Below are 55,191 nucleotides of genomic sequence, written 5' to 3'. Positions count from 1 at the left end.
GACTTCACCGGGTGGACGTTCCCGACCGGCTTCGCAGGCGCCCCTCACCACATGGTCCTGGTGTGCGACCGACCTGACCTGGCCCGGGACTTCTACCACCGGTTGACAGGCGCCGCTCCGGCGGCTGCCGCGTTCATGGCGGCACGCGAACCCCTCGCCGCCCCGCAGTGGGAACTGTCCGTCGGGGTCGATGATCTTGACGGCATCGTCTCCCGTGTGCGGGCCAGTGGACAGGGTCGCGTCGCCTGGACCGAAGAGGCCGACGGTTCCGTTCCGCGGTTGCACGGCCCGGAGGGGCTGTCGTTCCGGCTGCACCCGCTGGGCGGTGGGCGGTGACGCGCGTACGACACAGGGCGCTGGCGGGGTCTCGTCGCGCGGGGGTTCCGGGGGCGCTCACCGTGAGTCCCGGCGCAGTATGTCCCTCAGCCGCGCGGCGAACTCCGCCGGGTGCGTGGTCAGGCCCGTGTGTCCGCCCGGGAAGTGCTTGAGGTCCTGGCCGAGCTGGTCGGCGAGGAACGCCGCCGCGCGGTGGGGGAGTTCGCCGCCGGAGTCGTGGCCCGCGGCGAGGACGAACCGGTCCGAGAGCGCCCGCAGGTGCCGGAGGTCCGGGGCGTAGGACATGAAGGCCGGCACGATACGGCTGACGAAGTACGGCAGACCGGCCATCGTCCGCTCGGCCCGGGCGGCCGCCTGCGGGGGCAGGGCGAGCCGGGGCTGCGGCTCGGGGGCTGGGGCGTCCCCCCTCAGGCCCGCGGCGAACTCGGCCATCGCCGGCATGAGCCCTTCGGTATGGAACGTCCGCTGGACGCGGGCGATGAGTGCCCGGTGCGCGGGCGCGTCGGGCAGGACCTCCACCAGCGGCGGCTCGTGGAGTACGGCGCGGGCGACACGGTCCGGGCGGGTGGTGAGCAGGTGCACGGCGGCGATCGCGCCCGAGCTTGAGCCGAACACCCGGGCGGGCTCGCCGGGCGAGAGCAGGTCGAGCAACCGGGCCGCGTCCTCGGCGTGTTCGGCCACCCGCTGCTCCGCCGCCGGGTCGTCGAGCGGGCTGCGGGCCAGGCCGCGCGGGTCGTAGGCCGCGACGGTGTACTCGGCGGCCAGCGTGCCCGCGACGCCGTCGAAGGAGGCCGCGCCACCCGTCCCGCCCGGTATCAGGAGGAGCAGCGGGCCCCGGCCGCGTACTTCGTAGTGCAGGGTCGCGCCGTCCACGCGCAGGCTGCCCACGGTCGGGGTCGTCGTGACGTCCGAGGCCTCCGAGGCGTCCGGGGTGCCCGGGGCGGTCGAAACGGTGGGCGCGGCCGGGGTGTCCGGCGTGGTCGGGGTGGTCGGGGTGGTCGGGGTGGTCATGCGAGGTCTCCTTCGTCTCCTTCTCCGGCGGCGGGCCAGCGCTCCAAGAGGCTGTGCAGGGCGTCGAGCACGCGGTCCCAGGACCGCTGCGGCGCCCGCTCGTGGGCGAACCCGCCCGTGGCCTCCAGGGCGACGAACCCGTGGAACGTGCTGCGCAGCAGCCGGACGGCGTCGGTCAGGTCGGGCTCGGCGAGGCCGTAGCCGCGCAGCACGCCGTAGGTGAGCTCGACGGCGCGACGCGGCCCGGGGGCCCGCGCGGCCAGCTCGGGGTCGATCCGCAGGCCCGCCTGGGTCGCCGCGTAGCGGCCGGGGTGCTCGTGGGCGTACTCCCGCCAGGCCCCGGCGAACGCGGCCAGCGCGTCCTTGCCCGCCCGGCCCGCGGTCGCCTCCGCGATCCTGAGGGTCTTCTCGTCCGCCGCCAACAGCGCGATGCGGCCGCGCAGTTCCTCCAGATTGCGCACGTGCGTGTACAGGCTCGCGTCCTTCACGCCGAGCCGCCGCGCCACCCGCGCCATGGTGACCTGCTCGAACCCGGCCTCATCCGCCAGCTCGGCACCCGCACGCGTCACCCGTTCCGCCGTCAGCCCGGCCCGCGCCATACGCCCTCCTCGCCGTTCGCTTCCTAGGGGTCCTAGTTTTATCCTAGGGACCCTAGGAAGGCAATCGGGATGTACCGGGGAGCGAGGATCCCGACGGGGCGGCCGTGAGGGAGGGGACACGGGAGGGCGGAGGGGTTTCATGTCCATGCCGGGTGGCTAGATCCGCTGCAGGCTCCCGCCGCGTCCGCGTCCCGACGCCCCCACAGCCACCCGCACCGGAGGCCCCATGCGTGTCCTGTCCGCCCTCGCCCTCCCGCTCGCCGCAGGCCTCACCCTCAGCGCGGCCCCGCCACCGGACACCGCACGCCCGCCCACGCCGACGCCGTACGGCACCACCGCTTCCGCCGCCCGAGGAGCGGGCGGACCCGACGCGTACGCCGACGTCCTCGACCTCCAGGGGAGCCCGGACTCCGCCGACCCGGGCGAGTTCAACCGGATCAACGTCTTCGCCGACCAGGGCGCCTGGCACGCGTACGCGCTGCCCGAGGCCGACGACCCGGCGACGTACGGCGGCTTCACGGGGCCGCTCCACATAGCCCAGGAGTACCCCTGGTGGCTGAGCCGGTCCTTCAGCCGGATCCGGCTCACCGAGGGCGGCAGGACCCTCGGCCTCGCGGACGGGGGCGCGCCGCGCCTCACCTCGCTGCCCGGCCTGCTGCGCCAGACCTACCGCCTCCGCGGCCTCACCCTCACCCTGGAGCTGCGGTTCGCCACCGACCGCACCGCGCTGGTCCGCGCCCGCGTCCACAACACCGGCCGGGCGCCCCGCACGCTCGCGGCGGGCTGGACCGGCACCCTGCTGCGCCCGGACAAGGGGCCGCAGCGCGACGCGCCCGAGCTGGTTGCCACGGAGCGCGGTGCCGCCGTCCGCTTCGCCCGGGTCCGCGAGACGTGGGACTACCTCACCGACGGTACCGAGCGGTTCGAGGTCAGGCACCGCGAGCCCGTCCGCACCAGCCTCGGCCGCGACACCTACCGCACGGAGCTCGCGGCCCCGCTCCGCCTCGCCCCCGGCGCGGCCCGCACCCTGGACTGGACCGAGAGCTATACGTTCACCGCCGCCGAGCGGGCCCGCGAGGCCTCCGCCGGGCGCCGCGTCCTGGCCCGCCCCGACGCCGTCGCCGCGCGCGGCACGGCACGCTGGCAGCGCTACGTCGCCGCCGTCACCCGCCACGTGCCGCCCGCGCGCCGCCGCCTCGCGGTGAAGGCCCTGGAGACCCTGGTCACCAACTGGCGCTCGGCCGCCGGGCGGATCCGGCACGACGCCGTCACGCCCTCGATGTCGTACAAGTGGTTCGCCGGCGGCGTCTGGGCCTGGGACACCTGGAAGCAGGCCGTCGGCACGGCCCGCTTCGACCCCTGGCTCGCCCGGTCCCAGATCCGCGCCATGGCCGACCACCAGATCCGGCCGGACTCGGCCACCCGGCCGCAGGACGCCGGGATGATCCCCGACGCGGTGTTCTACAACGCGCCGTCGGACGGCGGCGGCAACTGGAACGAGCGCAACAGCAAGCCCCCGCTGGCCGCGTGGGCGGTGTGGGAGGTCCACCGGCGCGGCGGCGACCGCGCCTTCCTGCGCGAGATGTACCCGAAGCTGGCCGCCTACCAGGCCTGGTGGTACCGCAACCGCGACCACGACCGCGACGGGCTCGCCGAGTACGGGGCGACCGTCGACCCGGCCAACGACAGCCCGGAGCAGCGGCGGCTCGCCGCCGCCTGGGAGAGCGGCATGGACAACGCGCCGCGCTTCGACGCCGCCCTCGGCGCCGCCGTCGTCGCCAACCGGGACGCCACGGGACGCCTGACCGGCTACTCGCTCACCCAGGAGTCCGTCGACCTCAACGCCTACCTCGCCGCCGACCAGACGTATCTCGCCGCCATCGCCCGGGAGTTGGGCGACCGGGCGGGGGAGCGGCACTGGCGGGCCCGCGCCGCCGCCACCCACGCGGCCGTGCGCACGCGGATGTACGACCCGCGCGACGGCTGGTTCCACGACACCGCCCTCGACGGCGGCGCCCGCCTGACCGACCGCGGGCGGGGCATCGAGGGGGCCGCCCCGCTGTGGACCGGCACCGCGTCGCCCGCCCAGGCCGCCGCCGTCCGCGACAAGCTGACCGACCCGGACGAGTTCGCCACGCCCGTGCCCTTCCCCACCGTGGCCCGCAGTTCGCCCCACTTCGCCCCGCAGCGCTACTGGCGCGGGCCCGTCTGGCTGGACCAGGCGTACTTCGCCCAGGCCGGACTGCGGCGCTACGGCCACACCCGGGAGGCCCGCGCCCTGACCGGCCGGCTGCTCACCCACGCGCGAGGGCTCACCGGCCGGGGCCCGGTGATGGAGAACTACGACCCGCTGACCGGCGCGCCCCTCAACTCCCCGAACTTCAGTTGGTCGGCGGCGCTGCTGCTGCCGATGCTGGGCGGGCGGTGAGGCGCCCCCTGAGGCGCGGCGGAGCCTCAGGGGGCGCATCCTCACCACCAGTTCTCGACGGCCCCCTGGTACTCGGGCGAGGAGACGAACCCGACCGTCGCGTCCTGGTGGTTGAGGCCGTTGCGGAGCCCGTCCGTCCAGGCCTGCCACCCGTCCGGGTCGGGCTGGCGCCGCAGGTAGTGCGCGTACAGGTCCCGGCTGAAGGCGCGGCAGTACTCCTCGGAGAGGACGAAGCCGCGCGCGACCTCGTGCCGGGGCGTGCCCTCGCGCATGCGCTGCCGCCAGTGCGCGAAGCCCTCGGCGTCCGGCGGGCGCCGCAGCAGGCGCCGGTAGAGCGAGTCGATGAACGCGGCGTCGTCCGGGTACTTCTGCCGGTACTCGGCGCTGTCGAGGAACGCGACGATCGCCGCCTGCCGGCCCATGCCCTGTTGCAACTGCTGCCGCCAGGCGGCCAGCCCCTCCGGGTCCGGGGCGCGGTCGAGCAGCGCGAAGTACAGGTCGGTGGCGAGACGTTCGGAGTACTCGTGCGAGTAGCAGAACCCGCGGGCCACGTCCTGGGGGCTCGCGCCCGAGAACAGGCCGCGCACCCAGCCGTCGTACCCCTCGTCGTCGAAGCGGCGTCCGAGCACGTCGCGGTAGAGCGACGCCACCCAGATGTGGCGCCGGTACACGTACCGCATGCCGGCGCGGTCGTCGGCCGCGGGGGTCGACGGCGTGGGGTAGAAGGGGTTCATCGTCGAGTCCGGCACCGGTGTGTGGTCGAGGCCCAGGGAGTGGCCGAGCTCGTGCACCATGACCGTCAGCAGGTCGATGCCGGCGCCGGCGACGCCCTCCTGCCAGGTCTCGTCCTCGTCGAGGTGCGCGTCCCCGGCCAGCGCGCCCCCGTACGGCGGCGGGTAGAACGCGTGGGCGAGGACCCGGCCGGGGCCGTCGAACGGGAACCCGTCGCCGTGGTCGCGCGCGCCGAACCTGATCTCGATGTCCGGCTCACCCGTCGTCTCACGGAACACCAGGGGCACGACCGCGGCCCACCGGGCGAACGCCGTGGTGATGGCCGCCCGTTGGCGGTCGTGCGGGAGGTCGGGGGAGAGGTTGTTGACGCGGTAGGTGAGGATGGCGTGGTCCCACACGGTCCCGTACGCCACGAACGAGGCACCGCCGGGCTCACCGGCCCCCCGCCGGTCGGGCACCCCGCACCGGGGCCGGGCGAGCACCTCCGCCGTGGCGTCGTCGAGCTCCCCCGACGCCGGAAGCAGCGCCATCGCCTGCAAGGCCCGTACGGCCGCGCGGCCTTGGGCGGTGTCGAGAGCGACACCCTCCGCCAGGTACCCGAACTCCCGCAGATAGTCGGACGCGTTGTTGTCGTCTCCCATGGTGTTCTCCCTCGTTCCGTTGTGCTGCGCGTGCCGGCGGACGAGGCCTGTACGGTTCGTGTCGCTGAGGGCTCGCGGTCCCGGTCGCGCCGGTACGACATCACCCTGGCCGACGGCTCCGACCTGCGGCCACCGCGGTTCCGCTCACCGGAACGCGGAGTCCACTTGTGTCGGAGCGGAGTTGAGCCGCTGGTGCCGGTGGGGCACTTGGGTCCGGTCGGGTTCCCGGGGCCCAGGAAGCGGACGATCTCATTCGGCCCCACGAGGTGATCGGCGTCCTTATGATCGCAGTCGGTCTCCAGGGGGAGGCCTGCGTGACCCACGCCCGTGCGGCCCACGCCTGTGTGACCAACGAGGGGAACAGCCACCATGACCGGAGTTTCCAGACGCGCCCTGCTCGGCTACTCGGGCAGCGCCGCCGCGGGTGCGGCCCTGGCGTCCGCCGGGACGGCCCGCGCCGCCGACGGCGCGCCGGCCGAAGCGGCCAAGACCGAGGCGGCCGAGGAGAGCGGTGGCGCCGAGGCGCAGACCATCGACTACGCGGACGGCACCGAGTTCAGGGGCACGACCAGTATCGGGGACATCGACGCGATGATGGAGATGTCCTTCCGCATCAAAATCGACAACGCTCCCGCGGCGAAGCAGATCACCCCGCTCGAGATCGCGGAGGCCCTCAACAAGATCGGCGCCGCCCGCGGCTGGCCCAAGGTGACCTTCTACTACACCACTTCGGCCCCGCTGAACTGAGCCGCCGGACGGAGCGCGGCGTGCCGGGTTCCCGCCGGCAGGGCGGGAACCCGCGCACCGCACGCCCGGACATCGAGCCGTACGTCCGCCCGTACGTCCGCCCGTACGTCCGTCCGTACGTCGGCCCGTACGTCCGTCCGTTCCGCGGGGGGCGCCGGGTCACGGCACCCGCTCGGTGTCGGTGTCGCCCGACGGTGTGGTCGCGGCAGGCAGCCCGGCGAGCAGTACGACACCCCAGGCCGTCAGGGCGGCGCCCGCGGCCTGGGGCGCGATCCACCAGCCGGTCCGCAGGCTGTCGCCGTACAGGACGGCGCCCAGGGCCAGGCTGGCGGCGGCCTCGCCCAGGGTGAGGGCGGGTTGCGAGACGAACAGCGGCCCGGACTCCATGGCGTTGGCCAGCAGGAACAGCGCGCAGCCGCCCGCCGCCGCGCACGCGTAGGTCTGCCACGTGGTGGCCAGGCCCCGGACCCCCGCGTCGGCCAGGGCGGCGATCGCGGCGTTCATCAGCGCGGCCGTGAGCCCGTAGCAGAGCGCGGACGCGGAACCGAACAGCGCGGCGCGCGCCTTGCCCCGCGGGCGGCGCAGCGCGAGCGCCGTGCACCCGCCGACACCGGCGCCGACGGCCAGCAGGGCCACGGTCCACACGGCGCCGGAAACGCCACGCCCCCCTTCGACGGGCGCCGCCGCGCTCAGGGCAAGGGCGAGTCCGACCCCGGTGAGCAGAGCGGCGGTCCAGCCCCCCGCAGGCATCGGCGTACCGGCGAAGACGCGCGCGATCACCAGGGCGAGTGGCAGTTCGAGCACCAGGATGGGCTGGACCAGTGACATCGCGCCCCAGGCCAGGGCGAGCGCCTGGAACACGGCGGCCGCGACGATGACGCCGATGCCCGCCAGCCACGCGCGGTCACGCACCAGCCGCCGGACGAGCCGCGGGCTGAAGGCGTCCTTGGTGGGCACGGTCCGGGCGGCCACCCGTTGCAGCACGGTGCCGGCGGCGTTGGCCACGGCGGCCGCCACCGCGAACAGGGCGGACAGCAGGGACGCTTCCACGGGACTCCTCCCACCGCCGGGTCGGGGCGGCGCGGTCAGGGGGCACGGCCGCCCGGGGGCTCGGGCAGCGGCTCAGCCACCTCGGCCGACACACGCGGCCTGTTGCGTACAAGTGGCATGTGGGACACCGGCAGCTCGGCCGGTTCAGCCGGTCTGCCGTCCGTCACGGATGTCATGGACGTCATGGACCTCATGGACGTCACGGGCGCCACGGAACAGGCCGCGTGCGGTGCGGCGGGCCGTGGGGGGAGGGGCGGGGGCCCCGGGCGGCGGGTACGGGGTCCGGGCGCCGTGGGCGAGCAGTGCCAGCCACGCCCCGACCAGCAGCAGATGACACCGCTGGGCGACACCGTGCCACCCGCCGTACCCGAGCAGCGGCCCCACCGTGCACAGCGACGACACCAGCGCGCCGGCGCCGACCAGAGGCCCCCAGCGCGCCACGGACCGCGGCTCCCCGCGCCTGCGCGCCGCGTACACGAGCAGAGTCATGCAGGCGAAGAGGCAGCAGTGCACCAGGGCGCTGGTGACCGTGTGGGCGGGGTGCACGGCGCGGCAGCCCGGCTGCACGGAGGGTGCGCACGCCATCGGCATCAGGACGTCGGCCGTCGAGCACAGGCCCACCCCGGTGAGCGCCCACCACCCGGCCCGCCCCACCCGGTCCGCCGCCGCGGTCCCGCCCGCCACGGCACCCGTGACGATCAGCGCGGCGCAGACCAGTTCCAGACCGCCGAACAACCACCGGTAGGGGCTGCCCACCGCGTACAGCTCGCTGACGTACGCGTGACGTGGTTCGAGGCCGGTCGGGACGACGGCCTCCAGGACCCAGGCGTTGTACACGAGAGCGGCGGCCGCCAACAGGGCGGCCGCCGTCCTGAGAGGCTCGCGCGCCCGGCGCTCCGGGCGGCTGTGCGTCGTCGTCTCCGTCACCCGAGCCTTGATAGCGGCCTTCCGCCGCGTTGTGGGGGAGTACGCCGCCGCGTCACCCGTGCGAGCCGGTGAGCCTCACCCGTCGAGGGCAACGGCATCCCGCGCGGTCGCGGCCCTGCGCGTCGGCCGCCACGGCCTCGACGGCGTGGTACGGGGCGTCGTCGCCCTCGGTCAGCGGGGTCACCGACGCCACGGACAGGCCCGCCGCGCGGCACACCCGCTCGAAGTCCGCGCGGGTCCGCTCCCGGCCGCCCACGTTCACCAGCATGTTGAGGTCGGTGAGGTAGGTGAGTCCGGGCGTGGCGGGGTCGACGACGTCCGGCAGCACCGGCTCCACGATCAGCACGCGCCCGCCGGGCGGCAGCGCCGCGCGGCAGTGGCCGAGGATCGTGACCACCTGCTCGTCCGACCAGTCGTGCACGACGCTCTTCAGCAGGTACAGATCGCCGCCCTCGGGCACCGACCGGAAGAAGTCCCCGGCCGTCAGGGCGCAGCGTTCGGCGAGCCCGTGCCGCCGCAGGGTCGCGGGTGCCTGGGCCAGCCCCTCCTCGGTGTCGTACACGACGCCCCGCAGCGCCGGGTACGCGCTGAGGACCGCGCCGAGCAGCGTCCCGTCGCCGCCGCCGACGTCCACGACGGTCGTGAACCGCCCGAAGTCGACGGCGTCCGCGAGGATGGCGGCGATGTGCCGGGTGGCCTGGCTCATCGCGGCGTTGAACTCGGCGGACAGTTCCGGATGCGCCCTGAGGTGGCCGAAGAAGTCCGTGCCGAAGACCTTGTCGAAGGCCACGTCGCCGGTGCGGACGCTGTCGTCCAGGTGCTCCCAGCCGCGCAGCAGGGCGGGCTCGGTGAACACGCGCACCAGGGACGTGAGCGAGCCGGGGTGCGCCGGGTCGAGCAGCGCGCCCGTGGGCGTGACCGAGAAGGTCCCGGCGGTGTGCTCCCGCAGCACGCCGAGGCTCGCGAGGGCGCGGAGCAGCCGGGTCATGGGCTGGGGCGCGGTGGACGTCCGGGCGGCGAGGTCGGTGGCGTGGAGCCGGTCGTCGCCGATCGACTCCACCACGCGCAGCCGGACGGCCGCCCGCAGCGTCTGGGCCGCCAGGCTGCCGTAGAGGTGCCGGACGACGGCTTCGGGGTCGGCGGCTTCGGGGTGAGCGGCTTCGGGGTCGGCGGCTTCGGGGTCGGCGGTTTCGAGGTGAGCGGCTTCGGGGTCGGCGGCTTCCGTCGTTCGGTCGTCAGCGTGGGTCACTGTTCTGTTCCTCCCGTCGTGGCCGCGTCATAGAGGCCGCGGCTCGGCACGCCCTCACCGTCGCCGCCCTCGCCCGGGCCTGTCTTGGAGGAATGTTCCGCGCGCCGCCGGGCGCCCGGCGGCGCGGCGGCCTCCGGCGCCGTCAGCCCCTGCCGTCACCGGCGGCACCGACGTTGCGGACCATCCGCCGGAGCACCTTCAGGGCGGTGACGTAGTCGGCGTCGTCGATGCCCTCGTGGATGCGGGCGCGGATCGCGGGCGCGTGCCGCCGGAGGCCGGCGCGGGCCTCGTCCCCCGCCTCGGTGATCCACAGGCGCCCCGCGTCGTCCCGGGTGAGCCAGCCGCGCTCCAGCAGCACCTCGGAATCGGCCGCCAGGTCGTCCTCGGGCCGGAGGTAGCTGCTCATGGCCCGCTGGAGCTCGGCGACGGTCATGCCGTGGCCGTCGGCGGACAGGTCGTGCGGCGACAGGTTGCGCAGCAGCCAGAACTGCGGCTGCGTGAAGCCGAGTTCGGCCTGCCGGGCCCGGGTGAAGGCGATGAGCGCCTCGTAGGCCACGCCGGTCCAGTGGGCGGCCGGCTGCGCGGCGAGCTCGGTGTCGGTCAGGTCCGGTAGCTGGTGGGTGGTCATGGTGCCGCTCCTCACGCGTGATCGCTGTCAGCGGCACCGTAGGACCTCAAGTCGACTTGAGATCAAGGGTTTGATTCTCGGGCGGGGTCGGGGGCAGGGTCGCGGGGGCGGGGGGGGGGCCGCGCGGCAACCGGCCCCCCCCCGGGGGCGGCCCCCCACCGGCGGGGGGGGGCCCGCCCCCCCCGCGGGGGGGGGGGGGGGGCCCGGCCCGGGGCGGGGGGGGGGGGGTGGGGCCCCCCCCCCACCACGCTCCCGCCGACGCCGAGGCACACGGGCCCGACGCCCCACGTCCCGGCCGCCGCGGTGACGGCGGCGGCGCCGAGCGGGCCCAGCGCGTTGTGGGTCGTCCAGAACGCCGAGGTGACCCGGCCCAGGAGGTGGCCGGGGGTCACCTCCTGGCGCAAGGACATGGAGCAGATGCCGGCGACGCCGGTGCAGAAGAGCACCACGGCGACGAGGACCGCCACGGCGGGCACGTTCCCCGTGAGGCCCAGGGCGGCCACCGCGAGCCCGGCGGCCACGTGCACGGCGACCCAGCTCGGGCCGAACCCGAGGCGCCGGCGCATCCGGTCCACGGCGAACGACGCGCCCAGCGTGCCGAGCGTCCCCGCGGCCAGGACGTAGCCGACGGTGGAGTCCCCGTGGCCCAGGCCCTGCTTGACGTGGTAGACGACGACGTCGGTCAGGCCGTAGGTGAGGAACGTGACCAGCGCGAGCAGCACCGTCAGCGGCCGCAGCACCGGGTGCCGCCACAGGAAGCGCGCCCCGGCGAGGAACTCCACGCGCACGCCGCCGCGTTCACCGTCCCGTTCCCCGTACCGTTCCCCGTCCGGTTCACCGTCCAGCTCGCTGTCCGGTTGACCGTCCCGCTCGCCGTCCCGTCCGCTCCCCCGGTCCGGGCCCGGGGCGGCGCCCGTCGGCCGTGCGGGGGCGCCGGGCACCTCGCCCGTCGGCCGCATGCGGACGAAGAGGATGCCGACCGCCGACACCGCGAAGGTCGCGGCGTCGATGGCCAGGGCGGCGGCCGGCCCGGACGCCGCGGCGACGAACCCGGCGAGCATCGGCCCGCCCGCGCTCGCGACCGCGTACGCGCCGAACAGATGGCTGTTGGCCTTGAGGATCTGCCCGGGCCCGACGATGGCCGGTACGACGGTCACGTACGCCACCTGGAACAGCATCGAGAACACCGCGGCGACCGGCACCACCGTGTAGAGCAGCCACAGCGGCGTCGCGAACAGCCACACCAGCGGCACCACGCCGATCAGCGCGCAGCGCGCGACGTCGGTGAGCGCGAGCAGGCGGCGCCGGTCCACGCGGTCGGCGACCACGCCCGCGAACAGGCCGGTGACGATCGAGGCGAGCCCGGTGAGGCCGGTGACCAGGCCCATCTGCGCCACCGAGCCGGTCTGGTGCAGCACGAGGAGCGGGATCGCCACGTGCGAGAAGGAGTCCCCGAGCGCGGACAGGCACTGCAGGGCCAGGAAGAGCCGGTAGTTGGGGTCCGCCCACAAAGGGGCCGGGCCGGTGCGCGCCGCCCGTGGCGTACGGCGTGATGTCTCCCGGCGTGCCATCCACCCCTCCCCCCACCCCTGGCCCCGGGCCGCCGCCGGGCCGAACTACCGCCCCTCCCCCGGCACTTGCCGCTCGTAGGCCGCCGCGAGATCTTGTGCGTCGGCGTACGAGAGTACGTCGCCGGGGCCCGCGGCGCCGCGCAGAAAACCCCGGGCCACGTCCACCGCCTGCTGCACGGCGGCGCGGAACAGCAGCGACCCGGTGCTCACGCGCCGCACGCCGAGAGCGGCCAGGCGCTCCGGGGCCGGTCCGCCCGGGGCGTACAGGACGTTCAGCGGCACGTCGAGGGAGGCGACCAGCTCCGCGATGACGGCCTCGTCCCGGAGACCGGGCACGAACACCCCGTCCGCGCCCGCTTCTTGGTACGCCGTCACGCGCCGCGCTGCCTCGGGGGCGCCGCCCGCGTCGAGCCAGTAGGCATCCGTGCGCGCGTTGAGGAAAAGCTCCGGGACGGCCGCCTTCACCGCCCGGATCAGCGCGCACTGCGCCTCCTCGGCGGCCAGGGTGCCGTCGGGGCGGCCGTCCTCCAGGTTCACCCCGACGACGCCCGCCGCCGCCAGGTCGCGGGCGAGGTCGACGACGTCGCCCGGGTGGTCGCTGAAGCCGCCCTCGACGTCGACGGTGATCAGGGCGGGCAGGCGGGCGATGCCGCGCGCCAGGCGCAGCGTCTCCTCCCGCGTGGAGCCGGTGGCGTCCGCCTTGCCCGCGGCGGCGGCCACGCCCAGGCTCGTCGTGCCGATCGCCGGGAACCCGGCACGGGCGAGGGCGGCGGCGGACGCGTGGTCCCAGGCATTGGGCAGCAGCAACGGGGAGCCGCTCCGGTGCAGGGCGCGGAAGGCTTCGTGGCGATCAGTCATGCGGCGCACTTTGCCAGAGGGGTCTGACAGGAGGGTGTGTGGTGAGGGGCCGTCTCCCCGGGAGCGGGGGCCGCTTCTTGGGTGCGGGGGCGGGTTGCCGGATGCTGGTTCTTGGCGGGGGGAAGTGGGGCGTCTTCCCGGGCGGGAGGGGCGAGTTGCCGCGGTCCCTGGTTCTTGGCCTGGCCGGAGGTGGGCCGTCTCCCCGGGGTGCCGGGAAGGCCGGGGTGCCGGGAGGGCCGGGTTGCCGCGGGCCTTGGTCCTTGCCCGGTGGGAGGTGGGCCGTCTCCCCGAGGGGGCCGGGTCGTCGCGGACCCTGATCGGACGCCAACAGGAACCTGACAGGTTCCTCATAACTTCGCGCGAGCCTGGCGACCGTGCCCGGCGGAACCGGTGTCCGCCCCCGCCGGGCGCTCCTCTGTACACGAGCTGGAACGGAGCCCCACCATGTCCCACCGCCGCGCCCACGCCCGCCCCCGAGCCGCCCACGCGCGCGCCCGCGCCGGTTCCCTGCGCGCCGCCGTCGTCGCCTCCGCCGTGGCCGCCGGGGTGCTCGGCGCCCCGTCCGCCGTGGCCTTCGCGTCCGAGTCGGCACCGAAGCCGAAGCCCACGGCCACCGAGAGCACCCCCGCGCCGGCGCCCGCGGAAGCCCAGGACGACGTGGCGAAGAAGCGGGCCGCCGCCAAGGAGCAGGCCCAGCGGGAGACCGCGCCCAAGCCCGCGCCGCCGCGCGGTGGTGTCGCCGCGGGTGACAAGCCCACAGCGGAGCCGTCCGCCGCCCCCGGAACGCCCGAGCGGGCCACGGTGAAGGCCCCCCGGGACAAGACGGCCCCGGCGCCGCGGGGCGGCGTGGCCGCGGGTGAGCGCCCCGCGACGGGCGGCGACGACAACACCGTCGCGCTCCTCGGGTCGGCGGCGGGCATCGCCCTGGCCGCGGGCGTCGGCACGATGGCACTGCGCCGCTGTGCAGTTGGCGGCGTCCAGGGCTGACCTCGCCCACCCGTCCACCGGAAGCCGACCGGACCGGCCAAGAGCGCCCGGCCAAGACCGCCCGGCCGTCGAAAGGCGATCCGGCCGGGCCGCCCCCTCGCATCCACCGAAGGCCGCCCCCGGTCGGGCCTCCGTGCCGGGGCAGGCCCTTCCGGCCGGACCGCTTCCCCGCCAGGGGGCGTTCCGGTCGGAGCGACCCTTTCCCTGCGGCCGGACCCGAGCGTCCGGCCCGAGCACGCGCGGTGGTGCCGCCCTTCCGCGGCGGCGCCACCGCGCACGGAGCACCATGTCACCGAAGAGCCCGCCGTCCCGGTCGTCCTCGCGGCTCCGCGGGCGTCCGTCCGTCGCCTGCGGCCTCGCCCTCGTCATCTCCCTCGCCGCGGGCGGCTGTTCGGCTTCCGAGGGGTCGTCCGGCGGCGCCGAGACCCGGCCCTCCGCCGCGCGCACGTACGCGGTGGGCACGCCGCATCAGGCCGGTGCGGCCGAGCCCGCCGCCCCCGTCCACGTGGCCGTCCCGTCCATCGGCGTGAGCAGCCCCCTAATGCGGCTCGGCCTCAACCCGGACCGCACGGTCGAGGTGCCGCCCGCCGAGAAGGGCATGACGGCGGGCTGGTACACCGGCGGCGCGGTGCCCGGGCAGCGCGGGGCGGCCGTCATCATCGGCCACAACGACACGCGCTTCGGCAGGGCCGTCTTCCACGACCTGAAGAAGGTGCGCGTGGGCGCGGACGTCGCCGTGCGCGACGCCCGCGGCAGGACCGTCCACTTCCGCGTCACCGCCACGGAGACCGCCCCCAAGAAGGCCTTCCCCACCGACCGCGTCTACGGCGCCACCGAGGCCCGTGCCCTGCGCCTCATCACCTGCGACGGCGCGTACGACCGGCAGGGCCACCCCGTGGACAACCTCATCGTGTACGCGACCGCGAAGCGCTAGCCGCCCTCCGGAGCGGAGCGCCTGCTGACGGGGCGCGGGGCCGCGCGCATGCGCCCTCCGGGCGCCCCCGTACGCGCTCCGCTCCTTCCTGTCCGGTCCGCTACGGCGTTCTGCCGGACCGCCCCGGCGCCCCGCGACAGGCCGCCCCACCGGGTGGACACTGGGCTTCTCTCCTCGGGGGCAGCGCATGAAGAGCAAGCCGAGCGCGACACAGCGAGCGGCGAACCAGGCGCAGCGCCGGGCCGGTGAGGCCAGGAAGGCCGCGCTGGCCGCGGCGATCGACATGGGCCTCCTCCTGACCGACACGGCCACGGGAGGCGTCGCCAGCCTGGCCAACCTCCTGCGCGTCGCGGTCACGGAGGGCCGGAACCACCGGGCCGCCGCCCGGGCGGCCCGGGAGGAGCTCGCGCGGCGGCCGAGGGCGGCGCGGGTGCGGGACCACGCCGCCGCCACGACCCTCGGTATCGGCGCCGCGAGGGCGGCCGCCGCCACCGTCCGGCGCATCAGGGCCTTCTGAGGCCCGCGCGGCGCGGCAACCGCCCGGCCCAGCGCAGGAGTTCCGGTGCCGCCAGGCTCGGGCCCCGCCAGTCGTGGTCGAGGTCCGCCCCGGGCAGGGACGGCACGACCGCCACGCGCAGCCCGGCGGCGCGCGCCGCGGCGACGCCCGTGGCCGAGTCCTCGAAGGCGACCGAACGCCCCGGGTCCGCGCCGAGCGCGGCGCACGCCGCGAGGTAGAGGTCCGGCGCGGGCTTGGGCGAGCGCACCTCGTCGGCGGCGAACGTGGACGGGAAGTACCGGGCGAGACCGGCCGACTCCAGGGCCGTGTCGAGCAGTTCCCTGGGGCTGTTGCTGGCCACGGCGACGGGCACCGCCGCCCGGCAGGCCCGCACCAGGTCCACCGCCCCCGGCATGGCCGCGGCGCCCCCGGCCAGCTCCCCGCGGACCCGTTCGAGGAGTTCGGCGGCGATCTCGGCGCCTGCGCCGGGCCGCCCGAAGTACGCGGCCATGGCGTCCGCCGCGTCCTCCACCGTGCGGCCGAGGACGAGCGCCTTCTGCTCCGGGCCGAACGGGCGGCCGTGCGCGGTGAAGAGGGCCGACTCAGCGACGGACCAGCAGGACTCGGTGTCGACCAGCAGGCCGTCGCAGTCGAACACCACGGCGTCGACGTGGTCGGGAAGTTCGCTCATGTCTCCTGTCCCTTTCGGTACGCCGCACCGGTCGGCGAGGCGGTGTCGTGACCCGGGAGCGGCGGGGGGGCGTCCCGCCCGTCGGGGAAGAGGCCCACGGGAGAGGCCCACAGGGTGGCCACGACGATCATGGACCCTCACCCTAGGAGCGGGCATCGCGGAAGTGCCAGATTTCTGCCCGATATCGGGCAGAAATCGCGTCGTTCACCTTCCGTTTGAACGCCGTGTCGCCACGTCCGCCCCGAAAAGACGGTGAAAGGGAGGCGTACGGCGTCCTAGGGTGACGGGGTGACGACTCGGATGACCATCCTCAACGGCGGTTCCAGCTCAGGGAAGTCGGGCATCGTGCGGTGCCTGCAGGCCGTCCTCCCGGACCCCTGGCTGGCGTTCGGCTGCGACGCGTTCGTGGACGCCCTGCCCGCGCGGACACGGGCGGCGGACGAGGGCATCACCATCGGGACCGGCGGCGAGGTGAGCATCGGGGAGGACTTCCTGACGCTGGAGGCGGCGTGGCGGCAGGGCGTCGCGGAGACGGTCCGCGCGGGCGCCCGCGTCATCGTCGACGACGTCTTCCTCGGCGGAGCGGCGTCCCAGCAGCGGTGGCTGAAGGCCCTGGGTGACGTGTCCGCGCTGTGGGTCGGCGTGCGGTGCGACAGCGCGGTCGCCGCGGGCCGGGAGGTCGCCCGCGGCGACCGCGCCCCGGGCATGGCCGCCGCGCAGGCGCACGTGGTGCACCAGGGAGTGCGCTACGACCTGGAGGTGGACACGACACGGGCCGAGTCGATGGAGTGCGCGAGGACCATCGCCGCCCGCCTGACCGGTTCCGGCACCTGAGCCGCCCCCGGCACCCCGACCGGCCGGGCGGCCGAGCCGGTTCCCCGGCCATGGCTCCCGGGCGCTCGGGCGCCCGGCCCGACCCGCCTGCCTGCTTGCCTGCTTGCCTGCTTGCCGCGTGAACGTGTCGCGCCGGCGGGCCGGTTGAGGCGCCCGGGCCCCCTAGCGACCCCCCACCGCCCGCGCCCGCGCGTCCGTGCGGCCCTGGAGGTGCGCGGCCCGCTCCCGGATCGCGGGCAGTTCGGCGCGCAGCGCGGCGCCCGGGCAGGTGGTGGTGTAGCCGTCGGTGTGGCCGGCCACCGCGTCGAACTCGGCGCGGGTGCCCGCAGGGAACCGGCTGCCGCTGTTGCTGGACACCAGGTGGGACCGGTGCCGAGGGTCCACGTCCGCGAGGCCCAGCTTCCACGCGGCGAGCGCGGCGATGGCCTCCGTCATCGGCCGCGGCACCGGGGTGCCCGCGGTGAACGTACCGATCGCGGCGACGCCCGTCGTACGGTGGTTGAAGCCCTGGGTGTGCGCGCCCACCACGGGGCGGTCCACGCCGCCCGCGCGGCCCTCGTAGATGGTGCCGCAGCGGTCGACGAGGAAGTTGTAGCCGATGTCGTCGAAGAGGCGGGCCTCCGTCTGGCCCGCGGCCAGCGCGCGGATGATGCGGGGCGCGTCGGCGCAGTCGTACCCGTTCGGCGAGTCCGTGTGGTGCACGAAGACGGCGAGGACGGGACCGTCGTAGCGGATCGGCGGGCGGCCACCCGGCGGACGGCTGCCCGGCGGACGGGCCCCGGGAGGGCGGGTGCTCGGCGGGCGGCTCGCGCGGAGGTCGCCGAGCCACCGCGCGCGGGGCACGATGGCCGGCCGCGGGGCGCGGTGGGCCGCGTCGGCGCGCCGCCGTCCGTCGTGGTCGGCCGCCTGCTCCACGCCCACCGCGCACAGCGCGAGCGTCACCACGGCCACGAGCCCGGGCAGCCCCGCGAGGACCACGCGCCCGGCACGCGGCAGCCGCCCCGCCACCGTCTCCCACCAGGCACGCATGCCTCCCACTGTCCGGGCGGCCGCCGGGGGCCGCGCGTGGGGTGCGCCGCCCGGGTGACGCACGGGGGCCACCGCGCCCCACGGCCCGACGGAGCGCGACGGACGGCCCGCGGCGGCTCACGACGGCCCACGGCAGACCGCAGTGGACTGCGGTGGACCGCGGCGGCGGCAGACCATGCGAGAAAGAAAATTCCGGGACAGTGTCGAGACGCGGTCATCCGCTCCGACGTCTCCTGTGAGAGTTGCCCACGAGGGCGATCACACAGCCGAGGAGTGGAGTGCGACATGAAGTACCTGGTGATGGTGCAGGGCGCGCAGGCCGACTACGACGCCATGAGCGGCAAGGCCTCCGAGCACAGCCCCGCCTGGAGCGAGAAGGAGCTCCAGGCGATGTTCGCCTTCATGAGCGCCGTGAACGACGACCTCGCCGAGTCCGGTGAGCTCGTCGACGGCCAGGGTCTCACCGAGCCGGCGAAGGCGCGCCTGGTCGCCCGGGGCGAGGACGGCCGCCCGGTCGTCACGGACGGCCCGTACGGCGAGACGAAGGAGGTCCTCGCGGGGTACTGGCTGCTGGAGTGCGAGAGCCTGGAGCGGGTCACGGAGATCGCCGCGCGGATCGCCGCGTGCCCGTGCCCCGAGGGCGCCCCGAACCCGCCGGTCGTCATCCGGCCGGTGCAGGAGGCGGACGGCGGGGACGTCGGCTGAGCGCCTCCGGGACCCCGGGGTGAACCGCTCCCGCGCGGTCGAGGACCTGCTGCGCCTGCACGCGCCGCAGGTCCTCGGCGCGCTCGTGCGCCGCCACGGCCACTTCGCCGAGGCCGAGGACGCCGTGCAGGAGGCGCTGCTCGCCGCCGCCGGGCAGTGGCCGGACCGCGGTGTGCCGGACAACCCGCGCGGCTGGCTGATCCGGGTGGCGTCCCGGCGCCTGGTGGACCAGTTGCGCGCCGACGAGGCCCGGCGCCGCCGCGAGGAGAACGCCGTCCGGCTCGCCTCCCGCGACGCCGCCGCCCCGGCGCCCGGCGAGAGCCGCTCCCCGTCCGAGGACGACACGCTCACGCTGCTCTTCCTGTGCTGCGACCCGGCGCTCACCCCGGCCGCGCAGATCGCCCTGACGCTGCGGGCCGTCGGCGGCCTGACCACGGCCGAGATCGCCCGCGCGCACCTGGTGCCCGAGGCGACGATGGCCCAACGGATCAGCCGGGCCAAGCAGAAGCTGCGGGGCGTGCCCTTCAGCCGGCCGGGGCCCGTCGACCGCGACCAGCGGCTCGCCGCCGTCCTCCAGGTGCTGTACCTCGTCTTCAACGAGGGCTACACCGCGACGTCCGGCGCCGCCCTGCACCGCGCCGACCTGGCCCGCGAGGCGATCCGGCTCACCCGGGCCGTACGCCGGCTGCTGCCGCGCGAGGGCGCGGTGACGGGCCTGCTCGCCCTGATGCTGCTCACCGACGCGCGCAGCGCCGCCCGCACCGGGCCGGACGGCGAGCTGGTCCCGCTGGACGAGCAGGACCGCACCCGGTGGGACGCCCGCGCGATCGCCGAGGGCGCCGCCCTGGTGGAGGAGGCGCTGCGGCAGGGCCCGGCCGGCGCCTACCAGATCCAGGCGGCGATCACCGCGCTGCACGTCGAGGCGGCGCGCGCCGAGGACACCGACTGGCCGCAGATCCTCGCCCTGTACGACGTGCTGGTGCGCCGCTCCCCGGAGCCGATGGCCGGGCTCGGCCGGGCGGTGGCCGTCGCCATGGTGCACGGGCCGCGCGCCGGGCTCGCGGAACTCGCCGACCTGGAAGACCGGTTGGCGGGCCACCACCGGCTGCACGCCGTCCGCGCGCACCTCTTGGAGAAGGCGGGCGACACCGAGGGGGCTCGCGCCGCGTACCTGGCGGCGGCGCGGGCGACGCTCAGCGGGCCCGAGGTCCGCCACCTTCAGACGCGCGCGGCGCGGTTGGCCCCCTGACCGGGGCGCACCTGCGGCGGCACCGCGCCCCCGCCGCCCGACGCGCAGTCCGCGGCCACCGTGTCCGCGAAGGCACGGGCCAGCGGACTCAGCGCGTCCCAGCGGCGCACGGCCCAGCCGACGGAGAGCTTCGGCAGCTCCGGCACCGGCACGAGACGCAGCCCGGGCGGGCCCGTCTCGCGCCAGCCGGGCAGCTCCGGCACGACGGCCTGACCGACGCCGAGCTCGGTGAGCAGCAGCGCGGTGTCCCAGTCGGCGACGCTGGTGTGCCCTTCGGGGCACAGCCCCGCCGCGGCGAGCGCCGCGTCGAGCTGGGTGCGCGAGCTGGACGCCTCCGGGGGCCGGATGAGCTGCGCGGACGCGAGGTCGGCGAGCGAGGCGCGGCGCTTGGCGGCGAGCGGGTCGTCGGGGGTCACCGCGAGCACCCAGCGCAGATCGGCGACGGGCCGCTGCTCGATGCCGCGCACGGGCGCGCCGATGGTGACCCAGGCCAGGTCCAGGTCGTCGGCGGCGAGCGCGTCGAAGCAGGCGCGGCTGGAGCTCGCCGTCTGGAACTCGAGCGTGACCTGCGGGTAGCGCCGCCGGAAGCCGACGATCGCGTCGGCCATGAAGTGCCGCACGGTGGTGGCGCCCGTGGTGACGCGCACCCAGCCGCTCTCGCCGCGGACCAGGTCGCGCAGGCGGCGCAGCGCGAGGTCGATGCCGCCGATGCCGTCGGACGCGGCGGCGTGCAGGATGCGCCCCGCCGACGTGGGCACGACGCCGCGCGCGTGGCGTTCCAGGAGGCTGACGGAGAGCTCCCGCTCCAGGCGTTTGACGTGCTGGCTGACCGCCGACTGCGTACAGGACAGGTCGCGCGCCACGGCGCTGAGGCTGCCGGCGCGGCAGACGGCGATGAAAACACGGAGATCGTCGAGCGTCACGGCACCGAAGCTAGGGCGTTCCCGGCGCGATGGCCAGGCGGCCCCCACGGCGGCCGGGCGGGACCCGCCGGGGAGGGGGCCCGCACGGGGCGGGGCCGGGCGGCGGACAGAGGTGAGGGCCCCGGCCGGACGGGGGAATCGCGGTCGGGACCCTCACCTAGTTCAACGGTGAAATAGGGAGGCCCGTTCCCTCGCGCCCTTCCGATCTCGTGTGATCTGCGCAACACACGCGATCGCCGCGCCGGGCGACCCGCGCGACCGCTCCCCCGCGCGCCACCCCTTCGAGGGCAATATGACAACCCTTCCGCGCGGGACCGGGGAGGGCGGCATCATGCGTCCATGGACGGTGCCAAGCCTGTGCAGGTCTTGTTCCCACCCGACGAGTACGACGCCGTACGGCGGCACGCCGATGGACTCGGCCTCACGGTCGCGGAGTTCATACGCCGCGTGGCGGCCGGGCACGTCCGGCGGGGCGCCGAGGCGCGCGGGCCCGGGAGCCTGCGGCGGGGCGCGGCCGTACCGCCGGTGCGGCGCCGCCTTGACGCCTCGTCGACGCCCGCGCTGCAACGGTTCCTGGACACCCTGGCGACCGGGTCCTGACCGAGGTCCCCGGCGACCGGGCCCTGACAGGGCCCCCGGGGGCCCGGGTCCCTGAGGCGGGACGGCGACCCGCGCGGGCGGGCCCGGCGGCGCGAACGCCCGCCGGGCCCGCCCCTCGTCCGGCCGGTGTCAGGCCAGGGCGACCTCGGGCTTGTACAGGTCGAACCAGACGGCCAGGTCGAGCGCCCGCTCCAGGCCGCGCCGCGAGGCCTGCCGGATCTGCGGCGCCTCCCGGTGGGCGAGGCGCCGCAGCGCCTCGCGGTCGACGAGGTCGAAGACCGGGTGGCCGGGCCGCGCCAGCAGGTCCTTGGCGTGCTCCTGGAGCGCGAAGGCGTACTTCGGGTCCTGCGTGGAGGGGTACGGGCTCTTCACGCGGTCGTACACCGACTTCGGCAGCCGGTCCGCGGCGGCCTCCCGCAGCAGCGACTTCTCCCGGCCGTCAAAGGTCTTCAGGGCCCACGGCGCGTTGTAGACGTAGCCGACGAGGCGGTGGTCGCAGAACGGCACCCGCACCTCCAGGCCGACGGCCATGCTCGCGCGGTCCTTGCGGTCGAGCAGCACGCGGACGAACCGGGTCAGGTACAGGTGGCTGATCGTGCGCATGCGGTACTCGAAGTCGCTCTCGCTGTCGAGCCGTTCGACCGCGGCGACGGCGCCCGCGTAGCTGTCGCCGACGTACGCGGGCAGGTCCAGGGTGTCCAGGACGTCGCGGCGCAGCACGCCCGTGTCGTCGCCGAGGGTCTCGGCGTGCCGCACCAGCCAGGGGAAGGTGGTGCCCCGCCGCGCCTCCTCGTCGAAGAACTGGAGGTAGCCGCCGAAGACCTCGTCCGCCGACTCGCCGGACAGGGCGACCGTGGAGTGCTCGCGGATCGCCTGGAAGAGCAGGTACAGCGAGGCGTCCATGTCGCCGAAGCCGACGGGCATGTCGCGGGCGGTGAGCATCTTCGCGCGCACCTCGGGGTCGGCGAGGGCCTGCGCGTCGAGCACGATGTCGCGGTGGTCGGTGCCCGCGAGGCGCGCCACGTCGTGGGCGTACGGGGAGTCCGGCGTGGGCCGCAGCTCGTCGGCGACGAAGTGGTCGCTCTGGCCGGCGAAGTCGACGGAGAAGCTGCGCAGCGTCTCCCCCGCGTCCTTGAGCTGGTGGGCGGCGAGCGCCGACATCACCGAGGAGTCGAGGCCGCCGGAGAGCAGCACGCAGCGCGGCACGTCGGACACGAGCTGGCGGCGCACGATGTCGTCGAGCAGCGAGCGCACGGTGGCCACGGTCTCGTCGCGGCCGTGCGGGTGCGGCCGGGTCTCCAGGCGCCAGTACGTGCGGGTGCGCGTGCCCTCGCGGTCGACGGTGACGACCGTGCCGGGCTCGACCTCGCGCATGCCGTCCCAGACGGCGTGCCCCGGCGTCTTCACGAAGGCGAACACCTCGCGCAGCCCGTCGGCGGTGACGCGGCGCCGGGCCAGCGGGTTCGCGAGGATCGCCTTGGGCTCGGAGCCGAAGAGCACGCCGTCGGAGGTCGGGTGGTAGTAGAAGGGCTTGATGCCCATGCGGTCGCGCACCATGACCAGACGCTGCCTGGGGCCGTCCCACACGGCGAACGCGTACATCCCGTTGAGCCGTTCCGCGACCGCCTCGCCCCACTGAAGGTAGCCGCGCAGGACGACCTCGGTGTCGGAGTCGGTGGTGAACGCGTGCCCGAGCCCGGCGAGTTCGGCACGCAGCTCGGTGAAGTTGTACGTCTCGCCGGAGTAGACCAGGGCGACCGTGCCGCCCGGTGTCGCGGCGGTCATGGGCTGGCGCCCGCCGGGCAGGTCGATGATGGCCAGGCGGCGGTGGCCGAGCGCGGCGGGGCCCTCCGCCCAGACGCCGCGGTCGTCGGGGCCGCGGCAGGCCATGGTCTCCGTCATCGCGTCCAGGACCCGGCCCTCGGTGCGCAGGTCACGGTCGAACGAGACCCAGCCGGTGATGCCGCACATGAGGCTCCCTCCCACAAAGTAATTGTATGTAGCAGCTATATGCCCAGACTCCGCCTCCGCTCCCCTGCGGTCAACGCGTCCGCGCCCCCGCGCACCCGCCCGACCCGTCCGGTTTCGGCCGCGCGCGGGCGAAGGTCAAGAGGTCGCCATGGCCGCGCGCCCGGCCCCGCCCGCGCCCGAGGGGGGCGCGGGGGTGCCCGGAGCGTCGGATTCCGGCCATCCGTAAAGGTTTGCTCAACACATGTGCACACGTTGCTCAACGCGGGTGCGGGCCGCCCTTGCCCAAGGTCCGGCACGGGCAGGACCCCCAGGGCCCGGCACGGGCGGCGCGCCGCGGCGCGGTCGCCGCCGTCAGCCCTCGCTCTCGGCCGCCCGCAGCAGCGCCTCCGCCTCCCGGCGGGCGTGCCCGAGCGCGTCGGGGAAGATCCCCATGCCGTGGGCGACGAGCCCGCCCTCGTGCAGGAGCGTCAGCGTCCTGCCCAGTCCGGGTGCCCGGTGCGGCGCCACCTCGCGGGCCAGGTCGGTGAGGAGCGCGAGCGTCCAGGCCTTCTGCCCGGCGATCACGGCGTAGGCGGGGTGCGCGGGGTCGCCGATCTCCGCGTGGGCGTTGACCATGCCGCAGCCCCGGGACAGGTGCGTCCCGGCCCAGTCGCGCGCGGCGTCGAAGACCGCGAGGACGCGGGAGCGCGGCGTCCGCGCCCGGTCCAGGTACCCGGCGAGGAAGGCGCGCCAGCGCTCGTCCCGGTCGGCCAGGTACTCCACGACGAGCTGCTCCTTGGAGCCGAAGCGGTCGTACAGCGTCTTCTTCGTCACGCCCGCCTCGGCCGCGACCAGGTCCACGCCCACGGCGTTGATCCCGCGCTCGTAGAACAGCCGCCCGGCCGCCTCCAGGACCCGCCGGGCCCCGGGCGTCATGGCGACGCGCCGCGGGCCGTCCGCCCGCTCCTCCTGCCGCTGGTGTTCCGTCACGCCACCCATAGTAGACCGATCTGTATACTCGACGACGGAAGGTAAACCGATCGGTCTACTCGCCGCGACCTCCGGGAGGCGTCCCGTGCACGTCCTGCTCTCCGCCGCGTTCGTCGTGACCTGGAGTTCCGGCTTCATCGGGGCCAAGCTCGGGGCGGGCAGCGCGGACGCCGCGACGGTCCTGATGTGGCGGTTCCTGCCGCCGGCCGCGGTCCTGGTGGCGTGGGCGGCGGCCACGGCGTCCTGGCGGGGACTCACGGCCCGGGCGCTCGGGCGGCAGGTCGTGATCGGCACCCTGTCGCAGAGCGGCTATCTGCTGACCGTGTACTACGCGATCCAGCTCGGCGTCTCCAGCGGTACGACCGCCCTCATCGACGGCACCCAGCCGCTGGTCGCCGGCGCCCTCGCCGGTCCGCTGCTCGGCCAGTACGTCTCCCGGACGCAGTGGCTCGGCCTGGCGCTCGGCCTGACCGGCGTCGTGGTCGTCACGGCGGCGGACGCGGCGGCGGGCACCGACGCGCCCTGGTGGGCGTACGGCGTGCCGTTCCTCGGGATGCTCGCGCTGGTGGCGGCGACGTTCCTGGACCGCCGCGGGTGCCCGGTCACGCCCCGGGTCGCGCTGACCGTGCACTGCGCCACCAGCGCCGTCGTGTTCACGGCCCTGGCGTTCGCGCTCGGCGCGGCGGCGCCGCCCGCCGAGGCGTCGTTCTGGGCGGCGGTGGGCTGGCTCGTCGTCCTGCCGACGTTCGGCGGGTACGGCCTGTACTGGCTCATCCTGCGGCGCGGCGGCGTCACGCGGGTCAACACGCTGATGTTCCTGATGGCGCCGGTGACCACGCTGTGGGGCGCGGCGATGTTCGGGGAGCCGTTCGGTGCGCAGACGGTACTCGGCCTCGCGGCCGGGCTCGCCGCGGTCGTCGTGGTGCACCGGGGCGCCGCGCCCGCCGGCGCCGGGGTCACCCGGGCGTCAGGCAGGCCTGCACGGCGGGCGCGTACCGGTCGGTGATCTCGGCTATCGCCGTGGCCCGCAGGTGGGGGCCGCGCGCGATGCCGTACATCACGCCGAGGCCGAGCAGCATGCCCACGGCCAGCTCGGCGCGCAGCCCCGCGTCCGGTCCCGGGAGGCGCTCGCCGAGCCTGCGGACGACCTGGGTGCGGAAGTTGGCGCGCAGGACGTAGCCGTGCTCGCGGTGCAGCGGCGCGAAGACGATGCGCAGGAGGGGGTCGGCGCCCTGCTCGGCCTGGCTGGTCAGCAGGTGCTGGACCATGTGCCGGCCGAGGTCCTCCAGCGGCGCGTCGAGGACGGCGGCGGCGTCCGCCTCGAAGGACATGATCCGCGCGAACAGCGCGTCCTTGTTGCCGAAGTACTTCAGGACCAGGGGTGCGCTCACCCCGGCGCGCTCGGCCACCGCCTTGAGCGTGATGTCGGCGTGCGCGTGCCGCGCGAGCAGGTGCCGGGCGGCGCGCACGATGGCGGCCTTCGTCGCCTCGGCGTCACGGCGCCCGGTGCCCGTGGCGGGCGCCGTCGGGCGCGGCGTGGAGCTGGTCATGTCGTCACTTTCCGTCGCTGGCGACTCGGTTCGGGCGGCCCGGTCCGAGCGTATGCGGCGGGCGCCGCACGGGCCACGGACAGCGGCACAGGACGCAACGGTCCCTGCGCCCCCACCGCACCGGACGGCGGAGATTCCTGGACATTCGAGACATCGAGCCCGCGTATCGCGCGCACCTTCCGCAGGTCGGAAGTGAATGGGAATTCACCTCGCGCGCCGAATTACCATTCGTAGGCCAAGAGTTGACGGAACGTCGAGAAATCGGCCGGGTTCCGCGCCCCCCGCCGCCGCTTCCTCGGGTGTTCCGCCGATGCCTCCGCGTAAGGTCCGTACCTTTTGGCCGAGAGTCGTCGCCGGAGGGCCGCGGCGAAACCGCGCGGCGCCCCGGCACCCCCGCGAAGATCGTCGCCCGTCCCGGCGCACCGGCCGCCCCGACCCGGCCCGCGAGGCGCCCGGCACCCCTCCGCCATACTGCGGCCATGACCAGATTTCGTGTGGGTTTGATCGGCACGGGACCATGGGCGACCGCGACGCACGCGCCGGCGCTCGCCGCGCACCCGGACGCCGAGCTGTCGGGCGTCTGGGGCCGCCGCCCCGAGGCCGCCGCCACGCTCGCGGCCGCGCACGGCGTCACGGCGTACGAGGACGTGGACGCGCTCTTCGCGGCGAGCGACGCGGTGGCCTTCGCCGTGCCGCCGGACGTCCAGGCGCCGCTCGCGGCCCGGGCCGCGCGGGCGGGCTGCCACCTGCTCCTCGACAAGCCGGTGGCCACGGACGCCGCCGCGGCGCGCTCCCTGGCGGCGGAGGCGGAGGGCGCCGGGGTCGCGTCCGTGGTCTTCTTCACGCTGCGCTTCGCCCCGCCCATGGCGGACTGGCTGGCCGAGCGGGCCGCGGAGGGGCCGTGGTTCACCGGCCGCGCCGACTGGTACGGCTCGTTCTTCGCGGCGGACGGGACCGGCGCCTTCGACTCGCCGTGGCGGGCCAGCAAGGGCGGCCTGTGGGACGTCGGGCCGCACGCGCTGGCCGTGCTCACGGCGGTGCTCGGCGAGATCACGTCGGTGACGGCGGCGCCGGGCCCGGCGGACACGGTCCATCTCGTCCTGCGGCACGCGGGCGGGGCGTCGAGCACGGCCACGCTGACGCTGCGCGCGCCGGAGCGGGCCACGGGCGTGACGCTGGAGTTCCGCGGCGAGCGCGGGACGGTGTCCCCGCAGGCCTTCGGGGAGACAGGATGGGGCGATTCGGGCGACGCGTTTCGGTCAGCGGTGAGCGCGCTCGTCACCGCGGCGCGGGACGGCCGGCCGCACGCGTGCGACGTCCGGTTCGGTGCGCGGGTCACGGAAATCCTGGCCACGGCGGAGGAACAGGTACGCGTGCGCGACGGCGGGGAACAGCGGAACGGGACAACGCCTCAGGCCTCTTGAGCGCATATCAGCCACAAGGACCGCCCGGAACAGCACGGGGCGGCCGGTACCGTGGCCGCTACGTAATGGCGAGTGACGGCACCGGCCGCAGCCAGTGAACCCAGGAACCGAACCGGGCGGTAACTGCCACGCGGGTACACACTGCTCAGTTTCCGACCACACAGATCGGAATACGAACAACCGGTCCCGCGCACCACCCGGCTACGACCCCGTAGGCCTAGGGGGTATCCGACGCCGAGGAATTTCAGCCATTCTCACGCTCCCCGGACAGGATGCCCCTGAGTTGTGCCCGCGAGCCCACCGACGATCAAACCTGCAGGTCGGTGGCCCCGCGTACTCCATGATGCCGCATGAGCTGATCGTTTTCTTCAGGCAATGTTTATGCCCAAAGATGATGCGAATATTTAGACTGCTGACGCTCAACTCGGCGTGTACGAAGAGGGATTACCCACCATGAACAAGACGGCGCTGCGCGCTCTGCTCCGCGAACGACGCGCCCTCATCGCCCCTGAATCGCACGGGTTCGTCCGCTCCACGGGGCAGGGCAGACGCGCCCCGGGGCTCTCCCAGCACCAGGTGGACCAGCTCCTGCACCGCACGCTCGGCACGTACCACCGCCTCGAGTCCGGCAACTACCCCAACCCGCCGGCCGCCCTCCTGCGCGACGTGGCCCGCCTCTTCGGGCTGAACGAGCAGGAATGGGTGTCCTTGTGCCGGTATGCCCTGCTCCAGGACCCGCCCGGGCCGCTGCACCTGTCGTCCGGCAAGGAGGTGCCCGGCGTCTGGCGCGAGGCCGTCAACGGCATCTCGCACATCGCGTACGTCACGGACGCCTCCTGGGACATGCTCGTCTACAACGACGCCTGCGCCGCCGTCTTCCCCGACGGCGAGGTCCCGCCCAACATCATGCGCTGGATGGTCCTCAGCCCGGTGGCCCGCGAGATCCTCCTCGACTGGAGCACGGACTGGGCGCCCATGCTGCTGCCCCAGCTCCGCGGCGCCCTCGCCACCCGGCCGGAGGACGAAACGCTCCAGCAGATCGAGAAGGAGGTCCTCGCCGACCCGCTGGCCGCCCCGCTGTACGGCGCGGACAAGCCCTACCCCCACCCCGACGGCGACGAGCGGCCCCTGCTGCACGCCGAGAAGGGGCCGGGCTGGGTCACCATGTGCGCCGCCCAGCCGCTGACGGCGCCGGGCGCCCGCATGATGATCCTGGTGTTCCACCCCGGACGGGAGCGCGTGCACCCGCGCGCCCCCATGCTCCGCTCCACCTGAGGACGGCCCGCTCCCCGGCCGCCCCCGCTCCACCGTCACCCGCGGCACGGCCGTCGCGGGCTCCTCCGCTTGCTCCCCGCGGCTTCCCCGGCCGAGCCGGAACCGCGAGGACAGGACGCACGTTCGACGTGGTGCAGTACGTTTCCTTATGCCCTCCACATCCGACTGCACCTGGTGGGAGCCCCTCCGTGTCCGCATTTGTCCTCAGACCCCGGACTGTCGTCGGTGATCACAAGATCACCACCGCAGAGATCACCGACGACATACGTCGCCACCACGCCGGTCACCCCCGGCTGGGCGCGTTCCTGCGTGTCATCGGCAACTGCGGCGTCCGGACCCGCTACTTCACCCGCCCCCTCGACTCCCCCACCGTCTCCGGCTCGGCCGACGTGCACGACCGGGCGACCGCGGCGTTCGCGGACGCCCTCGTCATGGCCGAGCGCGCCGCCACGGCCGCCCTCGCGTCGGCGGGTCTGACCGCGGGCGACATCGACGCCGTCGTGACCACCCACACCACCGGCTGGTCGGTCCCCAACCTCGACATCCACCTGATGGGACGCCTGGGGCTGCGCCCCACCGTGCGCCGCGTCGCGCTGACCACGCTGGCCTGCCCCGGCGGCACGCAGTCCCTGATCAGGGCGGCGGACCTGGTCGCCGCGCGGCCCGGCAGCAAGGTCCTGGTGGTGGCCGCGGAGGTCATCTCCTCCGTCTACCACCACAGCGACACCGGCATCGAGGCCATGATCTACAAGGCCCTGTTCGGGGACTCGGCGGGCGCCACCGTCGTCTCGGACGAGCCGCTGGGCCCGGGCCTGGCCATCGAGGACACGTACGAGTACGTCCTGCCGGACAGCATGGACCGCCAGCGCGGCCGGATCACGGCCGACGGGTTCCACTTCGACTCCACGCGCAAGTCGCTCACCGCCGCGGACGACGTGCTCCCGCAGCTCCTGGAGTGGGTCGGCCCCGACGCGGCCGAGTTCGCGGTCATCCACCCGGGCAGCAAACGCATCATCGCCGACACCGCGGCGGCCCTCGGCCTCGGCGCGGAGGACGCCCGGCACTCCACCGACACGCTCGCCCAGGAGGGCAACCTCGGCGGGGTGAGCATCCTGCGCGTCCTGGAGCGGACCCACTCGACACCGCCCGCCGCCGGCGCCCGCGGCTACACCGTCGCGTTCGGCCCGGGCTTCACCACCGCCGCGCTCCGCTGCCGCTGGCACGCCTGAGCCGCGCCCCGGAATTCGGTTGCCCGGGCCGCCGCCCCCTGCTGGAGTGACCGGATGGATCACGTAGCGACGCTGCAGGCGTACGACGAGCAGGTACGGCGGAACCTGGACCCCGACGGGCCCGGCGTCCGCGTCGAGGTGGTGGACGGCGTCGTCCGGCGCGTGGGCGGCTCCGCCCACGACTGGAACGCCGTGCTGTGGTCGGATCTCGACGCGGCCACCGCCGACGCGGCCGTCGCCGAGCAGGTGCGCTTCTTCACGTCGCTCGGGCGGGAGTTCGAGTGGAAGCTGTACTCCCACGACCGCCCGGCCGACCTGTCCGAGCGGCTCCTCGCGGCCGGGTTCACGCCCGAGCCCCCCGAGACCGTGATGGTCGCGGAGGTCGACGCGCTGCCGCTCGACGCCGCCCCGCCGGAGGGCATCGAGCTGGTGCCGGTGACGGACGCGGCCGGGGTGCGGCTGATGGTCGCCGCCCACGACAGGGCCTTCGGCACGGACGGCTCGGCCCTCGGCCGGCAGGTGCTCGACCAGCTCACCACCGCGCCGGACACGGTCGCGGTGGTGGTCGCCCTGGCCGGCGACGAGCCGGTCAGCTCGGCGCGGATCGAGTTCCGGCCGGGCACGGACTTCGCGGGCCTGTGGGGCGGCGGCACGGTCGCCCGGTGGCGCGGGCGCGGCGTCTACCGCTCCCTGGTCGCCCACCGCGCCCGCCTCGCCGCCGCCCGCGGCGTGCGTCTGCTCCAGGTCGACGCCTCCGACCAGAGCCGCCCGATCCTGCGCCGCCTCGGCTTCGCGGAGCTGGCCACGACCACGCCGTACGTGTACCGGCCCGGCGCGTAGGCCGGGGCCCGGGCGCGGTCGCCGCGCCGGTGGCTAGCTGTTGGCCGGCGACTCGTCCGGGAAGATCTTCGTGACGACCTTGCCGCTCCGGGTCAGATAGCCGTGCAGCATGCCCGGGCTGCTGTGCGGCGCGTCGAAGACGCCGTCGGGCGTGAGGGCGATCACCCCGCCGTCCCCGCCGAGGGCCGGCAGCCGCTTGACGATCACCTCGTACGCGGCCTTCGCCACGCCCGCGCCCTTGAACTCCATCAGGCGCGCGATCGTGGAGGTGGCCGCGCCCCGGATGAAGACCTCCCCGGCGCCGGTGGCGCTCGCCGCGACCGAGCCGTTGTCCGCGTACGTCCCCGCGCCGACGAGCGGCGAGTCGCCGACCCGGCCCGGGAGCTTGTTGGTCAGGCCGCCGGTCGAGGTCGCCGCCGCCAGGTCGCGCCGCTCGTCGACGGCGACCGCGCCGACCGTGCCCTTGGACTGGGCGTCGGCGAGGGCGGCGGGGGACGCGGCGGCCTTCTTGTCGCCCTTCGCGGCCTTCTTGGCGGCCATCAGGGCGTCCCAGCGGGCCTGCGTCCAGTAGTAGTCCTGGGTGACGGTCCGCAGGCCGTGCCGGGCGCCGAAGTCGTCGGCCCCCTCGCCCGCGAGCAGCACGTGCGGGGACTTGTCCATGACGGCCCGGGCGCCCTGGACCGGGTTGCGCAGGCTCTTCACGCCCGCGACGGCCCCGGCCCGCAGGTCCGAGCCGCGCATGATCGACGCGTCCAGCTCGTGGCCCGCGTCGGCGGTGAACACGGCGCCCTTGCCCGCGTTGAACAGCGGGTTGTCCTCCAACTTCATGACCGCCCGCTGGACGGCGTCCACGCTGGAGCCGCCCTTGTCGAGCACCTTCTGCCCGGCTCCGAGGGCCTCGGCGAGGCCGTCCCGGTACGCCTTCTCGCGCTCGGGGGTCGTCTTGTCCCGGTCGAGCGCGGTCCCGGCGCCGCCGTGCACGGCGAGCACCACGTCGCGGGCGTCGGGCTGCGCCTTGCCCGCGGGCCGGGCGGCGGCAGCGGTGCGGTGGTCCGGCGCGCTCGCCCCGCCCCCGGGCAGGGCGAGCGCGGTGGCGGTGACCGCGGCGGTGGCGGCGACAGCGAGAATCAGCCAGGTCAAGGGACGTACGCGCATGGGCACTCCTTGGCAGGACGGCGACGGGGCCACCGTACGGGCATGCACATGACGCCAACCAGAGGGCGTGCGGCGGCGGGGGCCGCCGACCCCGCCGCCCCACGCCACACGGCTCAGCGGATCGGCAGCCCCGACAGCGTGCGCGCGATCACCAGGCGCTGGATCTCGCTCGTGCCCTCGAAGATGGTGTAGATGGCGGCGTCGCGGTGCATGCGCTCCACCGGGTACTCGCGCGTGTAGCCGTTGCCGCCGAGGATCTGTATCGCCTGGGCGGTGACCTTCTTGGCGGTCTCACTGGCGAACAGCTTGGACATGGAGCCCTCGGCGTTCTCGAACTTCCTGCCCGTGACCGCCATCCAGGAGGCCCGCCACACCAGCAGCCGCGCCGCGTCGATCTGGGTGCGCATGTCCGCGAGCTGGAACGCCACGCCCTGGTTGTCGATGATCGGGCGGCCGAACTGCTCGCGCGTCCTGGCGTACTCCAGCGCCTCCTCGTACGCCGCGCGGGCCGTGCCCACCGCCATCGCGCCGACGGCCGGGCGGGAGGCCTCGAAGGTCGCCATGGCCGCGTTCTTCACGCGCTCGCCGCCCTGCGCGGCCCGCTCCCGCGCGCGGGCGAGCCGCTCGTCCAGCTTCTCCTTGCCGCCGAGCAGGCAGGAGCCGGGGACGCGCACGTCCTCAAGGACGACCTCGGCGGTGTGCGAGGCGCGGATGCCGTGCTTCTTGAACTTCTGGCCCTGGGACAGGCCCGGGGTGCCCGGCGGCACGATGAAGGAGGCGTGGCCCTTGGAGCCGAGTCCGGGGTCGACGACGGCCACGACGACGTGGACGCCCGCGATGCCGCCGTTGGTCGCCCAGGTCTTGGTGCCGTTGAGGACCCACTCGTCCTTCGCCTCGTCGTACACGGCGCGGGTGCGCATGGAGGCGACGTCGGAGCCCGCGTCCGGCTCGGAGGAGCAGAAGGCGGCGACCTTCACGTCGTTCACGTCGCCGTACATCTGCGGTATCCAGGTGCCGATCTGCTCCTCGGTGCCGTTGGCGAGGACGCCCACGGCGGCGAGGCCGGTGCCGACGATGGACAGGGCGATGCCGGCGTCACCCCAGAACAGCTCCTCCATGGCCATGGGGATGCCGAGCCCGGTGGGGTCGAAGTACTGCTGGGCGTAGAAGTCGAGGGAGTAGATCCCGACCTTGGCGGCCTCCTGGATGACCGGCCAGGGCGTCTCCTCGCGCTCGTCCCACTCGGCGGCCGCGGGACGGATCACGTCGGCGGCGAACCCGTGGAGCCAGTCCCGGACCTCCTTCTGTTCGTCGTTGAGCTCCATGGTGAACTCGGCCATGATCCCTCCAGGCTGCGGACCCGCGGTGCGTTACTTTCGGTAACGGGAGTGTGTTACCGGCCGGTAGCGTGTGTCAACTCCCGGCAGCGCGTTCGATCCGGCCGCTGCGCGGGCACTCGCGGGTGTTACGTTGCGCGTTGCGTCAGGAATCGCACGGGCGGAGAGAACACCTCATGGAGATCACGCAGCGGACCGATCAGCAGCGGTCCGCCGAGCAACGACGGCACGAACTCCTTGAGGCGGCCGACCGCGTCGTCCTCCGTGACGGGCCCGGGGCCTCGATGAACGCCATCGCGGCCGAGGCGGGCATCACCAAGCCGATCCTGTACCGGCACTTCGGCGACAAGGGCGGGCTGTACGCGGCCCTCGCCAAGCGGCACACGGACGCGCTGCTCGCCTCGCTGCGCGCGGCCCTGGACGCCCCCGCCGAGCGCAGGGAGCGCGTGGAGTCCACCCTCGACACCTACCTCGCGGCCATCGAGGCCCGGCCGCAGGTCTACCGCTTCCTCATGCATCCGTCCGAAGCGGCCTCCTCGGGCGAGGGCTTCGACGTGGGCCTGCACTCCGTCCCCCTGCTGCGGCGCATGGGCGAGGAGCTGGCCGAGGTCATCGAGGAGCGGGTCGACCTCGGACCGGAGAGCGCCGAACTGGCCCGCGTCTGGGGCCACGGCATCGTCGGCATGATGCACGCGGCGGGCGACTGGTGGCTCGGCGAACGCCCCTGCTCCCGCGCCCAGTTGGTCCGCAGCCTGGCAGACCTCCTCTGGGGCCGCCTGGCAGCAGCAGGCAACCGCGCGGGCGGCCCGGGCTTCTGAGCGGGCGGCCCGGGCTTCTGAGCGGCCGGGGGGAATCAGCCCGTCCGGCGCCGGAGGACAAGAGACCGCGAGCACCGACTTTCCAGCCCGTCCGGCGTTTGAGGACGAGGCGCGAAGCGCCAAAAGAGGGGGGAAAGGGGCGCAGCCCCATCTGCAGCCCCCACGGCGCCGAGCCAAAAAGGGGGGGCCACCGGGGCGAAGCCCCGGTCAGCTCCAGGGGGCCCGCGCCACCTGGCGCAGGAGGCGCCGCCGCCGCCACCCGGCGACACGGTCCACGTACACCCCACCGGCAAGGTGATCACACTCGTGCTGAAGGCACCGAGCGAAGAACCCCGTGCCATGCACCCGCACGGCCTCCCCGGTCACCGTCACCCCCTCGACCACCGCGTGGTCGAACCGCGGCGTCGCCGCCTCAAGGCCCGGCAGCGACAGACAGCCCTCGGGCCCGCGCACGGTCACGCCGTCCAGCTCCACCACCCGCGGGTTCACCACGTGCCCGAGGTGCCGCGTGTCCTCGTCGTCCGGGCAGTCGTACACGAACACCCGCAGGCCCACGCCGACCTGGTTGGCGGCGAGCCCGACGCCCCGGGCGGCGTACATCGTGGCGAACATGTCCTCGACGAGGGCGGCGAGTTCGGGCCCGAAGTCCGTCACCTCCGCGCAGGGGGTCTGCAGCACGGGGTCGCCGAGCAGGGTGAGGGGTCGTACGCGCCCTGAGGCGCCCGGGATCGTGCCGTGTCGCATGGCGGCCAGGGTACGGTCCCGGGGAGGGCCGCGGTTCCAGGTGGTGGTGCGATTCGGGCTTGTCAGTCGATCTCGATAGGCTGGGCCGACACGATGCCGGGCAGGCGCGGCGCCGTACGCAAGGAGGACCCAGAACGATGGCAGGACACCCTGGCAGCTCAGAGTCGCTGTCGGCGCGGGCCAAGCTGGCCGTGACGGCGGGCAAGGCGGCCGCGGCGGTGTCGCGCGCGGCCGGCCGCGGCAGCGGTTCGGTGATCGGCGGCAAGGTCGCGCTCAGACTCGACCCGGAGCTCCTCGGCCGGCTCGCGGGCCACCTGGACGTGGTCCTGGTCTCGGCCACGAACGGCAAGACGACCACCACGCGTCTGATCGCCGAGGCCCTGCGCGCCAGCGGCCCCGTCGTGTCGAACGCGCTCGGCGCGAACATGCCCGCGGGCATCACCTCCGCGCTCGCGGGCGGCTCGGACGCCAAGTTCGGCGTGATCGAGGTCGACGAGAAGTACCTAGCGGGCGTCGCCCGCGACGTCGACCCGAAGGCGATCGCCCTGCTCAACCTCTCGCGCGACCAGCTCGACCGCGCCGCCGAGACCCGCATGCTCGCCGAGAAGTGGCGCGAGGGCCTCGCGGGCAGCAAGGCCGTCATCATCGCCAACGCCGACGACCCGCTCGTGGTCTGGGCGGCCTCCTCCTCGCCGAACGTGGTGTGGGTGGCCGCGGGCCAGGCCTGGAAGGACGACGCCTGGTCGTGCCCCGCCTGCGGCGGTGTCATGCAGCGCCCCGGCGACGACTGGTACTGCGGCGAGTGCGGCTTCCGCCGCCCGACGCCGAGCTGGGCCCTCTCCGGCGACCACGTCCTCGACCCGCACGGCTCGGCCTGGCCCATCCACCTCCAGCTCCCCGGCCGGGCGAACAAGGCCAACGCCACCTCGTCGGCCGCCGTCGCCGCCGTCTTCGGCGTGCCCCCGCAGGTCGCCCTGGAGCGGATGTACCAGGTCCAGGCGGTCGCCGGCCGTTACGACGTCGTCCAGTTCCAGGGCCGCGACCTGCGGCTGCTGCTCGCCAAGAACCCGGCGGGCTGGCTCGAAACGTTTTCGCTGATCGACCCGCCCCCCACGCCGGTGATCCTCTCGGTGAACGCCCGCGGCGCCGACGGCACCGACACCTCCTGGCTGTGGGACGTCGACTACACCCGCCTGGCCGGTCACCCGATCTTCGTGCTCGGCGACCGCAAGCTGGACCTCGCCGTCCGCCTGGAGGTCGCGAACCTGGACTTCCGCGTCTGCGAGACCCTCGACGAGGCGGTGCAGATGGCCCCGCCGGGCCGCATCGAGACCATCGCGAACTACACCGCCTTCCAGGACCTGCGCCGCCGCGTCGGCAACTGACCGCGCCCCGACCGCCACTGAGGGACCAGAGGGACCAATTGAGCATGAGCGACAACAGCCTGCGTCTGGTGTGGGTCTACCCGGACCTGCTGTCCACGTACGGTGACCAGGGCAACGCCCTCGTCGTGGAGCGCCGCGCCCGCCAGCGCGGCCTCCAGGTCGAGCGCTACGACGTCCGCAGCGACCAGCCGGTGCCCACCTCCGGCGACATCTACCTGATCGGCGGCGGCGAGGACCGGCCGCAGCGGCTCGCGGCCGAGCGCCTGCGCCGCGACGGCGGCCTCCAGCGCGCCGTCGGCAACGGCGCGATCGTCTTCTCGGTCTGCGCCGGGTACCAGATCCTCGGCAACGAGTTCATCAACGACCTCGGTCAGCGCGAGCCCGGCCTCGGCCTGCTCGACGTGGTCTCCACCCGGGGCGAGGGCGCCCGCTGCGTGGGTGACGTCCTCGCGGACATCGACCCGCAGCTCGGCCTGCCCGAGCTCACCGGCTTCGAGAACCACCAGGGCGTCACGCACATCGGCCCCGCCGCCCGCCCCTTCGCCCGGGTCCGCCTCGGCAACGGCAACGGCACCGGGGACGGCACCGAGGGCGCCTACAACGGCACGGTCTTCGGCACGTACATGCACGGCCCGGTCCTCGCCCGCAACCCCCTCATCGCCGACCTGCTGCTCAAGCTGGCCCTCGACGTGAACGCGCTGCCGCCCACCGACGACCGGTGGTACGACGCGCTGCGCGCGGAGCGGGTCGCCGCCGCGCAGCAGCCGGCGTAGCCTCCGGCGGGGCGCCCTCCCGGCGGGGGGCGCTTTCCCCGCGCTGCGCGCTCGTCCTCCGACGCCGGACGGGCCGGAATACTCCGGCCCGTCCGGCGTTCGGCTGTCCAGTACGTGGTCCGCTCCAGCGGCGTCAAAGGTCTCGCCGGTAGGGTTGCGGGTGTTTTCCAGCCGGACGACGTGGTCCGGTCACCCGCCCACGTTGCAAAGGTTTCCGCAGCATGCGTATCGGTGTCCTGACCTCCGGCGGCGACTGCCCCGGCCTCAACGCCGTCATCCGCTCCGTCGTGCACCGGGCCGTCGTCGACCACGGCGACGAGGTCATCGGCTTCCACGACGGCTGGAAGGGCCTGCTCGAGTGCGACTACCGCAAGCTCGACCTGGACGCGGTCGGCGGCATCCTCGCACGCGGCGGCACCATCCTCGGCTCCTCGCGGGTGCGCCCCGAGCACCTGCGGGACGGCGTCGAGCGCGCCAAGGGGCACGTCGCCGAGCTGGGTCTCGACGCCGTCGTCCCGATCGGCGGCGAGGGCACGCTGAAGGCGGCGCGGCTGCTCTCGGACGCGGGCCTGCCGATCGTCGGCGTCCCCAAGACCATCGACAACGACATCGCGGTCACGGACGTCACCTTCGGCTTCGACACCGCCGTCGGCGTCGCCACCGAGGCGCTCGACCGGCTCAAGACCACCGCCGAGTCCCACCAGCGCGTCCTGATCGTCGAGGTCATGGGCCGGCACACCGGCTGGATCGCGCTGCACTCGGGCATGGCGGCGGGCGCGCACGCCGTGGTCGTACCGGAGCGCCCCTTCGACATCGAGGAGCTGGCGCGCAAGGTCGGCGAGCGGTTCGAGGCGGGCAAGAAGTTCGCCATCGTCGTCGCCGCCGAGGGCGCCAAGCCGCGCCCGGGCACGATGGACTTCGACGAGGGCGGCAAGGACGTCTACGGCCACGAGCGGTTCGCCGGCATCGCCCGCCAGCTCTCCCTCGAACTGGAGCGCCGCCTCGGCAAGGAGGCGCGCCCCGTGATCCTCGGCCACGTGCAGCGCGGCGGCACCCCCACCGCGTACGACCGGGTGCTCGCCACCCGCTTCGGCTGGCACGCCGTGGAGGCGGTGCACCGGGGCGAGTTCGGCCGGATGACGGCGCTGCGCGGCACGGACATCGTGATGGTGTCCCTGGCCGAGGCCGTCGAGACCCTCAAGACCGTGCCGAACGAGCGGTACGAGGAAGCGGAGTGCGTGCTGTAGCCACCCGCCCCAGCCTGGGCCGCCCCTCGCCGGGCCGCCCCGGCCCCGAACCCGCCCCCGGTCGCGAGCGCGCCCGGGGGCGGTTCTACTCTGGTGCCGACACACACCGCACAATCTGTACGAACCAGGAGCCAGCGGATGGATCACGGCGGGCACGGCATGCAGGGCATGGACCATGGCATGAACATGGATCTGCCGCCGTTCACGCTGGCGCGAGGACTCGAACTCTCGGCCGACCCCTTCTTCCTCATCAGCTGCCTGGTGGCGCTCGGCCTGTACGGCTGGGGCGTGGTCCGCCTCGTGCGGCGCGGCGACAAGTGGCCCGTCGGCCGCACCGTGGCGTTCGTCGTGGGCGTCCTCACGATCCTCCTGGTGATGTGCACCAAGCTGAACGACTACGGCATGGTCCTGTTCAGCGTGCACATGGTGCAGCACATGGTCATCAGCATGCTGTCGCCGATCCTGCTCCTCCTCGGCGCCCCGATCACGCTCGCGCTGCGGGCGCTGCCGGTCGCGGCCCGGGGCCGCAAGGGGCCGCGCGAGCTGCTCCTGATGCTGCTGCACAGCCGGTACATGCGGATCATCACGCACCCGGCGTTCACGATCCCGATGTTCATCGCGAGCCTGTACGCCCTGTACTTCACGCCGCTGTTCGACACGCTCATGGGCTCCAAGGCCGGGCACGTCGGGATGATGGTGCACTTCCTCGCCGTCGGCCTGGTCTTCTTCTGGCCGATCATGGGCGTCGACCCGGGCCCGCACCGGCCCGGCCACCTCATGCGGATGCTGGAGCTGTTCGCGGGCATGCCGTTCCACGCCTTCTTCGGCATCGCGCTGATGATGGCGTCCGAGCCGATGGTGGAGACGTACAAGAACCCTCCGGCCTCGCTCGGCGTCGAAGCGCTCGCCGACCAGAACGCGGCGGGCGGCATCGCCTGGGCGTTCAGCGAGATCCCCTCGGTGCTCGTCCTGCTCGCGCTGTTGTTCCAGTGGTACCGCTCCGAGCAGCGCGAGGGGCGGCGCAAGGACCGCGCCGCCGCGCGCGACGGGGACAAGGAGCTGGAGGCGTACAACGCCTACCTGGCCTCACTGGCCGCGCGCGGGCGCTAGCGGCCGGGGCTCCTCCCGGGTGAGGATGGCACCGAGGCCACGGTCTCGGTGCTCCGTCCTCCCGGACGCCCGAGCCGTCCGTCGTGAGGAGGCAGGGCGATGCCGGGTTCGACGAAGACGATGGGCGCGTTCACGGTCGGCGGTCTGGTCATGGTGACCGCCTACACGGTGGCGCTCGGCAGCAACGGCTGGCTGTGGTTCGGCTGGGTCGTGCTCGGGCTGATCACGCTGGCGATGCTCTTCTCCCGGCCGACGTGACGGGCCCGCGTGACCCGCGCACCCGACCGGCGCACGCGCCGGCCCGGGTGGACGACCGTCGCCGCGCGATGTGCCCGCCGCCCGAGGGCGGCGGGCTTCGCCGCGTCAGGAGCGGCGGGGGCCTCCCGCGTCAGAAGCGGAACACGTGCCCCGTGGACGCCGCCATCTCGCACGCGTTGCCGTACGTCCGGTGCCAGGTGACCGGCCGGCCCCGGTGCGTGCCGGTCGCGCTCACGGTGACCGGGTCGAACCGTTTGGTGCAGGCGCGGTTCTCCTTCGGCAGCGCGTCGAGGTCGCCGCGCGCCTGGTCCAGCTCCGCGCACGCCCGCCCCGCGAACGGGTGCGGGCCTGACGGCTCGGGCACGCAGCTCAGCCGCACCCCGCGGATCCAGGTGTTCTCCGACCCCGACACGGTGAGCAGGACGCCGCGCTCGTGAGTCGACGGCGCGTGGGTCGACGGCGCGTGGGCGGGCTTCGGCTTCCCGGCGGGCGTCGGCTCACCGGCGGTGGACGGCTCCCAGGCGGTGGACGGCTCGTCGGCGGGCGCCGACCGGTCGGCGAGGGCCGTGAGCGCGGGGCGGGCCGGTACGGGTGGGGCCGGGGCCGCGGTCGCCGGCGGGGTGAGCGCGGGCAGCGCGGTGGCGGCGAGCGCGAGGAGCGCGGCCGGGGCGGCGGTGCGGGGACGCATGGAACCTCCAGGGGGCTGACGGACGGACGCCGTCGCGGTACGGGCGCCGCACGACGTCGCGCGCGGGCGGTGACGGACAGTGGCGCAACGGCCCTCGACTGGTCACGCCGCGCAACGACGTACGGACAATGCCGGACGGCGACGGGCGGCCCGCGGGGCGGACGTCGTGGCCCCGCGTCGGTCGGCGCGCGTCGGTCCGCGCCCCGGACCGACGACGCACCGGCCCAGAGCACCCGCAGGGCAGGGCCTCCGTCCAGCGGGCACGCCGTCCGCTCGCCCGCCGACCGGGCACCACGACCCGAACGGAGCACCGCGCCCACGATCGAAACGACCCGTTCGGGCTCTCGCCCAGGCGCCGCGGATTGACTACTGTGCGTCGGCACCACCCCTGGGGGAAGGCGGCGCCCGCATGTTCTACCTCGTGCTCAAGTACGTGGTGCTCGGTCCTCTGCTCCGGCTGCTGTTCCGGCCCAGGATCGAGGGCCTGGAGCACGTCCCGGAGTCCGGCGCGGCGATCGTCGCCGGGAACCACCTGTCGTTCTCCGACCACTTCCTGATGCCCGCGATCCTCAAGCGGCGCATCACGTTCCTGGCGAAGGCCGAGTACTTCACCGGCCCGGGCGTCAAGGGACGGCTCACCGCCGCGTTCTTCCGCAGCGCCGGGCAGATCCCCGTGGACCGCTCCGGCAAGGAGGCGGGGCAGGCCGCCATCCGCGAGGGGCTCGGCGTGCTGCGCAAGGGCGAGCTGCTCGGCATCTACCCCGAGGGCACCCGCTCCCACGACGGACGCCTCTACAAGGGCAAGGTCGGGGTGGCCGCCATGGCCCTCAAGGCGCAGGTGCCGGTGGTCCCGTGCGCGATGATCGGCACCTTCGAGGCGCAGCCGCCCGGAAAGGCCGTCCCCCGCTTCCGACGCGTGACGATCCGCTTCGGCGCACCCCTGGAGTTCTCCCGGTACGCGGGCATGGACGGCGAGAAGGCGGTCCTGCGCGCGGTCACCGACGAGATCATGTACGCGATCCTCGGCCTGTCCGGCCAGGAGTACGTCGACAGGTACGCGGCCGTGGTCAAGGCCGAGGAGGAGGCGGAGCGGGCGGGGCGGGGCGGCCGGCCGGCGACGGAGCGGCGGTTTCCGCGGATGCCGCTGGGCTAGAGCCTGCGGCAGCGGCAGCGGTGCCGACGGCGGTATCGGTACTGGTACTGGAACTGGTACTTGGTCCAGGTACTGGCACTGGTACGGGTAACGGGTACTGGTATTGGTACTGGTACCGCGTCTGCTGATCGCGTAAAGGTCTGGGGCGGTGTCCGCGGCCGCCGTACGGTCCGGTCATGGGACACGCGGTGGTGGTAGGGGCGACGGGACAGATCGGACGCGCGGCGGTGCGGGCGCTCGCCGAGGACGGCTGGACGGTGACGGCGGCCTCGCGGGCGGGCGGGCGCGACGGCACCTGGCCGGGCGAGGTGCGCGCGGTGCGCCTGGACCGCGCCGACGACGGGGCCCTGGCCGCCCTGGTGGGCGACGGCTGCGACGTCCTGGTCGACGTGGTGGCGTACGGCGCGGAGCACGCGCGGCAGCTCGCCGGTCTCCGGGACCGGGTCGGCTCGGCCGTGGTGGTCTCCAGTGGCGCGGTGTACGTGGACAACCGGGGCCGCGGCTTCGACACGCAGGGCGAGCCGGACGGTTTCCCGCGCTACCCGGTGCCGATCCCGGAGACCTGGCGGACGGTCGAGCCGGGCGAGGCGACGTACGGCACCCGCAAGATCCGGCTCGAACGCGATCTGCTGGCCCTCGGCGACGCCCTGCCGACCACGCTGCTGCGCGCGGGCGCGGTGCACGGCCCGCACTGCCGGGCGCCGCGCGAGCTGTACTTCGTCAAGCGGGTCCTCGACGGGCGGCGCGTGCGCGTCCTCAGCCACGGCGGCGGGAGCCGGTTCCACCCGGTGAGCGTACTCAACCTGGCGGAGCTGATCCGGCTCGCGGCGGCGAGGCCAGGGTCCCGCGTGCTCAACGCGGGCGACCCGGACGTGCCCACGGTCGCGGAGATCAGCGCCGCCGTGGACGCCGTGACGGGCTTCGAGAGCGAGACGGTCCTCGTCGAGGGCGAGGCGCCCGGCAAGGGCGTGGGCCTCACCCCGTGGTCCACGGCGCACCCGGTGGTGTACGACATGGCGGCCGCGGGGCGGGAGCTGGGCTACACGGCGGTGACGACCTACCGGGACGCGCTGCCGGCCACGGTCGCCTGGCTGACGGACCGGCTCGCCGGGAGGGACTGGCGCGTGGCCTTCCCCGGACTCGCCCGCGCGTACGCCCCGCTGATCGACCTCTTCGACTACGCGGCGGAGGACGCCTGGCTCGCGGACCGGGGGCGGTGAGGCGGACGGCCGGGCACCCAAGGGGATCGCCCCCGGGCGGGGCCCGGGGGCGATCTCTCTTCTCACACGAGGCCACTCAGGTGAGGCCGCGCGTGGGAACTACTCGGTCACGGCGTGGGCGTGGCGTGCGGGGCGCAGGTCACGTCGCGGCTGTCGACCTTGCCGGTGAGCAGGTACGTGTCGACCCGCTCGTTGAGGCACGGGTTGACGAGGTTGGTGATGCCGTGCGAACCGGCGTCCTTCTCCGTGATCAGACGCGAGCCCTTGAGGCGCTTGTGCAGCTCGACGGCGCCCGGGTACGGCGTTGCGGCGTCACGGGTGGCCTGTGCGATCAGGGTCTTCGGCAGGCCCTTGCCCGTCTTGACCTCGACCGGCTGGTGCTGCTTGCTGGGCCACGTGGCGCACGGCAGGTTCATCCAGGCGTTCGCCCAGGTCATGAACGGGTGGTCCTTGTGGAGGCGGGAGTTGTCGCGGTCCCACTTCTTCCAGCTCGTGGGCCACTTGGCGTCGGAGCACTCCACGGCCGTGTAGACGGCGTTGCTGTTCTCGGAGGCCTTGTTGCCCGCGATGTCGGACAGGTCGGGGCTGGCGGCCTCGATCAGCGGCTTGCGGTCACCGGCGACGAACTTGCTCCAGTTCGTGGCGATCGCGACCCAGGTGGAGTCGTAGTACGGCGCGCTCTGGAAGTACGAGACGAGCTCGGCCGGACCGACGACGCCGCCGAGCGGCGCCCTCTTCGCCTCGGCCCGCAGCTTGACCCACTGCGCGTACACCGTCTTCTGCGTGTCGCCGAGGTGGAAGGTGGCGTCGTGCTTGGCGACCCAGGTCATCCAGTCCTTCAGGCGGACCTCGAAGGCGACGTCCTGGTCGAGGTTGGCCTCGTACCAGATCTTCTCCGTGGAGGGGTTGACGACCGAGTCGAAGACCATGCGGCGCACGTGCGAGGGGAAGAGCGTGGCGTACACGGCGCCGAGGTAGGTGCCGTAGGAGACGCCCAGGTAGTTGAGCTTCTTCTCGCCGAGAGCGGCGCGGATGACGTCGAGGTCGCGGGCGGTGTTCGGCGTCGTCATGTGCGGCAGCATCCAGCCGCTGCGCTCCTTGCAGCCCTGCGCGTACTCGGCGGCGAGCTTGCGCTGGGCGCGCTTGTCGGCCTCGGAGTCGGGCACCGGGTCGAGCTTGGGCGCCTTCACGAACTCCTGCGGGTCGACGCAGGAGATGGGCGTGGAGTGCCCGACGCCGCGGGGCTCGAAGCCGACGAAGTCGTACGCCTTCGCGGTCTTCTCCCACAGCTTGTTCTTGTTCACGACGCGGGTGGGGAAGCGCAGGCCGGAGGCGCCGGGGCCGCCGGGGTTGTACAGCAGGGCGCCCTGGCGCTCCTTCTTGGAGCCGGTGTTGCCGATGCGGTCGACGGCCAGCTTGATCTGCTTGCCGTAGGGCTTGGCGTAGTCGAGCGGAACGGTGACCCAGCCGCACTGGATGGGCTTCGGCAGCCCCCAGTCCTCGGGACAGTCCTTCCAGTCGATGCCCTTCTTCGCGGCCCGGGCCGCGGCGACGGCGGCACCGCGGGCCTCGCGGTCCTTGGCGTAGGCGGCCTTGCCGCCGGCGGTGTCGGCACTCGCCGCGGGGGCGCCGAGTGCCCCGGCTATCAGCGTCGCGGCAACGAGAGCACCCGCGGACCCGAGCGTCACCGCTCGTCTGCTCCGCGCGGTCATCCGGGTACGTGTCAAGTGAAGCCTCCCGCACATCGATTCGGTCGTTCGCTCAGTACGGGGATACTTCCGCCTGGACGGCGCACCAGGACAGGTGTGGCTGGGGTTCTTTACCAATCCGATAAACGGTGTGAGGCATACCGGTTAGCGACCGCAGCAGGTCAGGGGCCCGATCCGGGTAGGACCGGGCCCCTGGAGGTGGGTGCGTGGCTGTTTGAGTGGCTACGGCTCCGGCGGTGCCCCGAAGATGTCGTCCATGGCCTCGGAGCGGAACGACGAGCCCCCGAGCAGGTCAGGCATCGCTACACCCCGCGCGTGCGGGGGCTACATCGACCCCACCCGCGACCGCGACGCGGACGTGGGACCACCCCCCGCGTGCGGGGACCACGAGAAGCGCGTCCTGTTCAAGACGGTCGCCGTGGGACCACCCCCGCGTGTGCGGGGACCGGAGGAACTGACCCGGCGCGTTGGTCGGGCGGCTCAGTGGCTGTGGCGCCTCACCCGGTGGTGACGCGCTCCGCGGACGGGGTGCGGCGTGGTGTCGGGTGGTCCAGGTGGGCCACCACCGTGGCGTAGAAGCGGTGCACGGCGTCGTCCACGCTGCGGATGAAGCCGGACTCGGCGCTGCCACGGCCGCTGCCCATGCTCTTGAACAGCGACAGCCGGAAACCGGTGATCCGTGTGTCGCCCTTCGGCAGCATGTCGCCGGGCTCCCGGCGCAGCCGCTCCAACGTGCCGCGCGGGCCTCCCTCCGCGCCGTCGACAAGGGTTTCCACGTGGAGGTCGGCCGGGGCCTCGGCGAGGCGTCGGACAAGCCGTTTCGCCCAGGTCAGGGGGTACCCCTGGGTGGGGGCCGGGATCTCCGTGCAGGTGCGCAGCCTGCCGGTCCGCAGGTCGGCGACGACCGCGAGGAGGCCGGGGGTCCCCTCGATGCGCACCTCGGCGTGCAGCTTCCCTTCGCGGCAGAGCTGATCGGCGAGGTCCACCCGGCGCGCCCCGGGGTCGGTTCCGCGCTGGGAACGCTGCGCGGGCAGCACCTTCTGGCCGAGTTCGCCGCCCAGCCGGAGACAGACCTGGCGGATGAGGCGCTCCCAGCTCTCCACCACCTCGAGGGCGCGCGGGTCCCCGTGGCACAGGGTCTCGTCGTCGATGCCGTTGCGTACCGGGACCCAGGCCGCGCCCATGTTCTGGAATCCGTGGCAGCCGGAGCTCTCGTGCTGGAGGTAGTGGAGCAGTTCCTGGAGCAGCCAGGCGTGCGCCATGTTGCTCACGCCCTCGTGCCGGAGCAACATCTGCGCCTGGTGTGCCACTTCGGCCCAGGACAGGTGCCGGAGAGCCACCTTGTGCTTGCGCCGGCCGTCGGTCTTGACGTCGACCAGCGGACTGCCTTCCAGGGCGACGTCGTTCGACAGCGTGATGACGGCCTCGTAGCCACGGCGTGCGGCGATGTCCATGTAGGCCTGCACCTGGTCGGCCTTGAGCGCGTTCCCGTTGGTCTTCGTCTCCAGCAGCGCGGTCCACAGCTTGCCCGCCCGTTCGACGCGGATGACACCGTCCGGGCGCCTCGGGGTGTCGCCGTGCGGCAGGGACACCTCGGCGAACGTCTCCATGCGGCCCGCCGGTGCCCCGAAGGGGGCGGTGAGCCTCCTGCCGAACTCCGGCACCTGTGCCATCACCGAAAGCAGCACGGACGTGGCGCGCGTCTCACGGTCGCGGTCGCTCTTCAGCGCGGTGACGGGGAAGAGCCGTGCCCCCTTCCACGACTCGTTCTCCGCCAGGGTCTTCTTGGCCGCCTTCGGCAGGGTGACCTTCTTCTTGGCGGTACGAGGGCGCGGCGCGGGCTTCTTCGGCTCCGTCCCGTCGGCGGACTGCCGGGGCGGCGGGACCGCCGCCAGGACCGGCTGCGAGACGCTGCCGACAACCGCCGCCGCGGTCAGGGCGTCGGCTTCGGCGTCACTGGCCGCGATGTCCCGCGCGTCCTCGGCGGCCGTGTTCTCCGCAGCCGTGTTCTCGGCGGCCGCGTCCTCGGCGGTCGCGTTCTCGGCGGCCATATCCTCGGCCGCTACGCCCTCCTCCTCCGCCGCCGCGTCGTCGTCGATGTCGACTCCGAAGTCCGTCGCCAGGCCCGCCAGTCCGGCGTCGTAGCCCTGCCCGACGGCCCGTAGCTTCCACTCGCCGCCGCGTCGGTAGAACTCGCCGAAGATGAACGCGCTCACCTCGCCCGCGTCGCCGATCACGAACCGGAGCACATCGTCCCCGGAACCGTCCGACAGCGTCAGTTGCAGGTCGTCCAGCTCCCCGAAGTGGGCTCCGTCGTACCGGCTCGCGGCCACCACGATCCGGTCGACGTCACCGGAGATCGCGGTGAGATCGAAGCTGATCCGGTCCCGGTTGCCGTTCCCGCTGGGGGCCTTGCCCAGGAGCTGAACGCTTCCGTCGGCGGCCACCGGGTTGTTGTAGAAGTAGAAGTCACCGTCGCTGCGCACCTTGCCGTTGAGGTCCAGCAGCAGGACGGAGACATCCGCGTCGCCCTCCCCCGTCGAACTGGCCCAGTCCAGGCTCACGATGACGGAACCGACGTTCTCGCTCAGGGATGCCAGCCTGACATTGGCACCCTTGGTCAACTCGTACATGCCCCACCCCTCTTGCGTACACCGGGCACCGGACGCGTGGTGCCCGCCCCTCGCCGATCGCGGCCGCCCCTCGGGGTACGTACCGCCACATGCGGCGCACGGCAGGACTCTAGTCCGCGACGGGCGACCGCCGCGGTGCTCCGCCGAAAACCGCGAGGGTGCGGGGCGGGGCCGGACAGGGATCCGCGTCCGCCGGTGCGTCAGCGGTTCACGTCCACCGCTCCTGCGCCTCGTCGAGGATGCGGCGCAGGCGCAAGCCGTCCGGGGCCACCGCGGTGACGAGGATGCCGGGACCGGCGAGCGGGGTGAGGGTGGCGTGTTCCGCCAGGACGGCCGCGGCAGGCGGGTTCGTGCGGAACTCCGGTCGTACGACGACGAGTTGGCCCACGGCCCGGTGACCTGCCAGGACCGCGGGGCCGTCCCAGCCTCCGGGAGCCCCTGGGCCGCAGCACAGTTCCTGGTCGAGCAGCAGGCGGCCGGCGTGGCGTACCGTGAGGCGGCTGCGGAGGAGGCCCGGTGGTTCCGCGGTCCGGCCCAAGGTCTGTTCCTCGCGGAGGGTCAGGTGGCCGCCCTCGGCGACGTCCGCGCGGGTGGTGACGTGCAGGGCGCTGCCCCGGACCGAGATCAGTTGCTCGGGCAGCCAGTGGAGCGCGGAGTCGGCGGCGACGGTGAGGCGGACGTCGTAACGGGCCTCAGGGGCGGTGTCGCCCTGGCCCGGCAGGGCCATCGTCGCCGCCGCCGAGCCGACGCGCAGGCGCGCGCCCGGTTCCGTGGTCGCCTCGACGGTGAGGTGGTCACCGCCCAGAGGGCCGCTCATCGCGCCGACCAGCAGGACGTGCGCCGCCGGGCCCGTGGCCCGGGTGCGGCGCAGGGCCAGCGGGCCCTCGCCCTGGAGGACGGGCAGGGCGGTGCCGCCGCGGCCGTCGGGCCGGGCGGTGACCCGGGCGGTGGCTCGGACGCCCGCGGGCGCGAGGGCCCGAGCCGCCGGTGCGCTGCTCGTCATGCCGCGGCTGCCGCCCAGGCCGCGTACCGCGCGCGGACCCAGTCCGCCACCGGCGCCACGTGCTCCTCCGACCGCAGCGACTGGAACACCACCGGCAGCTCGCCCCGCTGCGCCTTCGCGTCGGCCGCCATGCGGGCCAGGTCCGAGCCGACGTACGGCGCCAGGTCCGTCTTGTTCACGATCAGCAGGTCGGCCGTCGCCACGCCGGGGCCGCCCTTGCGGGGGATGTCGTCTCCCCCGGCCACGTCGATCACGAAGACCTGGGCGTCCACCAGGCCGCGCGAGAACGTCGCGGTCAGGTTGTCGCCGCCCGACTCGACGAGGACCAGGTCCAGCGGGCCGACCTCGTCCTCCAGGTCCTCCACGGCCTCCAGGTTCGCCGAGATGTCGTCCCTGATGGCGGTGTGCGGACAGGCGCCCGTCTCCACGGCGGTGATCCGCTCGGGCGGCAGGACCGCCTCACGGAGCAGGAACTCGGCGTCCTCACGGGTGTAGATGTCGTTCGTGACGACCGCGAGGGACATCTCGTCCCGCAGGGCCCGGCACAGGGCGGCCACGGTCGCCGTCTTGCCGGAGCCGACCGGGCCCCCGAGGCCGATGCGCAGGGCCCGGCGGCGGCCGTCCGGACGGTGCGCGTCGGCACTGACCGCCGCCGCGTCGGAGTGCGTGTGGTCGTGGTCCAGGTGCATGGTGGTGCCTTTCGTCGGTGTCGGTGAGTTGGAGTCCGGCGTGGTGCCTGGGGTGTGCGTGGCACCTGTGGTGTCTGTAGTGTGCGTGGTGTTTGTGGTGCGTGCAGTGCCCGTCGTGCGTGTGCCGCTGCCGCCGCCCCTACGACGCGAACAGCCGTACCGGCCACGCCGCATGCGCCTCGCCCCCGATCTCCAGCAGCGGTGCCGACGCCGCCGGCAGGGCGTGGAGGCCCTCGTCGGGGACGCGGTGCGCGGCCCGTACCGCCGCCGCGGCCACCTGGTCCATGTCGTCCCCGAGCCGGGCCAGTACGGCTGTCGCCTCGAAGGGGTCCAGACTCAGCAGGCGCACCACGGCGGTGGCGGGGCCGCTGACGGTCTCGTAGGCGGCGCAGTACGCCGCGTCGGCGGGTCCGAGGCCGGCCGCTCTCGCGGTCGCGCCGAGGACGACCGGCTGGTGGGCGCCCTTGGGGAACGCGCGGGCCAGGGCGTCCAGTTCGGGCGACGGCCAGGTGGCGCGGGCCGCCCGCATCAGTTGGCGCCCCAGCTTGCGGGCGGCCGTGCGCAGGGCGAGCGACGGGGTGCGGGCATCGGCGGCCTCGTCGAGGGCGGCGGGGTCGGCGGCGCCCAGCGCGGCGGCCGCGGCAAGCCCCGCGGACACCAGGCCGGTGGTGTGCAGCCGGCCCCGGCAGAAGTCCTCCAGGCTCGGCGCGCCCGTGACGCGCCCGGCCTTGACGGCCGCCTCGGCACCGCCGGAGTGCGCGTGCCCTCCGGCGGGGAAGCGGCCGTCGGCCAGGATGAGGAGTGCGGCTCGTGACATGTCGTACGGCGACCAGGTGCGGGAGAGGGGGACGGGGGCAGGTGTGCGGGCACGGGGCCGGGATCAGGGGGTCAGGAGTCAGGAGTCAGGAGTCAGGAGTCAGGAGTCAGGACTTAGGGGTCAGGGGTCAGAAGAGGAAATCGCGTTGGGCCAGGGGGAGTTCGGACGCCGGGGACGGTTCCACGAGTTCGCCGTCGATGGTGACGGCGAAGCTGTCGGGCGCCACCTCCACCCGGGGCAGGGCGTCGTTCTCCCGCATGTCGGCCTTCGTACGGCCGCGGGTGGAGCGGATGGCCACGAACGGGCGGTCCAGGGCGAGGCGTTCGGGCAGGTCGTCGTCCAGGGCCGACTGGGTGACGAAGTTCAGGGAGTTGCGCGCGGGGGCCTTGCCGAGGGCGCCGTACATCGGCCGCGGCAGCACCGGCTGCGGGGTGGGGATGGAGGCGTTGGCGTCACCCATCTGCGCGTACGCGATCTGCCCGCCCTTGAGGACCACCTCCGGCTTGACGCCGAAGAACGCCGGGTCCCAGAGGACCAGGTCCGCGAGTTTGCCGCTCTCGACCGAGCCGACCTCGTGCTCGACGCCCTGGGCGATGGCCGCGTTGATCGTGTACTTGGCGACGTAGCGGCGGGCCCGGTGGTTGTCGGCGCGGGTGTCGCCGGGCAGCGCGCCCCGGCGCCGCTTCATCACGTGCGCCGTCTGCCAGGTCCGCAGGATCACCTCGCCGACGCGGCCCATCGCCTGGGAGTCCGAGGACATGATGGAGATGGCGCCCAGGTCGTGGAGGATGTCCTCGGCTGCGATGGTGGTCGGCCGGATGCGGGACTCGGCGAAGGCCAGGTCCTCCGGGACCGCCGGGTTGAGGTGGTGGCAGACCATCAGCATGTCGAGGTGTTCCTCGACGGTGTTGACGGTGTGCGGCCGGGTGGGGTTGGTCGAGCTGGGGAGCATGTTCGGCAGCGAGACCGCCGTGATCATGTCGGGCGCGTGGCCGCCGCCCGCGCCCTCCACGTGGAAGGCGTGCATGGTCCGGCCGCCGACCGCGGCGAACGTGGCGTCGACGAAGCCGGCCTCGTTCAGCGTGTCGGTGTGGACGGCCAGTTGGGCGCCGGTCTCCTCGCAGACGTTCAGGCAGGCGTCGATCACCGCGGGGGTCGCGCCCCAGTCCTCGTGGATCTTGAAGCTGACGGCGCCGGCCCGCAGTTGGGCGTGCATCGAGGCGGCGTTGGTGGTGTTGCCCTTGCCGAGGAAACCGATGTTGACGGGGCTGTGCTCCATCGCCGCGAACATCCGCGCCAGGTGCCAGGCTCCCGGCGTGATGGTGGTCGCCTTGGAGCCCTCGGCGGGGCCCGTGCCGCCGCCGATGAGCGTGGTGACCCCGGAGGCCAGGGCCTCGTCGACGATGCCGGGCGAGATGAAGTGGATGTGCGTGTCGATGCCGCCCGCGGTGAGGATCTTGCCGTTGCCGGCGAGGACCTCCGTCTCGGGCCCGATGACGAGGTCGGGGTGCACGCCGTCCATCGTGTCGGGGTTGCCCGCCTTGCCGATGCCGGTGATCCGGCCGTCGCGGATGCCGACGTCGGCCTTGACGACGCCCCAGTGGTCGAGGACGACGGCGCCGGTGACCACGGTGTCGGGCGCGCCCTCGGCGCGGGTGGCGCGGGACTGGCCCATCGACTCGCGGATGACCTTGCCGCCGCCGAACACGGCCTCGTCGCCGGAGCGGCCGGGGCCGCCCGAGCGGTCCTCCTCGATCTCCACGAGCAGGTCGGTGTCGGCGAGCCGGATGCGGTCCCCGGTGGTGGGGCCGAACAGGTCGGCGTACGCCGCGCGGGACAGTTCAGGCACCGGGTGCTCCGTTCGCTTCCGTGCCGGCGCAGTGCCCTCGCGGGTCCGTGCCCGTGAGGTGCCCGCGCGGGCCGTGGGTCGTACGCGGTTCCGCTGCCGGGCGGGCGTCGTCCGCGTCGAGGGGTCCCTGGGTCAGGCCGCGCAGTCCGGGTACGACGCGGGCGCCCGCGAGGGGGACGAGCTCGACGTCGACGGGGATGCCCGGCTCGAAGCGCACGGCGGTGCCCGCGGCGATGTTGAGCCGCTTGCCGTGCGCGGCGGCGCGGTCGAAGTCGAGGCCCGGGTTGGCCTCGGCGAAGTGGTAGTGGGAGCCGACCTGGACGGGCCGGTCGGCGGCGTTCAGGACGGTGAGACGGGTGGTGTCGCGGCCCTCGTTGAAGGGGACGGGCGTCTCGGCGAACAGGATCTCCCCCGGTATCAGCGGGCCGGAGGGGGCGGCGGGGCGGGTCATGCGGCGCGTACTCCCGTCACACGATGGGGTCGTGGACGGTGACGAGCTTGGTGCCGTCCGGGAAGGTCGCCTCGACCTGGACGTCGTGGATCATCTCGGGGATACCCTCCATGACGTCGTCCCGGGTGAGCACCGCGCGGCCGGACGACATCAGGTCGGCGACGCTGCGGCCGTCCCGGGCGCCCTCCAGGATGTGGGCGGTGATGAGGGCGACGGCCTCGGGGTGGTTGAGCCGGAGGCCGCGCGCCCTGCGCTTCTCGGCCACGTCCGCGGCCACATGGATGAGCAGTCTCTCCTGCTCGTGCGGGGTCAGTCGCACGTCCCACCTCACAGTCCTCGCCCCGGACCGTGCGGGGTCCGGCTGCCGCGGCCACCGCGACGGGTTTAGATGTAACACGCAGCGATGCGCGTGCCGGTGTCCACTTTCGCTTACGAAAACCCCAGGTGGCGTGGGAGAGCAGGCTAGTTGGGCGGAGTTTCAGCGAGGTTAACCAGTCTTTGACCCGGTGATGACCTTCAGCGGGGCTGCGCCATACCTGGCGGGACTCCGCGCGCCCGCCCGGCGGGTGGTCTCCGCAGCGCTCGGTGGGTGACTTCCGCAGCGCCCGGCGGGTGGTCTTCCCAACGCTCGGCGGGTGGTCTCCCCAGCGCTCGGTGGGTGGCCTCCGCAGCGCCCGGCGGGCGGTCCGCTGCCTCCGACCGGGCTCCACCGCATCCGGCGCGGCTCCGCATACCCGCAGGGCGCGCGCCGGGCCGCACCGCGCCGGGCCAAGACCTGCCGCGACAGGCCCGAGCCGCGGCGGGCAGCGGCGGCACGCCCCAGCCACGCCGGACCGCGGCAGGCCGACCCGCGCCACCCCACCGCAGGTCGGGCCAGGTCGGCTCAGGTCAGCTCATGCGCGGGCCGTGGTGCTCCGCGGCGATGCCGAAGCGCTGCCGGTCGCCGCCGGCGGGCGACGTGGAGCCGATCGACGACACCGAGCTGATCACCTGCTCCTGCGCGGCCTCCTCCGCCTCGTCCAGGCGCCGCAGATCCTCGGCGGACACCAGGGCCACGAGCGGCTTGCCGTGCCGCGTGACGACCACGCGCTCGCCGCCGTACACCACGCGGTTGATCAAGTCGGCGAGCTCCGCCCGGGCTTGCGTCACCGGAATCTCGTAGGCCATGCCCCCATCATAACGTCACGTACGTCCTGTACATTTTTTACAGAGGTCGCGGCGGAGGGCCGCGGCCCCGCTGACAGGAGGCGTGCCATGCGCGGACCGTCCGCCCGTTCCGTCCTGCCGGAGTTCACCGAGCGCACCAGTACGGGGGTGCGGACCTGGGATCCGTACTCCAAGCTCCTGGACGAACGGATCGTCTTCCTCGGCACACCGATCGACGAGGTCTCGGCGAACGACGTCATGGCGCAGGTGCTGTATCTGGAGTACGCGGCTCCGGACCGGGACATATCGCTGTACATCAACTCCCCCGGCGGCGACTTCAGCGCGACGACGGCCATCTACGACACGCTGGTGTACGCGGCGTGCGAGGTGGAGACGGTCTGCCTGGGCCAGGCCGCGTCCGCCGCCGCGGTGCTGCTCGCCGCGGGCACGCCGGGCAAGCGGTCGATCCTGCCCGGCGCCCGGGTGCTGCTGCGGCAGCCCGCGCTGCCCGAGCCGGTGCGCGGCCAGCCCACCGACCTGGAGATCCAGGCGGAGGAGCTGCGGCGCACCCGCGCCCTCCTGGAGGAGATGCTCGTGCGGCACACGGGGCGCACCCCCGAGCAGGTCTCTGCGGACATCGAGCGGGACACGGTGCTCGACGCCGCGGGCGCGGTCGACTACGGCCTGGCGGACCGGGTCGTGCCGAGCCGCAAGGCGTCGCGGCCGAGCGCGGGGTGAGCCGCCGGTGCTGCCTCCCGAACCGCCGCCGCTGCCCGCGCTGACCCGGGCCGAGGGTGACGTGGTCGACGCGTACCTGGCGGTCGTCGACCTCCTCGGGCGCATCAACCCCGCCCGCGCCGAACACACGTACGGCGGGCTGCGGGCCGCGCAGGCGCTCGTCGCCCGTGCGGCCGAGCTCCGCGACGCGCTGGCGCTCATGCATCAGCGCGGTGAGAGCGAGGTGCACGCGCCGACGCTCGCGCGAGCCCTGCGCGTCCTGGACGGCGAGCGGCGCGCGGCGCGTGTGACGCTCCCGCCGCCGACGGGGGCGTGAAGCGCCGGGGCTCCACCGCAAGGCCGCGGCCCGGCAGGCGGAGCCGGGCCGCGGCCCTGCCGGGGCGCCCGGGTGAAAGAGCGTCATGATTCCGTCCGGTTCACCCCCCATGTCCGGCCCGCACATGCCAGACTTCCGGTCTGACTTCCCTCTTTTTCGGCCGGGCCGCGACGCGCGCCGGTCGCACCGGCCTTCCGTGGGCGCGCCCCGGACCCAGCGCGCCCGCGCCGTCCGCTCGTTGAGGGTGGGCACCGATGTCGCGCCATGGCCGGTGCTGCCCGGGAAATGACCAGAGATGATCGCGCTTTCGCCGTAGTGGACCGTCGTCCCGGTGGACACCCGAAGGTGCGCAACTCCCTTACGCAGCAGCCGGAATCGGACCTTCCGCCGCTGATGGGGCAATCATCGCCGACTGTGATCTGAATCGCATTCGGGCGCTGTCCACCGGAACAGGTCAGCCGTGAGGAGCCTCACATACTGCCGATTCGGCTCGGCTTTTTCGCCACTCTCGGGTGAAGATCCCTTCCGACGACAAGCCCCCGCCACAGGCGGCGGGGCGATCCGGGCGGACGCCGAGTCCTGCCGCCGCCCGGATGCCCGGTCGACATCTGTGCACCGGCAGGAGTGGAGGACCCAGCAAGGCGGGCCGTCCGGCTAGTCCGGTCGGTCCTTGGGGTGAAGTCGCATGCGCGGCCGGGCATCTTCGCCTGCCCGAACCCGACAGGTCATCCTTCACAGGCGGCTGACGAAGGGTTGCGCATGACCGCGCTGCAACGTGTTCCGTCGCTGCTGACGAGGGCCGGTACGGCTTCGGCTCTCACGCTCGCCGCCGTGGGCGGCACCATCGTGGCCCCCGGGCTCACCGGGGAAGCGGAAGCGGCCACCTCGCACGGAACGAAGGCGCTCAAGATCGCGGCGTCCAAGAAGGGCTCCCCGTACCGCTACGGCGCCGCCGGACCGAACCGGTTCGACTGCTCGGGCCTGACGCTCTACTCGTTCAAGCGCGTCGGCAAGAAGCTGCCGCGCACCGCCCAGCAGCAGTACAACAAGACCCGCCATGTGTCCGCCGCCAACCGCACCCGCGGCGACCTGGTCTTCTTCCACTCCGGCCGGAGCGTCTACCACGTCGGCATATACGCCGGCAAGGGCAAGATCTGGCACGCACCGAAGCGGAACACCGTGGTGCGGCTGGAAAGGATCTGGACCAACAAGGTCTGGTACGGCCGGGTCCGCTGACCCGGTGAGCGGGCGGCGGCCGCCCCGCGGGTCCCGTGCCGCCGCCCGCTCCGGGCGCCCCCGAGCGCCTCGGCCGCCGTCCGTCCGGCACACGGACGGCGGCCCCCCCCCCCCCCCGTTCCCCAACGGTGGGCGGCGCATTATGCCACCGGCCCCCCCCACCCCCCCCCCCCCCCGCCCCCCCGACGCCCCGGTACCCCCCCCCCGCCCCCCCCCGGCCGCCCCCCCCCGCC

Annotated in this window: 53 protein-coding genes, 1 pseudogene and 1 riboswitch (1 of these 55 only partly in view); of the genes and pseudogenes, 26 read left to right on the top strand and 28 right to left on the bottom strand. The window is 74.2% G+C overall.

Going from position 1 to position 55,191, the window contains the following annotated elements; genetic code table 11:
• Positions 1-336: the final stretch of a VOC family protein gene (locus QK440_RS20060; RefSeq protein ID WP_282794527.1), read on the top strand. Its footprint begins 381 nt before the window's first position; only the last 336 of its 717 coding nucleotides appear in the window; its start codon lies beyond the left edge, outside the window; the stop codon is at positions 334-336.
• A gap of 57 nt (positions 337-393) precedes the next feature.
• On the opposite strand, the gene QK440_RS20055 is transcribed toward QK440_RS20060, so the two are convergent.
• Both QK440_RS20055 and QK440_RS20050 read right to left on the bottom strand, forming a co-directional pair.
• Positions 394-1,347 carry an alpha/beta hydrolase gene (locus QK440_RS20055; RefSeq protein ID WP_282794526.1) on the bottom strand — a complete coding sequence of 318 codons (954 nt, stop codon included), beginning with the start codon at positions 1,345-1,347 and terminating at the stop codon, positions 394-396.
• The gene (locus QK440_RS20050) at positions 1,344-1,946 is read right to left on the bottom strand and encodes a TetR/AcrR family transcriptional regulator (protein WP_282794525.1); all 603 of its coding nucleotides are present in this window, start codon (positions 1,944-1,946) and stop codon (positions 1,344-1,346) included. The genes QK440_RS20055 and QK440_RS20050 overlap by 4 nt, the downstream gene beginning before the upstream one ends.
• Before the next feature lie 226 nt (positions 1,947-2,172).
• On the opposite strand from QK440_RS20050, the gene QK440_RS20045 reads away from it, so the two are divergent.
• Positions 2,173-4,374 carry a trehalase family glycosidase gene (locus tag QK440_RS20045; protein ID WP_282794524.1) on the top strand — a complete coding sequence of 734 codons (2,202 nt, stop codon included), beginning with the start codon at positions 2,173-2,175 and terminating at the stop codon, positions 4,372-4,374.
• Between the two features lie 41 nt (positions 4,375-4,415).
• Here the strand turns inward: QK440_RS20045 and QK440_RS20040 are convergent, their stop codons facing one another.
• Positions 4,416-5,747, bottom strand: coding sequence for a matrixin family metalloprotease (locus tag QK440_RS20040; protein WP_282794523.1), 1,332 nt, complete (start codon positions 5,745-5,747; stop codon positions 4,416-4,418).
• Between the two features lie 369 nt (positions 5,748-6,116).
• Between QK440_RS20040 and QK440_RS20035 the strand changes: the two genes are divergently transcribed.
• Positions 6,117-6,494, top strand: coding sequence for a hypothetical protein (locus QK440_RS20035; RefSeq protein WP_282794522.1), 378 nt, complete (start codon positions 6,117-6,119; stop codon positions 6,492-6,494).
• Positions 6,495-6,653: 159 nt separating this feature from the next.
• On the opposite strand, the gene QK440_RS20030 is transcribed toward QK440_RS20035, so the two are convergent.
• The 6 genes from QK440_RS20030 to QK440_RS20005 form a co-directional block, all read right to left on the bottom strand.
• Positions 6,654-7,544 carry a DMT family transporter gene (locus QK440_RS20030; protein WP_282794521.1) on the bottom strand — a complete coding sequence of 297 codons (891 nt, stop codon included), beginning with the start codon at positions 7,542-7,544 and terminating at the stop codon, positions 6,654-6,656.
• Positions 7,545-7,688: 144 nt separating this feature from the next.
• The gene (locus QK440_RS20025) at positions 7,689-8,471 is read right to left on the bottom strand and encodes a DUF998 domain-containing protein (RefSeq protein WP_282794520.1); all 783 of its coding nucleotides are present in this window, start codon (positions 8,469-8,471) and stop codon (positions 7,689-7,691) included.
• Between the two features lie 52 nt (positions 8,472-8,523).
• The gene (locus QK440_RS20020; RefSeq protein WP_282794519.1) at positions 8,524-9,720 is read right to left on the bottom strand and encodes a methyltransferase; all 1,197 of its coding nucleotides are present in this window, start codon (positions 9,718-9,720) and stop codon (positions 8,524-8,526) included.
• 142 nt (positions 9,721-9,862) lie between these two features.
• A complete protein-coding gene (locus tag QK440_RS20015) occupies positions 9,863-10,348 on the bottom strand; it encodes a MarR family winged helix-turn-helix transcriptional regulator (RefSeq protein ID WP_282794518.1) in 486 nt (161 codons plus the stop codon).
• 62 nt (positions 10,349-10,410) lie between these two features.
• On the bottom strand, positions 10,411-11,919 hold the full coding sequence (locus QK440_RS20010; protein ID WP_282794517.1) for an MFS transporter: 1,509 nt from the start codon (positions 11,917-11,919) through the stop codon (positions 10,411-10,413).
• Positions 11,920-11,964: 45 nt separating this feature from the next.
• Positions 11,965-12,777 carry an isocitrate lyase/phosphoenolpyruvate mutase family protein gene (locus QK440_RS20005; protein ID WP_282794516.1) on the bottom strand — a complete coding sequence of 271 codons (813 nt, stop codon included), beginning with the start codon at positions 12,775-12,777 and terminating at the stop codon, positions 11,965-11,967.
• 444 nt (positions 12,778-13,221) lie between these two features.
• On the opposite strand from QK440_RS20005, the gene QK440_RS20000 reads away from it, so the two are divergent.
• The 3 genes from QK440_RS20000 to QK440_RS19990 all read left to right on the top strand — a co-directional run bounded on the left by QK440_RS20000 (position 13,222) and on the right by QK440_RS19990 (position 15,215).
• Positions 13,222-13,764, top strand: a complete 543-nt coding sequence (locus QK440_RS20000) for a hypothetical protein (RefSeq protein WP_282794515.1) — start codon at positions 13,222-13,224, stop codon at positions 13,762-13,764.
• 286 nt (positions 13,765-14,050) lie between these two features.
• Positions 14,051-14,698, top strand: coding sequence for a class F sortase (locus QK440_RS19995; protein ID WP_282794514.1), 648 nt, complete (start codon positions 14,051-14,053; stop codon positions 14,696-14,698).
• Between the two features lie 187 nt (positions 14,699-14,885).
• Entirely contained in the window at positions 14,886-15,215 is a 330-nt protein-coding gene (locus QK440_RS19990) for a hypothetical protein (protein ID WP_282794513.1), read from the top strand.
• Here QK440_RS19990 and QK440_RS19985 read toward each other — a convergent pair.
• Positions 15,202-15,885, bottom strand: coding sequence for an HAD family phosphatase (locus QK440_RS19985; RefSeq protein WP_282794512.1), 684 nt, complete (start codon positions 15,883-15,885; stop codon positions 15,202-15,204). The genes QK440_RS19990 and QK440_RS19985 overlap by 14 nt on opposite strands.
• Before the next feature lie 288 nt (positions 15,886-16,173).
• Between QK440_RS19985 and cpt the strand changes: the two genes are divergently transcribed.
• Complete coding sequence (gene cpt / locus QK440_RS19980) at positions 16,174-16,719, top strand: chloramphenicol phosphotransferase CPT (RefSeq protein ID WP_282794511.1); 546 nt, start codon at positions 16,174-16,176, stop codon at positions 16,717-16,719.
• A 162-nt stretch (positions 16,720-16,881) separates the two neighbouring features.
• On the opposite strand, the gene QK440_RS19975 is transcribed toward cpt, so the two are convergent.
• The gene (locus QK440_RS19975; RefSeq protein WP_282794510.1) at positions 16,882-17,748 is read right to left on the bottom strand and encodes a peptidoglycan recognition protein; all 867 of its coding nucleotides are present in this window, start codon (positions 17,746-17,748) and stop codon (positions 16,882-16,884) included.
• 285 nt (positions 17,749-18,033) lie between these two features.
• Here QK440_RS19975 and QK440_RS19970 point away from each other — a divergent pair, with 285 nt between their 5' ends.
• The gene (locus QK440_RS19970) at positions 18,034-18,453 is read left to right on the top strand and encodes a YciI family protein (RefSeq protein ID WP_282794509.1); all 420 of its coding nucleotides are present in this window, start codon (positions 18,034-18,036) and stop codon (positions 18,451-18,453) included.
• A 19-nt stretch (positions 18,454-18,472) separates the two neighbouring features.
• Positions 18,473-19,702, top strand: a complete 1,230-nt coding sequence (locus tag QK440_RS19965) for a sigma-70 family RNA polymerase sigma factor (RefSeq protein WP_282794508.1) — start codon at positions 18,473-18,475, stop codon at positions 19,700-19,702.
• Here QK440_RS19965 and QK440_RS19960 read toward each other — a convergent pair.
• The gene (locus tag QK440_RS19960; protein WP_282794507.1) at positions 19,672-20,625 is read right to left on the bottom strand and encodes a LysR family transcriptional regulator; all 954 of its coding nucleotides are present in this window, start codon (positions 20,623-20,625) and stop codon (positions 19,672-19,674) included. The genes QK440_RS19965 and QK440_RS19960 overlap by 31 nt on opposite strands.
• Positions 20,626-20,964: 339 nt before the next feature.
• Between QK440_RS19960 and QK440_RS19955 the strand changes: the two genes are divergently transcribed.
• Positions 20,965-21,225: a hypothetical protein gene (locus QK440_RS19955; RefSeq protein ID WP_282794506.1), complete on the top strand. Its 261-nt coding sequence runs from the start codon at positions 20,965-20,967 to the stop codon at positions 21,223-21,225.
• A 129-nt stretch (positions 21,226-21,354) separates the two neighbouring features.
• On the opposite strand, the gene asnB is transcribed toward QK440_RS19955, so the two are convergent.
• The gene (asnB, locus tag QK440_RS19950) at positions 21,355-23,196 is read right to left on the bottom strand and encodes an asparagine synthase (glutamine-hydrolyzing) (protein ID WP_282794546.1); all 1,842 of its coding nucleotides are present in this window, start codon (positions 23,194-23,196) and stop codon (positions 21,355-21,357) included.
• 351 nt (positions 23,197-23,547) lie between these two features.
• On the bottom strand, positions 23,548-24,111 hold the full coding sequence (locus QK440_RS19945) for a TetR/AcrR family transcriptional regulator (protein ID WP_282794545.1): 564 nt from the start codon (positions 24,109-24,111) through the stop codon (positions 23,548-23,550).
• Positions 24,112-24,250: 139 nt separating this feature from the next.
• On the opposite strand from QK440_RS19945, the gene QK440_RS19940 reads away from it, so the two are divergent.
• On the top strand, positions 24,251-25,171 hold the full coding sequence (locus QK440_RS19940) for a DMT family transporter (RefSeq protein WP_282794505.1): 921 nt from the start codon (positions 24,251-24,253) through the stop codon (positions 25,169-25,171).
• Here QK440_RS19940 and QK440_RS19935 read toward each other — a convergent pair.
• Entirely contained in the window at positions 25,122-25,715 is a 594-nt protein-coding gene (locus QK440_RS19935; RefSeq protein WP_282794504.1) for a TetR family transcriptional regulator, read from the bottom strand. The two genes, QK440_RS19940 and QK440_RS19935, sit on opposite strands and share 50 nt — an antisense overlap.
• A gap of 479 nt (positions 25,716-26,194) precedes the next feature.
• On the opposite strand from QK440_RS19935, the gene QK440_RS19930 reads away from it, so the two are divergent.
• From QK440_RS19930 to QK440_RS19915, 4 genes are all read left to right on the top strand, one after another.
• Positions 26,195-27,139: a Gfo/Idh/MocA family oxidoreductase gene (locus QK440_RS19930; RefSeq protein ID WP_282794503.1), complete on the top strand. Its 945-nt coding sequence runs from the start codon at positions 26,195-26,197 to the stop codon at positions 27,137-27,139.
• A 453-nt stretch (positions 27,140-27,592) separates the two neighbouring features.
• Entirely contained in the window at positions 27,593-28,414 is an 822-nt protein-coding gene (locus QK440_RS19925; RefSeq protein ID WP_282794502.1) for a helix-turn-helix domain-containing protein, read from the top strand.
• Positions 28,415-28,602: 188 nt separating this feature from the next.
• A complete protein-coding gene (locus tag QK440_RS19920; protein ID WP_282794501.1) occupies positions 28,603-29,643 on the top strand; it encodes a PhlD in 1,041 nt (346 codons plus the stop codon).
• A gap of 54 nt (positions 29,644-29,697) precedes the next feature.
• Positions 29,698-30,483, top strand: coding sequence for a GNAT family N-acetyltransferase (locus QK440_RS19915; RefSeq protein ID WP_282794500.1), 786 nt, complete (start codon positions 29,698-29,700; stop codon positions 30,481-30,483).
• A gap of 33 nt (positions 30,484-30,516) precedes the next feature.
• Here the strand turns inward: QK440_RS19915 and QK440_RS19910 are convergent, their stop codons facing one another.
• Together QK440_RS19910 and QK440_RS19905 are read right to left on the bottom strand one after the other, a co-directional pair.
• Entirely contained in the window at positions 30,517-31,638 is a 1,122-nt protein-coding gene (locus QK440_RS19910; RefSeq protein ID WP_282794499.1) for an isoaspartyl peptidase/L-asparaginase, read from the bottom strand.
• 113 nt (positions 31,639-31,751) lie between these two features.
• Positions 31,752-32,978 carry an acyl-CoA dehydrogenase family protein gene (locus QK440_RS19905; RefSeq protein ID WP_282794498.1) on the bottom strand — a complete coding sequence of 409 codons (1,227 nt, stop codon included), beginning with the start codon at positions 32,976-32,978 and terminating at the stop codon, positions 31,752-31,754.
• Positions 32,979-33,151: 173 nt separating this feature from the next.
• Between QK440_RS19905 and QK440_RS19900 the strand changes: the two genes are divergently transcribed.
• Positions 33,152-33,793: a TetR family transcriptional regulator gene (locus QK440_RS19900; protein WP_282794497.1), complete on the top strand. Its 642-nt coding sequence runs from the start codon at positions 33,152-33,154 to the stop codon at positions 33,791-33,793.
• A gap of 207 nt (positions 33,794-34,000) precedes the next feature.
• On the opposite strand, the gene def is transcribed toward QK440_RS19900, so the two are convergent.
• Positions 34,001-34,537 (bottom strand): peptide deformylase, encoded by a 537-nt coding sequence (gene def / locus QK440_RS19895; protein WP_282794496.1) that lies wholly within the window; start codon positions 34,535-34,537, stop codon positions 34,001-34,003.
• Positions 34,538-34,674: 137 nt separating this feature from the next.
• On the opposite strand from def, the gene QK440_RS19890 reads away from it, so the two are divergent.
• The 5 genes from QK440_RS19890 to QK440_RS19870 all read left to right on the top strand — a co-directional run bounded on the left by QK440_RS19890 (position 34,675) and on the right by QK440_RS19870 (position 39,310).
• Positions 34,675-35,922, top strand: coding sequence for a MurT ligase domain-containing protein (locus QK440_RS19890; RefSeq protein ID WP_282794495.1), 1,248 nt, complete (start codon positions 34,675-34,677; stop codon positions 35,920-35,922).
• A 44-nt stretch (positions 35,923-35,966) separates the two neighbouring features.
• A complete protein-coding gene (locus tag QK440_RS19885) occupies positions 35,967-36,695 on the top strand; it encodes a glutamine amidotransferase (protein WP_282794494.1) in 729 nt (242 codons plus the stop codon).
• Between the two features lie 221 nt (positions 36,696-36,916).
• Positions 36,917-37,942 (top strand): 6-phosphofructokinase, encoded by a 1,026-nt coding sequence (locus QK440_RS19880; RefSeq protein WP_282794493.1) that lies wholly within the window; start codon positions 36,917-36,919, stop codon positions 37,940-37,942.
• Between the two features lie 138 nt (positions 37,943-38,080).
• Entirely contained in the window at positions 38,081-39,052 is a 972-nt protein-coding gene (locus QK440_RS19875; protein WP_282794492.1) for a cytochrome c oxidase assembly protein, read from the top strand.
• 99 nt (positions 39,053-39,151) lie between these two features.
• On the top strand, positions 39,152-39,310 hold the full coding sequence (locus QK440_RS19870; RefSeq protein WP_282794491.1) for a hypothetical protein: 159 nt from the start codon (positions 39,152-39,154) through the stop codon (positions 39,308-39,310).
• A gap of 130 nt (positions 39,311-39,440) precedes the next feature.
• Here QK440_RS19870 and QK440_RS19865 read toward each other — a convergent pair whose 3' ends face one another.
• Positions 39,441-39,998: an SSI family serine proteinase inhibitor gene (locus QK440_RS19865; protein ID WP_282794490.1), complete on the bottom strand. Its 558-nt coding sequence runs from the start codon at positions 39,996-39,998 to the stop codon at positions 39,441-39,443.
• Positions 39,999-40,407: 409 nt separating this feature from the next.
• Here QK440_RS19865 and QK440_RS19860 point away from each other — a divergent pair, with 409 nt between their 5' ends.
• Together QK440_RS19860 and QK440_RS19855 are read left to right on the top strand one after the other, a co-directional pair.
• A complete protein-coding gene (locus tag QK440_RS19860; protein ID WP_282794489.1) occupies positions 40,408-41,151 on the top strand; it encodes a lysophospholipid acyltransferase family protein in 744 nt (247 codons plus the stop codon).
• A 176-nt stretch (positions 41,152-41,327) separates the two neighbouring features.
• Positions 41,328-42,371 carry an NAD-dependent epimerase/dehydratase family protein gene (locus QK440_RS19855; RefSeq protein WP_282794488.1) on the top strand — a complete coding sequence of 348 codons (1,044 nt, stop codon included), beginning with the start codon at positions 41,328-41,330 and terminating at the stop codon, positions 42,369-42,371.
• A gap of 107 nt (positions 42,372-42,478) precedes the next feature.
• Here QK440_RS19855 and QK440_RS19850 read toward each other — a convergent pair whose 3' ends face one another.
• The 9 genes and pseudogenes from QK440_RS19850 to QK440_RS19810 form a co-directional block, all read right to left on the bottom strand.
• Complete coding sequence (locus QK440_RS19850; protein ID WP_282794544.1) at positions 42,479-44,083, bottom strand: alpha/beta hydrolase; 1,605 nt, start codon at positions 44,081-44,083, stop codon at positions 42,479-42,481.
• 494 nt (positions 44,084-44,577) lie between these two features.
• On the bottom strand, positions 44,578-46,713 hold the full coding sequence (locus QK440_RS19845) for a TerD family protein (RefSeq protein ID WP_282794487.1): 2,136 nt from the start codon (positions 46,711-46,713) through the stop codon (positions 44,578-44,580).
• Positions 46,714-46,921: 208 nt separating this feature from the next.
• On the bottom strand, positions 46,922-47,716 hold the full coding sequence (locus QK440_RS19840; protein ID WP_282794486.1) for an urease accessory protein UreD: 795 nt from the start codon (positions 47,714-47,716) through the stop codon (positions 46,922-46,924).
• Positions 47,713-48,405, bottom strand: coding sequence for an urease accessory protein UreG (ureG, locus tag QK440_RS19835; protein WP_282794485.1), 693 nt, complete (start codon positions 48,403-48,405; stop codon positions 47,713-47,715). Before ureG ends, QK440_RS19840 begins: the two co-directional genes overlap by 4 nt.
• A gap of 139 nt (positions 48,406-48,544) precedes the next feature.
• Positions 48,545-49,222, bottom strand: a complete 678-nt coding sequence (locus QK440_RS19830) for an urease accessory UreF family protein (RefSeq protein WP_282794484.1) — start codon at positions 49,220-49,222, stop codon at positions 48,545-48,547.
• A gap of 127 nt (positions 49,223-49,349) precedes the next feature.
• Positions 49,350-51,071 carry an urease subunit alpha gene (locus QK440_RS19825; RefSeq protein ID WP_282794483.1) on the bottom strand — a complete coding sequence of 574 codons (1,722 nt, stop codon included), beginning with the start codon at positions 51,069-51,071 and terminating at the stop codon, positions 49,350-49,352.
• Between the two features lie 112 nt (positions 51,072-51,183).
• Positions 51,184-51,492: pseudogene (locus QK440_RS19820) on the bottom strand (urease subunit beta); the annotation flags it as partial.
• A 46-nt stretch (positions 51,493-51,538) separates the two neighbouring features.
• The gene (locus QK440_RS19815; RefSeq protein ID WP_282794482.1) at positions 51,539-51,841 is read right to left on the bottom strand and encodes an urease subunit gamma; all 303 of its coding nucleotides are present in this window, start codon (positions 51,839-51,841) and stop codon (positions 51,539-51,541) included.
• Between the two features lie 569 nt (positions 51,842-52,410).
• Entirely contained in the window at positions 52,411-52,689 is a 279-nt protein-coding gene (locus QK440_RS19810) for a type II toxin-antitoxin system Phd/YefM family antitoxin (RefSeq protein WP_282794481.1), read from the bottom strand.
• A gap of 87 nt (positions 52,690-52,776) precedes the next feature.
• Between QK440_RS19810 and QK440_RS19805 the strand changes: the two genes are divergently transcribed.
• The 3 genes from QK440_RS19805 (at position 52,777) to QK440_RS19795 (ending at position 54,958) form a co-directional block, all read left to right on the top strand.
• A complete protein-coding gene (locus tag QK440_RS19805; RefSeq protein WP_282794480.1) occupies positions 52,777-53,406 on the top strand; it encodes an ATP-dependent Clp protease proteolytic subunit in 630 nt (209 codons plus the stop codon).
• A 7-nt stretch (positions 53,407-53,413) separates the two neighbouring features.
• Positions 53,414-53,722, top strand: a complete 309-nt coding sequence (locus tag QK440_RS19800; RefSeq protein ID WP_282794479.1) for a hypothetical protein — start codon at positions 53,414-53,416, stop codon at positions 53,720-53,722.
• A 589-nt stretch (positions 53,723-54,311) separates the two neighbouring features.
• Positions 54,312-54,478, top strand: a riboswitch (cyclic di-AMP (ydaO/yuaA leader).
• Between the two features lie 3 nt (positions 54,479-54,481).
• Positions 54,482-54,958: a C40 family peptidase gene (locus QK440_RS19795; RefSeq protein WP_190134647.1), complete on the top strand. Its 477-nt coding sequence runs from the start codon at positions 54,482-54,484 to the stop codon at positions 54,956-54,958.
• Positions 54,959-55,191 lie beyond the last annotated feature (233 nt).

Origin of the sequence: Streptomyces sp. CC224B, from assembly GCF_030010595.1 — a bacterium.
Classification (GTDB): Bacteria; Actinomycetota; Actinomycetes; order Streptomycetales; family Streptomycetaceae; genus Streptomyces; species Streptomyces longispororuber.
Note: the sequence above shows the minus strand (reverse complement) of the source record. Positions and strands in the feature narration are given on the sequence as shown.

Bases quoted from the DNA above. Each gene is read 5' to 3' on its own strand.
- QK440_RS20055 (WP_282794526.1), bottom strand. From the start codon at position 1,347: ATGACCACCCCGACCACCCCGACCACCCCGACCACGCCGGACACCCCG.
- QK440_RS20050 (WP_282794525.1), bottom strand. From the start codon at position 1,946: ATGGCGCGGGCCGGGCTGACGGCGGAACGGGTGACGCGTGCGGGTGCC.
- QK440_RS20045 (WP_282794524.1), top strand. From the start codon at position 2,173: ATGCGTGTCCTGTCCGCCCTCGCCCTCCCGCTCGCCGCAGGCCTCACC.
- QK440_RS20040 (WP_282794523.1), bottom strand. From the start codon at position 5,747: ATGGGAGACGACAACAACGCGTCCGACTATCTGCGGGAGTTCGGGTAC.
- QK440_RS20035 (WP_282794522.1), top strand. From the start codon at position 6,117: ATGACCGGAGTTTCCAGACGCGCCCTGCTCGGCTACTCGGGCAGCGCC.
- QK440_RS20015 (WP_282794518.1), bottom strand. From the start codon at position 10,348: ATGACCACCCACCAGCTACCGGACCTGACCGACACCGAGCTCGCCGCG.
- QK440_RS20010 (WP_282794517.1), bottom strand. From the start codon at position 11,919: ATGGCACGCCGGGAGACATCACGCCGTACGCCACGGGCGGCGCGCACC.
- QK440_RS20005 (WP_282794516.1), bottom strand. From the start codon at position 12,777: ATGACTGATCGCCACGAAGCCTTCCGCGCCCTGCACCGGAGCGGCTCC.
- QK440_RS20000 (WP_282794515.1), top strand. From the start codon at position 13,222: ATGTCCCACCGCCGCGCCCACGCCCGCCCCCGAGCCGCCCACGCGCGC.
- QK440_RS19995 (WP_282794514.1), top strand. From the start codon at position 14,051: ATGTCACCGAAGAGCCCGCCGTCCCGGTCGTCCTCGCGGCTCCGCGGG.
- QK440_RS19990 (WP_282794513.1), top strand. From the start codon at position 14,886: ATGAAGAGCAAGCCGAGCGCGACACAGCGAGCGGCGAACCAGGCGCAG.
- QK440_RS19985 (WP_282794512.1), bottom strand. From the start codon at position 15,885: ATGAGCGAACTTCCCGACCACGTCGACGCCGTGGTGTTCGACTGCGAC.
- QK440_RS19975 (WP_282794510.1), bottom strand. From the start codon at position 17,748: ATGCGTGCCTGGTGGGAGACGGTGGCGGGGCGGCTGCCGCGTGCCGGG.
- QK440_RS19970 (WP_282794509.1), top strand. From the start codon at position 18,034: ATGAAGTACCTGGTGATGGTGCAGGGCGCGCAGGCCGACTACGACGCC.
- QK440_RS19955 (WP_282794506.1), top strand. From the start codon at position 20,965: ATGGACGGTGCCAAGCCTGTGCAGGTCTTGTTCCCACCCGACGAGTAC.
- asnB (WP_282794546.1), bottom strand. From the start codon at position 23,196: ATGTGCGGCATCACCGGCTGGGTCTCGTTCGACCGTGACCTGCGCACC.
- QK440_RS19945 (WP_282794545.1), bottom strand. From the start codon at position 24,111: ATGACGCCCGGGGCCCGGCGGGTCCTGGAGGCGGCCGGGCGGCTGTTC.
- QK440_RS19935 (WP_282794504.1), bottom strand. From the start codon at position 25,715: ATGACCAGCTCCACGCCGCGCCCGACGGCGCCCGCCACGGGCACCGGG.
- QK440_RS19930 (WP_282794503.1), top strand. From the start codon at position 26,195: ATGACCAGATTTCGTGTGGGTTTGATCGGCACGGGACCATGGGCGACC.
- QK440_RS19925 (WP_282794502.1), top strand. From the start codon at position 27,593: ATGAACAAGACGGCGCTGCGCGCTCTGCTCCGCGAACGACGCGCCCTC.
- QK440_RS19915 (WP_282794500.1), top strand. From the start codon at position 29,698: ATGGATCACGTAGCGACGCTGCAGGCGTACGACGAGCAGGTACGGCGG.
- QK440_RS19910 (WP_282794499.1), bottom strand. From the start codon at position 31,638: ATGCGCGTACGTCCCTTGACCTGGCTGATTCTCGCTGTCGCCGCCACC.
- QK440_RS19905 (WP_282794498.1), bottom strand. From the start codon at position 32,978: ATGGCCGAGTTCACCATGGAGCTCAACGACGAACAGAAGGAGGTCCGG.
- QK440_RS19900 (WP_282794497.1), top strand. From the start codon at position 33,152: ATGGAGATCACGCAGCGGACCGATCAGCAGCGGTCCGCCGAGCAACGA.
- def (WP_282794496.1), bottom strand. From the start codon at position 34,537: ATGCGACACGGCACGATCCCGGGCGCCTCAGGGCGCGTACGACCCCTC.
- QK440_RS19890 (WP_282794495.1), top strand. From the start codon at position 34,675: ATGGCAGGACACCCTGGCAGCTCAGAGTCGCTGTCGGCGCGGGCCAAG.
- QK440_RS19885 (WP_282794494.1), top strand. From the start codon at position 35,967: ATGAGCGACAACAGCCTGCGTCTGGTGTGGGTCTACCCGGACCTGCTG.
- QK440_RS19880 (WP_282794493.1), top strand. From the start codon at position 36,917: ATGCGTATCGGTGTCCTGACCTCCGGCGGCGACTGCCCCGGCCTCAAC.
- QK440_RS19875 (WP_282794492.1), top strand. From the start codon at position 38,081: ATGGATCACGGCGGGCACGGCATGCAGGGCATGGACCATGGCATGAAC.
- QK440_RS19870 (WP_282794491.1), top strand. From the start codon at position 39,152: ATGCCGGGTTCGACGAAGACGATGGGCGCGTTCACGGTCGGCGGTCTG.
- QK440_RS19865 (WP_282794490.1), bottom strand. From the start codon at position 39,998: ATGCGTCCCCGCACCGCCGCCCCGGCCGCGCTCCTCGCGCTCGCCGCC.
- QK440_RS19860 (WP_282794489.1), top strand. From the start codon at position 40,408: ATGTTCTACCTCGTGCTCAAGTACGTGGTGCTCGGTCCTCTGCTCCGG.
- QK440_RS19855 (WP_282794488.1), top strand. From the start codon at position 41,328: ATGGGACACGCGGTGGTGGTAGGGGCGACGGGACAGATCGGACGCGCG.
- QK440_RS19850 (WP_282794544.1), bottom strand. From the start codon at position 44,083: ATGACCGCGCGGAGCAGACGAGCGGTGACGCTCGGGTCCGCGGGTGCT.
- QK440_RS19845 (WP_282794487.1), bottom strand. From the start codon at position 46,713: ATGTACGAGTTGACCAAGGGTGCCAATGTCAGGCTGGCATCCCTGAGC.
- QK440_RS19840 (WP_282794486.1), bottom strand. From the start codon at position 47,716: ATGACGAGCAGCGCACCGGCGGCTCGGGCCCTCGCGCCCGCGGGCGTC.
- ureG (WP_282794485.1), bottom strand. From the start codon at position 48,405: ATGCACCTGGACCACGACCACACGCACTCCGACGCGGCGGCGGTCAGT.
- QK440_RS19830 (WP_282794484.1), bottom strand. From the start codon at position 49,222: ATGTCACGAGCCGCACTCCTCATCCTGGCCGACGGCCGCTTCCCCGCC.
- QK440_RS19810 (WP_282794481.1), bottom strand. From the start codon at position 52,689: ATGGCCTACGAGATTCCGGTGACGCAAGCCCGGGCGGAGCTCGCCGAC.
- QK440_RS19805 (WP_282794480.1), top strand. From the start codon at position 52,777: ATGCGCGGACCGTCCGCCCGTTCCGTCCTGCCGGAGTTCACCGAGCGC.
- QK440_RS19795 (WP_190134647.1), top strand. From the start codon at position 54,482: ATGACCGCGCTGCAACGTGTTCCGTCGCTGCTGACGAGGGCCGGTACG.